Consider the following 57196-nt stretch of genomic DNA (forward strand, 5'->3'; position numbering starts at 1 on the left):
GCGGCATACGACGATCACGCTGCTAGCCCAGGCGGGCGTACCTCGCGACATCGTCGCGCTCATCGTCGGCCACGACGACCCCGCGTTCACCGAGCGTGTATACACGCACATCGACACCGAGACGGCGCGACAGGCCTCAGCTGCTCTCCAATCGGTCTTCATTCGAGGCTAGCGCCGCCCGGCTGTATGCCACGGAATGGCACCCAGTCCGGGCACAGGCAGTTGGATGGCGGTCAACCAGAATGACGACTCTCCGAGAGTCACCAGGTCGACCTGTATTCGCGCGCGCCACTCGGAGGAAATCGCTGGTCCCCATTGCTGGCTTGCCTCAGGCGCCCCGCTCTTGAGGTCATCTCCTCGCCAGACCTTTGCCCACCACCAGATCGCCTGTGGGCAACCGGAGATTGCGGTCCGGGTGACCGCCGCAATGATCGACTCTTGACTCGACGGCCACCGCTTCGACGAGGGGCCATGCGTCCACAGATCACACGCGAGCGGCACGACTGACGCTGGCGATAGCCCAGAACCTCCCCACGAGAACCCACGTCGACACCTCCGGACGCGGCGCAGAGAATCCAGGTCGGGACAGCAACGCTCAAGCCTGCAGTAACGACGAAGATCGCGAGGAACGTGAGGACACGTGTTTGCACCAGAGTTCGCCGCGAGAATGAAATCGAGCCGCCTGGCGGCACCAAGCGGGATGCGCGGCGCGAAGGCGGTCGTCCCCGGGGGACCCGCTCCGCCAACCGAAATGCTGGACAAGAATGTCGCTTACTCGGTCGGCTGCCCGATTTCTTTCCGCGGGCTGAGATCCCCGCGTTGCTGACAAGCGCTGACCCATTAGACCTCGCGGGATTCGAACGTGCAGCCTGCGGATAGTAGGAGCGCAACTACAGACGCGTCGCAGCGGCAATCCACGACTCCAGCAGTCAGCCGTCACCGTGAAGAACTGAGGTTAGGGAATTGCGCCATTTGGGACTCCCGCTTGGTTGAGCCGATCTCCGTACTTGTAGGCCATCCTCGGGCACTCGGGTTGCCAGTCTGTGATCCCGGGCGGGCTGCAAGCTGCCGCCTGGCGGAGGGCCCCGAGTGCCCAGTACATCGAGTCTGAGACTGACTCCGTGCGCTTCGCTGCGTCGGCACTGACGCCCGGAACCGCGGAAAGGGCGCTCTCACTTGAGACACGTGCTTCGGCAAGCGAGCCTCCAAAAGAGTCCGACGGATCAACGAAGGTTGGTTCGCAGGACAAGACTGACGCGTTCCAGGCAGACGCAGTTGTAACGTCGGACTGGTAGACAGCGTCGTCTGCAGGGGCACTCTTTGATTGCAGATCATAAGCGATTCGAGCGCGTTCGCCGAGCGCTACTACCAGGTTCTGGAGGTTCTGTTCACAGAAGCGTCTCGAGCTGGAGAACTCGGCTTCCAGTGAGTCGACGTGCGCGATCGCGCCAATGATGCAACCCGCGACAATGCCAGCAATGGAAGCGCCTGTGCCGAGCCTCACCCAGCCAACGTGCTCTTCGGTCATTCTGCGATCCGCGAGCTATCAGAACGCATTTGGGTCTTCCTTTGACTTCCAGTCTGCAAACGCTGAGACGGCCACGACCTTGTTGTCGGCATCAACCATTGCTAGTCCCACAATCGAGATGCTGCCATCCGGTCGAATCGGCACATAGACGACCAGGTCGCCCCGCTTTGTGTCCCAATTGACGTATTGAGCGCCAGGCGTGACGCTCTGGGGGGTCCAATGCGTGGCAAACGTCCAGGACCCGTCAAGGCGTTCAGCGAAGCTGTCGCGATTCGGAGGGAAAAGGGCGTAGGACTTTCCCGAGATGGTCGTCATAGAGGGCGGAGTGTCCGCCTGCCCCGACCATTCCGCAATGTTCGACTGATCCACGAGGAGTCGAAAATCGACTGTATTGATGGTGATCGTAGCGTTCGAGTTGTTGACGACCGCTGGTTTGAGCTTGATCTGAGCTTGCCCCCGCGGGCCCGAGCAGAGGCAATAGATCGGCACGGTTAGCCCTATTCCCGAGTCCATAGGTTCGCTCGAAGCGGATTCTGCGGGGGCGACTGGAGAGACTGGGGCTGGTGCCTGCTGCGAGGGTAGGAAGTCTGGAGCATAGATGTCGGGAGGAGAAGGCGACGCTCCCGCACATCCTCCAAGGACGAGAGTCGCCGATGCAATCAACACAGCGCCTCGGCGAAGCGCAAGCCTGCGTCCCACTCGGCGTTTCAAGTTGCCCCGTGTCATCCTCGTTCGACTCCTCCTATCGACTCGCTCGGCTCAGTTGGCGCCTTCTGGAATCGGATTGCCTGGCGAGCGTACTGGGTAGAGATGTGCAGTTGCTCGGTTCCAGGGTCGATATGGGCGCCCGGTCGGTTCCAGCCCATCAGGCGCTCGGTTCTCTGCGTCCGTCGCAGCGCGCGTCAGAACCGTCGTCCCTGTGCGCGAGTCCGAGACGACCGGTGGCTGCCACGAAGTTGACCATGACCAACAGAGGGACTGAACTCCGTCGATCCCTGGTTCATCTGAGTGGGTGGAGTCCACCCGCACCCGTCCCGGCTTCGTTCAGGGCCTCTCTTTGAAGTTCGCTCGCGGCCACGACGGTAGACCCCGCCCGCCGTGGCGCGCTGCGCGATGACGGAGGCTGTCGCGAGCAACCTCAGGGATTTCGACGAACGTCGGGGACGGCAGCTGTTGATGATCTCGGCCGAAGCTCTCTTTGGCGATCAGGTCGAGGATGTAGTGAGGTTGATGACCTCGCGGGAATGGTCGTCGGGGTCGTTGATCTGCGACACCCCACCGAGGTACTAGCCCGCCTCCTCCGGGCGGACCCCTTCCCGTCGGCACCTGCCGTCCTCAGAGCGCATCTTGAGCGCATAGTCATCTAGCGCTGGCAGGCTACTGCGGACGGTGTCACGGGACTCTCAACGGACGAGAAGGCTGCCAGATGGCTGCCACCTCGGCCGAGACCGGCTGGCCCTGGCCGAGGTGACAGGATCCTGACCAGCACAAACAAGGTGGGCCCCGTGGGGCTCGAACCCACAACCTACGGATTAAAAGTCCGCAGCTCTACCATTGAGCTAGAGGCCCGGGCGATGCGGGGCACATCGAGAGAACCCCAGGGGAACTCGGTGGCCCGCGACCGTCGGGCACCAGGGTACGCGGTGGGCCAGCGGCCGACGCGTTGCGGGCGCCTCGTCCCGCCCTCATCCCGCGAGCGAGTCGATCCCGACGCCCTCACGTCGCCGGGGCGCAACAGTCAAGACGCAGTCGACGACGGGTCGAGCTGGTTCTGCAACCCATGCAGCTCGGCAACCAGGCTCTGGACCCGGGCGTGCTCGGCCGCTATCGCGGCAGCCTCGGACTGAAGAGCGGCCTCCCGCTGGGGCAGGGCTGCGTCGTCCCGTGCCAGCAGCGCCGCGGCGCTTGCCAGGGTGACCTTGGCCGGGGCCATCGGAAGCTTGGTGCCGTCCCACCACACCCAGGAGAGCTCGAGCCGGGCTTGCTGGCTCGCGGGCATCGCGGCGACCTGGGCCACCTTGGCCTGGTAGGCCTTGCGGTAGTACTCGACGGAGGCGGCGTCGGCGTCGTACTGCGCCTGGCTCTGGGCGTGCGCGGTCTGGCGGGCGGCGAGGGCCTGCGATGCCGACTGGATGTCCGCTGCCATCTTGTCCAGCATCCCGTTCCAGCCCGTGTACACAGCGACGAGGGCGGCGCGGTCGGAGATGACGCGGGCGTACGCCGCCTCGAGCTGCGGGGCGAGTCCTCCGGTGCGCCAGACCTGGGTGCCGACGTACGCGAACATCTCCGTGGGGAGATGGTCCGGATGGTCGCCAACGGATCCGGTGATCTGCTCATGGATCGGGTCGGTGGCGGGGATGGCTGCGACCTCGGCGCTCAGCAGCGGCGTCAGCTCGGACTGCTGTGCGGCGGTCAGCTGCGCCCACGCGGCGTGCAGGGTCTCGTGGGCGGCGCTCGTCACGACCGACCCGTGCAGGCGCGGGTCGGCAGGCTCGTACAGGACGATCGAGTTCGACCCCTGCTCGAAGCAGCCCACGATGCTGCCCGCGGACAGGGCGTGCTGCGCCTGACCGTCACCGCACTGGCCGGCGAACGCGCTTGCCCCCAGGATCTTCGGGTTGGTGCCGTAGAACAGGGCCTTGCCTGCGGTGGACAGGTGGGCCTCGTCGGCGAGGGCGACGACGTCCGCGGACGGCGGTGCCACGACTGCGGCATGCGAGAAGCCGAGGTCCGACGCGAGCGCGGAGACGGTGCCCGGCGCGAGGCCAGGGGCCCCGACGTACAGCCAGGACGCGCCGGCGAGCACCACGACGGCGAGACCTACCAGGACCGGCTTCCGGCGTCGGCGGCGTCGAGATGGCAGGGTGCCGACCGCGGACTGCGGGGAGGGCGAGCGCCACGGGTCAGGCTCGACGGGGCGACCTGCGGCCTGGTCGACGACCCATTGCGGCACGCGCCCGGTCGGGGAACGCGGGAGGTCGTCGGGAGGCATGGGCACCTGGAACCCATCGGCACGTCGGCGCCGGTCATCAAGGCTTCCGGCGGCTGACGACGACGAACCGCTCGTCGAACGCGCCTGCGTCGCGACCTCAGGGCTCCGCCGTGGTCATGGCGCCTGGCGCCCACGGTCGTGGGCCGGACGACGCAAGACGAGGCGACGTCGCGACACAATCAGGTCGAGACGGACGTCGGGTGCAGCTCGGGGGAGCCATGCGGGTGACGAGAGCGATCGGCGCGACGGTGATGCTCGCCGCCGTGGTGACGGTCACGGCGTGTCGCCCTGTGCAGGGGGTCGCGTGCCCGGCCATCGGGTATGTCGCGAGTGTGGACGTGAGCCTGGCTGAGGCGTGGCCCGGGCGGGCGGACCTCCAGCTCGACGTCGCGTGCGTGACTCCGGCCGCCGGAGGTGCGTCGTGCGATCTGCAGGGTGAGTCCCGCGGCCCCACCTGGCACGGGATGTCGGGCAACCCGCCGGCGGCGGTGATCGCCACCGTCCGGCGAGGTGACGTGGTTCTCGACGCGCAGACGGTGGCGCTCAGCTCGCGGGTCACGGACTACCCCTACGGTCCCGAGTGCGGAGGCCCGGTCGAGGCGACGGCCACCGTGCCCGCTCCGTGAGTCCGCGGCGGAGTCACGTCGCGGCTGGCTCTGTCCCCACCGGCACGACGACGATCCGCCCGTGGACGTCGCACACCGCCGCGAGGGTGTTGTACACGGTGCCGAACTGCTGCAGGTTGCGGTGCACGAGGTCGACCCGCCGCTCGTTCTCGTCGGTGACCAGGCGGATCTCGTAGTCGAGCTCGACGAACCGTGGCGGGACGTCCTGGCGGCGGGCTCGGACGTCGACCTCCGCGCTCTGGTAGCGGAACCCCAGCAGGGCGCTCGAACGCTCGAGGTTCTTCATCATGCACGCGGCGAGGGCACCGGCCAGCAGCTCGGCGGGTCCCGGATCGCCCGAAGGTTCGTCCGCCGCCCAGCTGGCGTCGACCGGGATCACCTGGTCGGCCGCGGTGAGGGTGGCGTGGCCACCGGCCGACACCGCGCCGTGCACGTGATAGCTGGTCGGTGGCGTCGTCATGTGTGTGCTCCTCGCGTGCGGTGACTGCGGGGCATGAGGTGTGTGCGGAGCGTGAGGTGCCTGCGGGATCGGTCAGCCGCGTCGACGGACCGTGACGACTACTCGGCGGACTTCGTGGCCGTCGGGCGCGCGGGCGCCGCGCCGGGGAGGGCTGCGGCCAGGCGCTCGAGGGCGTCGGGGGCGAGGGCGTAGTCGATCCACCGGCCACGACGGCTGGTGGTGACGAGCCCGACGTCGCGCAGCACCTTCAGGTGGTAGCTGAGCAGGTTCGCCGCGATCGGGATGTGCTCCTGGAGGTTGCACACGCAGGAGTCGCTGTCCGCGAGCAACTGCAGCGCCGTCCAGCGGATCGGGTCGGCAACAGCGGTGAGCAAGGGCATCGCCGGCGCCGGATCGACCGGGCGTGCATCGCTCAGCACGACGGGGTTCTCGCGGGTCATCATCGCATCAGCCACTTTTGAAGTATAGGTCACGCGGACTCCGGCCTCCGGGGAGCGGTCGCGACGTTCGCCCGTCGCCCACCCTGAGCACCCCGCAGCGAGTGTTACAGTTCAAACGTGGCTGAAGCAATGAGATTTGAAATGACGAGATCCGGGAGTGCCCCCGCCGGGCTGCGGGCCCCGGGCGCTCCGACCGGAACCGGCTCTGGCGCGGCGGCGGGGGTGGCGCGGTGAGTGTGGCGGAGCGGGTGCGTGCCTCGACGCGGACCCCGACGCGTCGGTGGGTGGGCCTGGGTGCGGCTGCGGTGGTGTGGGCCGTGTTGTACGGGGTGAATCTGCCGTTCTGGGACTGGGTGGTCTATGACCGTCTGGGGTTGGACCCGGCCAGCCGGTTGGGGTCGGGTGTGCAGTTCTTCGTGTACGACTCGGTGAAGATCGTGTTGTTGCTGGTGGGGATCATCTTCGTGGTCACGGTGCTGCGGTCGTTCATGAGTGTGGAGCGCACGCGGGCGTTGTTGGGTGGGCGCCGTGAGGGTGTGGGCAACGTGATGGCCGCGGGGTTGGGGGTCATCACCCCGTTCTGTTCGTGCTCGGCGGTGCCGGCGTTCATCGGGTTCGTGGCTGCGGGGGTCCCGATCGGGGTGACGTTGAGCTTTCTGATCGCGAGCCCGTTGGTCAACGAGGTGGCGATCGCGTTGCTGTTCGGGATGTTCGGCATCGGTCCGACCGCGTTGTATGTGGGGGCGGGGTTGGTGATCGCGGTGGTGGCGGGGTTCACGTTGGGCCGCCTGCACGTGGAGAAGTGGGTGGAGCCGTTCGTGTTCGAGACCCGTCTGGGGGGCAAGGTCATCGACTCCACGTTCGGGTTGACGTGGGATGACCGGATCCAGATGGGCATCGAGGAGGTCGCGTCGATCCTGCGCAAGATCTGGCCCTACCTGCTGGTCGGGATCGCGTTGGGCGCCGGGATCCACGGGTGGGCACCGCAGGACTTCTTCACCCGGTTCGCCGGGGCCGGTAACCCGTTCGCGGTGCTGGTCGCGGTCCTGCTGGGCATCCCGTTGTACTCCAACGCCGCCGGGGTCATGCCACTGGTCCAGGCCCTGCACGACAAGGGCCTACCGATGGGCACCCTGTTGGCGTTCATGATGGCCGTGGTCGCCCTGAGCCTGCCCGAGATGATCCTGCTGCGCCGCGTCCTCAAACCCCAGCTCATCGCCACCTTCATCGGGGTGACCGCCGCCGGCATCATCGCCGTCGGCTACCTCTTCAACGCCGTCATCCCCCTGTGACACCCGCGCCCTGTGAGGGCGCCACGTGGCCGGCACACCGCCGTCCCGATCCGCAGAAGAACCGAAAGAAGAAGCACGATGGCAACACCTGAGCACGTCGACGTCCTGATCATCGGTGGAGGTCCGGGTGGCACCCCGGCGGCCATGGCGCTGGCTAGCGCCGGCACACGGGTGCTGCTGGTCGAGGCCGGCAGCGGACTCGGCGGCACGTGTCTGTTCGAGGGCTGCATCCCCTCGAAGATCTTCCGTGAGACCGCCGCCCGACGGCACGAGGTCCTCCGAGCCGGAGAGTTCGGCCTGCGGACGGGCGCCGCGGGACTGCCCGACGTCGACTGGGCCGCGGTCCAGACCCGTCGACACCGGATCCTCGCCGGGAGAGCGCAGGGCGCCCTGGCCCGCACCGGGACGATGCCCTCGCTCGAGGTCGTCTTCGGACGTGCCCGCCTCACCAGTGCCCGCACCGCCACGATCGACACCCCGGACCTGCAGCGCACCGTGACGTTCGACCGGGCGATCCTCGCCACCGGTTCGGTGCCGGTCAGCCTGCCGATCCCGGGCGCCGACCTTCCCGGCGTCCTCGACTCCACGCAGCTCATCGAGATCGACGCCGTCCCACGCTCGATGGTGCTGATCGGCGCCGGACCCATCGGCGTCGAGATGGCGCAGATCTTCGCGATGCTCGGGACGCGCGTGACCCTCGTCGAGGTCGCGGACCGGATCCTCGGCCCGGTCGACGCGGTTCTCGCCGAACGGCTCAAGAACCGCCTGATCGCGGACGGCATCACGGTGCACACCGGTGCGACGGTGGCCTCGATCGCCGGCGAGAAGGGGCAGCTCCTGACGAGCATCGCCGTCGACGGCGCAGACCTGACCCTCGGGTCCGAGGTGGTCGCCGTCGTCGCCGGACGGCACCCGAACGTCGCAGGACTCGGCCTGGAGACCACGCAGATCCGCAGCGACCGCACCGGGGTCGTCGTCGACGCGACCCTGCAGACCGACGAGCCCGGCATCTACGCCACCGGCGACCTCGTCGGGAACCCGATGTTCGCCCACTGGGCCACCGCCCAGGCCCTGGCGGTCGCCCGCCACCTGCTCGGTGCGCCGGTCGAGTTCCCGCGGCCCGAGCACAACAGCGCGGTGATCTTCTCCTCCCCCGAGATCGGCATGGTGGGACTCACCGAGGAGGCCGCCCGTGCGAACGGGCTGGACGTCGGCGTCGCCGAGTACGACTACCGGGCCGACGCCCGCGCGCAGATCAGCGGCGACACCGACGGCTTGCTGCGCATCGTCTACTACCGCGGCACCCACCGGATCGTCGGCATGCACGCGCTCGTCGAGGGCGCCGCCGACCTGATGGGCGAGGCCGCACTCGCCGTCAGGCGCGGCCTGACCACCGAGGACCTGGCCACCACCATCCACCCGCACCCGACCCTGACCGAGGCCGTCGGGCTCGCGGCGCAATCCGTTCGCAACTGAATGTCGCTCGTCACCACGACCCGCACTTACCTCGACGACCGCTCGTGTCGATAACCACTGTGCCGGGATCACCCGGCGGTGGTGTCGGAGGTGGCGTCGGACGATGGACGAACGCGAACAGGCCGGACCGGCCGATCTCCCCCGTGATGTCGCGGCGCGCGGCAGCTCGGCCGCCGCAGCGCGCGCGTCGTCGCACCCGAACGGGGCGCAGACGAGCGTCGGCGTCCCGTCGCCTCGCCACGCCCAGGACGGCGGGACGGGCGAGACCTCAGGACCCGGTGAGAAGCCCACCCGTGCCGGGGCGTTCGAACGGCTGATCGGCCTGGTGATCTTCGGGCTCGCGGCCATCGCCAGCGCGCTCCTGCTGGCTGCGGCGAGCACGGTCGGCCCGCGGGTCGAGCACACCCCCAACGAAGGTGTCTTCCTCGGCGTCTGGCGGGTCCTGTACGCAACCGAAGCCCCCACGGCACGCGTCGCCCTCTCGGCCGTGGCCCTGGCGGCACTGCTCGCCGTCGGCGTCGCGCTGGTCGAGCTCCGGATCACCAACCGCTCCCGCCGCTCCGTCGACGCCGGCGCCGACCCGTTGGCGCCCAAGCTCGTCATGGCGAGGACCGCCGGTGTCTTCGCCGGCCCGGTGACCGTCACGATCCTCATCCCCGCGCACAACGAGGAGGCGTCGCTCGCCCAGACCGTCGAGTCCCTCGTCGGCCAGACCCACCCGCCCGACCGCATCATCGTGGTCGCCGACAACTGCACCGACTCGACCGTCGACGTCGCGCGCCGCGTCGGCGTCGAGGTCGTCGAGTCGGTGGACAACACGCACAAGAAGGCCGGCGCCCTCAACCAGGTCCTGCGCCGCCTGCTCCCCACCCTGGGCGACAACGACGCCGTGATGATCGTCGACGCCGACACCCGGCTCGACGACGGGTTCCTCGAGGCTGCCGTCGGGCGGTTCACCGCCGACCGCGCCCTGATGGCCATCGGCGGCCTGTTCTACGGCGAGGACGGCGCCGGGGTGCTCGGCCAGTTCCAGCGCAACGAGTACAGCCGGTACAGCCGCGACATCAGGCGCCGACGCGGTCGGGTGTTCGTGCTGACCGGAACCGCATCGATGTTCCGGCCGGCAGCGCTCCGAGCCGTCGCGGAGAGCCGCGGCACGACGATCCCCGGGATACCCGGCGACGTGTACGACACGGCCGCCCTGACCGAGGACAACGAGCTCACGATCGCCCTGAAGTCCCTCGGCGCCCTGATGATCTCGCCGAGCCAGTGCAGCGTCGTCACCGAGGTCATGCCCACCTGGCGGGCCCTGTGGAACCAGCGGCTCCGGTGGCAGCGCGGCGCCCTGGAGAACCTCGGCGCCTACGGGCTGCGGCCCAAGACGTTCCGCTACTGGGCCCAGCAGCTCGGCATCGGCTACGGGGTGATCGCCCTCGGCGGGTACATCGCCCTCATCCTCCTCACGGTCCTGGCCGTCGACTCCTGGGTGTGGTTCCCGTTCTGGATGGGCCTCGGGGTCGTGTTCGCGATCGAGCGGGTCGTCACCGTCTGGGCCGGCGGGTGGCGGGCGCGTCTGCTCGCCGTCCTGCTGCTCCCCGAGCTCGTCTTCGCGACGTTCCTCGACGTCGTCTACCTGAAGGGTGTCGTGGACATCTTCTTCGGCAGGCGGGCCGGGTGGACGCACGTCGCGCGTCCTCCGGTGGCGCAGGCGAGCGACGACGACGTTGCGGCGGTGAACCACCGATGACGGCCATGACCGCTCTCCTGCCCGGTGCCTTCCTGCCCAGCGCTCTCCTACCGACGGGGTTGCTGCTCCCGGAGTCGACGCTGCACACCGACGCCTTCAAGGTGCTGGCGACCTTCGTCGCGCTCAACACCCTCATGTACGTGACGCTCGCCGTGCTCAAGGTGCTCCCCAAGGGCTACTCGTTCACCTGGTTCTCGGGCCGCAACCGCCGCGCGCAGAACCGGAGCATCTACCCCGAGCCGCCGAGCTCCGAGCGCTGACGGCGGGGGTACGACCGTTCTCGCCGCCCGTCTGCGCCAGCGTCCGCACACCGACGGATGACCGCCGGGCCGGACAACCGCCGGGCCGGATGACGGCGTGAACGCACGGCGGCGTGAGCGCACGACGGCATGAGCGCACGACGGCGTGAGCGCACGACGGCATGACCGCATGACCGCGTGACTGCAAGGACCGGCATCGTCGCGACACAGACCGATCGAGGCGAAGACCAGGACCAGCAGTCGGGGGAGCCATGAGGGTGACGCGTGGGGCGGACGCGGTGGCGGAACCCGTCGTCGCACGCACCGACGACGCCGAGGAGCAGGACGCCGCCGCGCTCGCGCGTGACTTCCGCCGCGCCGCGATCCTGCTCCGCCTCGACGCGCGCCGCACCCCCGCCCCTCGGCGCTGAGCCCATGAGCCAGGAGCCCAGCGCGCGCGGCCAGGACGGGCGACGTTCCCGGCGTGCCGCACTCATGCGCGCCCGCTACGCCGGTGGTCGACCCAACGACGAGGCCAAGGCGATCCACCGCCGGTACGCCGCCGGCCCGCTGCCCCGACTGGTGCCGATCGCGGCGGTGCTCGACGTGCCGGGCCGGGTCAGCGGCGCGACGATCCACGTGCCGCTCGTGATCGTTCCCTACCGGGTCCACTGGTACCTGGTGTCGATGCTCGGCGCGCAGGCGAACTGGGTCCGCAACGTCGAGGCCGCCGACGGGGACGCCGTGCTCCTGCACGGTCGGCGACGCCCCGTGCACCTCGTCGAGGTCCCCGTGCCGCGGCGGGCCCCGATCATCCGCCGCTACCTGCTGGTGGCCTGGGGTGCACGCCCGCACATGTCCGTCACCTGGCGCACCCCGTTGCGGGACGTCGCCGCCGTCGCGGCCGACTACCCCGTGTTCCGGGTGGACCGCCGTCGTGGTCCGGCGTGGGGATAGCCGGTTACCGCCCGTCGGGCACGTTCTCCGTGACCGCGTCGTAGCCGATCGCGGCAGGCGCGTCGGTCGGCGCGTAGATCACGCGGATCACCCCGGTCGGGAACACCTCCGACGCGGTGAGCGTGAGGTGGTACGGCGTGTCCCCGTCGTCGAACAGCCGACGGCCCTTGCGTGCGGCGACGGGGTGCACCAGCAGGCGGAGCTCGTCGACGAGCCCGGCGGCGAGCAGCTGCTGGACCACGGAGATCGACCCGGGGACGAGGATCCCGGTGACCCCGTCGTCGGCCTTGAGCGCAGTGACGGCCTCGACGAGGTCGCCGGCGGCCAGCTCGCAGTTGCGCCACGAGAACTCGAGCGGCTGACGTGAGACGACGACCTTGCGCAGGTCCCCGATCTGCCGGGCGAACGCCGCGTCCTCACCGCCGGCCGTCTCACGGTCCGGCCATGCACCGGCGAAGCTGTCGTACGTCACGCGGCCGAGGAGCAGCACGTCGGCGGTGTCGTAGTCCTCGCCGACGGCGCGGCCCATGTTCTCGTCGAAGTACGGGAAGTGCCAGTCGGGGTCGATCTCGACCACACCGTCGGCCGAGATGAACAAGGTGGAGACGAGTCGGGCCATCGTGGTGATCCCTTTCGGTCGGGTGGTGCCGAGTGCCGTCCGGCGGCGGTTCGGGTGCAGGGTCAGACGCGGGTGCGTGCAGGTCAGCCCATCATGGCTCCGCTCGGCCGACGAGCGACGCCGACCCTCCCCGCGAGGTCCGGATCAGCCCCTGGTCGTCGCCTCGCGAGGCAGCCAGACGGGCTCCAGGCACCAGGGGGACGCCACCCATGCCGTGGCGGCACTCAGTGCTCCGGCGACGAGCACCGCCATGACCTCCCGCGGCCCCGCGCTGAGCTGCCACGCGAGCAGGAGAGCGGCCGCCACCGGCAGGGGCACGAGCACGAGCCTCGTCGCCGTGCGCCCAAGGACGGGCCGCGCCTTGTGCACCAGGTGGAGTGCGACGGCGTTGAGGACCTGCGCGGCGACACCTGCGACGATCCCGACCATCGCGCCGATCCAGAACGTGTCCATCGCGTCGACGGGATCCGTCGTGACCACGACGAGACCGCCGATGGCCGCACCCGCCGCCACGCCGACCAGCAGCAGGCGACCCAGCGTCACGAGGCTCGGGTCGTCGTGGCCGACGCGCACCGTCTCTGTGTCCGCCTCGTCCATCCCGTCCATGAGCCCATCGTGGCGGTGCGGGTTCGTGTGGGCCAGCCGCTCGCGACGCCTGCGCTCACGAGCGTGCCGTCCAGGCGAGCACCGCGTCGCGCAGCTCGTCGCGCGTCAGTGCGCTGTCGAGGCGCAGCACCGGACAGGTCAGCGTCGCCAACCAACGTTCATGCGCGACGCGGCTGCGACCGTCGAAGGTCGGATCGTCGTATCCCCGTGCCCACGCGAGGAACTTCTCCCGAGATCGCTCATCGGACTGGCCGTGCTCGTGTCGCCTCTGCTCGCGGGCCTCGAGGCGTCGCATCCGCTCGACCGGGTCCAGGGTCAGGAAGACCACCGCGTCACACCGCGCGAGGACCTCGTCGCCCCAGCTGTGCATCGAGCCGGACAGCACCCAGCCCGCACGGGGGAGGAACACCTGTTCCATCAGCGCGATCCGGTCGGGCACCGGTCGCTTGCGCTGGTACGGCGGATCGGTCGGCAGCCAGTAGTAGTCGTCGGCGTCGGCGTGCGGGACAGCCCACGCGTCGGCCACGGCGCGCGCGAGCGTCGTGGTCCCCGACCCGCTCGCCCCGACCACATGAAGCCTCGACCACCGCATCCGCACATTCTGCCCGGCCGTCCGTCCACCCCTGCGCCCTTGGCCCCTTGGCCCCTTGGTCCCTTGGCCCGCGAGATCGTGAGTCGCCGCCGAGCTCGTGAGTCCAGACGTGCGATCTCGCACCGGACTCACGATCTCGACGTGCGTGCGTGCGCGCGGTTCGTGCGTGCGTGCGCGCGGGTCGGGCGGGGTGGCGGGGCGCGGGTTACCGGGGGCGACGAGTGACGGCGTCGGCGAAGCGGGGGTGGACGCGGGTGAGTCCGTACTCGCCGTCGGGCGAGAGTCGGATCCCGAACCAGTTGACCCACTCGTTCACGAGCAGACCGACGCCGCCGACGATCGCGACGCCGGCGAGCACCAGCACCGTCGAGGCCGCAGCACTGGTTCCCGCTGCGACGGCCGCGCACGCCAGCCCGGTGAGCGCCGCTGCGCGCCCGGCGCTCCGGAACGTGCGGAACCGGCGCCACGCGTCAGCAGTCAGCGGCACCTCGAGCTCGTAGCGCCGCGAGGCCCCGGTGCGTGCCAGGAGCCACGGCAGGAACCCGAAGAGCACCGTCGGGGCGACCCAGGACGGTGCGGCGCGTCCGGCGACCCGCACCGTCTCCGATGCCGGCAGCCCGCTCTTGGCGCACACGGCTGGCAAGTCCCTGGGGCCCCCGCCCAGCCACACCGTCGCCATCGAACCAGCCTAGTCAGGCGCCCGCGAGATCGTGAGTCGCCGTCGAGGTCGTGAGTCCGGACGTGCGATCTCGCGCCGGAGTCACGATCTCGGCGCGGGGGGTGGGGTGCGCGGTTACGCTGACGGGAGGTGCTGGGCCCGATGACGTGTCCCCGACGCTGGTGGGTGCGTCGTCGTCGCGACCGGCATGGCGGCACAGGAGAAGAGGCGGTCGATGATGTCGGCGCACGAGGTCCCGCAGCCCAGCCCGTCACGCATGGTCTCGCCGGCCGGGCACCCGCTCGTGGTGGGGATCGTTCCCGGTCAGCCGGAGCTCGTCGCCCTCACGGCCGCGTCCTGGGCGCGCGCGGTGGGTGCGTCGGACCTCTACTTCGGCTACGCCGATGTCGCACGGTTCGTCGTGGACGAGTTCCCCGACGGCACCGTGCGGCACTCGCCGGTCGACCCCGACGGCATGGACGACACCTGGCGCGAGCGGCAGGAGGAGATCGAGCGGTTCCTCGCGCGGGTCCTCGCGGACTCCGGCATGCGGTGGCAGTTCCGGTACCTGGCCGGTCGACCGGACCGGGCGCTGACGCACCTGGCGCGGGCGGTCGAGGCGTCGGCGATCGTCGTCGGCACGGGTGCGCCGGGCCACGGCGCCCGGATGCGCGAGTTCTTCGAGGGCTCGATCGCGGTGCACCTGATGCACCACCAGCACCGGCCCGTGCTGGTGGTCCCGCTGGAGGTCGTGGACTGGAAGGCGACCGCCTGGCGCCCGTGAGGTACCGGGCGTCCGAGGCGTCCCCTGCGGGGAGTCGCCCCACGTGGGAGCATGGGAACGACGAGGTGGATGATCACCGCTCGGTACCCCCGGGGTATTCTGGTCCGCGACTCGCGCAACGGTGCGTGGGGCGACCGCGAGCGCACGATGCCGCCGCGGCAGGACGAGGAGGTGCGCCCATGGCACGGGTCGTCATTCTTGGTGCAGGTGTGGCGGGGCATACCGCGGCCCTTCACCTGCGTCGGTGGTTGGGGCGTGAGCACGAGGTCGTCGTCGTGTCACCGAACTCCAAGTGGAACTGGATCCCGTCGAACATCTGGGTCGGCGTCGGTCGGATGACCCGCGACCAGGTGACGTTCCCGCTGGCGCCGGTGTACCGCCGCAAGGGCATCGAGTTCCACCAGGCCCTCGCCACGACCCTGTTCCCCGAGGGCACCGCCGAGGACCCGACCCCCGCGGTCGAGATCCGGTCCACCGCGCCCGAGAGCGCGGGCGAGACCACCCGGCTCACCTACGACTACCTGGTCAACGCGACCGGCCCCCGGCTGAACTTCGCCGCGACGCCCGGCCTCGGCCCCGACGGCAACTCGCTGTCGGTCTGCACCGACTCGCACGCCGAGCACACCGCGGGCGAGCTCAAGGCCGTCATCGAGAAGTTGCGCGCGGGCCAGCCGCAGCGGCTCGTCATCGGCACCGGTCACGGCACGTGCACGTGCGAAGGCGCGGCGTTCGAGTACACCTTCAACGTCGAGCACGAGCTGCGTGCGGCCGGCGTGCGCGACAAGGCCGAGGTGGTCTACCTCAGCAACGAGTACGAGCTCGGCGACTTCGGGGTCGGTGGGCTGACCTTCACCGAGCGCGGGTTCACCACCTCGAGCCGGACCTGGACCGAGTCGCTGTTCCGGGAGCGCGACGTCAAGGCGATCGTCCGCGCCCACGTGCAGAAGGTCGAGCCGGGCGTCATCCACTACGAGCAGCTCGACGGCTCCGAGCACGAGCTGCCGTTCGACTTCGCGATGCTGCTGCCGCCGTTCCGGGGCGCCGACCTGACGGCCTACGACCGCGACGGCAACGACATCACGAGCACGATGTTCGCCCCGAACGGGTTCCTCAAGGTCGACGCGGACTACACCGCACGGCCGTACGAGGAGTGGAGCGCGAAGGACTGGCCGAGCACGTACGAGTCGGCCGTGTACCCGAACATCTTCGCGCCCGGCATCGCCTTCGCCCCGCCGCACGGGATCTCCGTGCCGCGGAAGAGCCCGAACGGCACCGTGATCGCACCGGCACCGCCGCGCACCGGGATGCCCGCCGGCATCACCGCCCGCGCCGTCGCCACCACGATCCGCGACCGGATCACCAAGGGACAGCAGGCGCCCGCCCACCACGCGTCGATGGCGCACATGGGTGCGGCCTGCGTCGCGTCGGCCGGTACCGGGTTCACGCAGGGCACTGCCGCGGCGATGACCATGTACCCCGTCGTGCCCGACCGGGAGGCGTTCCCCGCCACGGGCCGCGACCCCCGTGGCACGTCCGGCGAGATCGGTCTGGCCGGCCACTGGATCAAGGCGATCCTGCACTACCTGTTCATCTACAAGGCCAAGGCGCGTCCGCTCTGGTTCCTCATCCCCGAATGACCGCGCAGCCCGAGAGGAAGGACCAGCCGATGGACAGCACCGCCGAGTCGATTGCCGCCGCACCCCTGCCGACCAACCGCACGCTGCGGATGCGTCGCAACGTGCCGTTCCAGCTCCTGCGGTTCGCCGCGATCAACCTGCGGATGGCCGGGGTGATCTTCCGCGGTCACAAGTGACCGACGCCTGCAGGTGCACCTGGGCGTGACGGCCCGGGTGGTCGCGGTGCGCGCGGTTCGACGTGACCGCTCAGGCGCGCGCGTGACGAGGCTGCGCGCGAGACCGGGCTCAGTCGGGCGTGACCTCGGTGACCTGACCGTCCTCGACGTGCCAGCGCCGGGTGAGGCGCACGGTGTCGAGCATCCGGCGGTCGTGGGTGACGAGCAGGACCGTGCCGTCGAACGACTCGAGCGCCTGCTCGAGCTGCTCGATCGCGGGCAGGTCGAGGTGGTTGGTCGGCTCGTCGAGCACGAGCAGGTTGACGCCGCGCGCCTGCAGCAGCGCGAGCGCGGCGCGCGTCCGTTCGCCGGGCGAGAGGGATGCGGCGGGCCGGCTGATGTGGTGGCCGCCGAGCCCGAACTTGGCGAGCAGCGTGCGGACGTCGGCGGTGGTCCAGTCGGGGACCTCGTGGGAGAACGCGGTGACCAGGGGTGCGTCGCCCTCGAAGGCCGCCCTGGCCTGGTCGACCTCGCCGACGAGCACGCCCGCGCCCTGGTCGACGCGACCCTCGGACGGTGCCAGGCGGCCGAGCAGGAGCGCGAGGAGCGTCGTCTTGCCGGCGCCGTTCGGGCCGGTGATCGCGACCCGGTCGCGCCAGTCGAGCTGCAGGTCGACCGGGCCGAGGGCGAAGTCGCCGCGCCGGACGCTCGCGTGCCGGGCGGCGCTCACGACGGTGCCGGACCGCGCCGCGCTCGCGATCGTCATCTGCAGCTGCCACTCCTTGCGGGGCTCGGTCACGACGTCGAGGCGGCTGATCATCCGCTCGGTCTGACGGGCCTTCGCGGCCTGCTTCTCGGAGGCCTCGGACCGGAACTTCCGGCCGATCTTGTCGTTGTCGGGCGCCTTGCGGCGTGCGTTCTTGACCCCCTTGGCCATCCACGCGCGCTGCGTGCGCGCCCGCGCCTGCAGGGCGTCCCGGCGTGAGGCGTAGTCCTCGTACGCCTCGCGTGCTTGGCGGCGCGCGGCGGACCGCTCGTCGAGGTAGGCGTCGTACGAGCCGCCGTACACCGCGACCCGCTGGAGGCTGCGGTCGATCTCCACGACCGACGTCACGGTGCGGCTGAGGAACTCGCGGTCGTGGCTGACGACGACCACCGGTGCCGTCGAGCGGTGCACGAAGTCCTCGAGCAGGGCCAGCCCCTCGAGGTCGAGGTCGTTCGTCGGCTCGTCCAGGAGGTACAGGTCGTAGCGCGACAGCAGCAGCGCGGCGAGCCCTGCGCGGGCGGCCTGTCCGCCGGACAGCGCCGTCATCGGCAGCTCGGGGTCGACGGCGAGCCCGAGGTCGGCGAGGACCGTGCCCATCCGGGCGTCGAGGTCGGCGCCACCAAGCGCCATCCAGCGCTCGAGGGCCTCGGAGAACTCCTCGTCCGACCCGGCCTCGCCGGTGGCCATGCGCTCGGCCGCGGTGTCCATCGCGACCTGCGCCGGGCCGACCCCGGTGCGGCGTTCCAGGTGCGCGCGCACCGACTCGTCCGCGCGGCGTTCGACCTCCTGCGCGAGGAAGCCGAGCGTCGCGTGCGGCGGTGACACGGCGACGCTGCCGGCGTCGGGCGAACGATGACCGGCGAGGATGCGCAGCAGCGTCGACTTGCCGGCGCCGTTCGGTCCGACCAGGCCGACGACGTCACCGGGGGCCACGACGAGGTCCACTCCCGTGAACAGCTCGCGGTCGCCGAAACCGGCGCCGACGCCCTTCGCCTGCACGGTTGCGCTCATGGTGCTCATTGTCCCGGGTCGGGGACCCGGGTCGGGACCGTGCTCGGCTCCTGCCCGGCGCCTGCGTGGCGATCGCCAGGCGTGGGCCGGGTGAAGCGCCGGGTGAGCGCCGGGCGAGAGTCCAGATGTGGGCCGGGCTCGTACTCAGCCGACGAGGTTGAGGACTCCGGCGAGCAGTGCGCTGCAGGCCAGGCCGGCGACCGTCCACGCGAGCATGCTGCCGGCGACGTAGCCGACGACCTTCAGGCGCATGCCGGGCTCCCAGGTGGGGGCGGGCGCGTAGCGGATCTGGTGGAGGACGTGCTGCACGCGCTCGACGAGGTCGTGGGTCGAGGCGGGTGCGATCGTGACGGAACTCATGGCGGAACGCTCCCCTTGTGGGCGAGGGTGACTGGATAGAACCGGGGTTGCCGGTGCTTTCCACTATGACGCCCCCACGGCTGCCCGTGGTGGGCATATGGACCTAGGTCCCGACGGGTTCGACCCCGGCGAACCGGGCCGAACCGTGCGGGTGCCCGTCGGTCGTGCGACCGACGTCGGCGCCGCGGATCGCATCTCCGGGTGCGGCGCCGACGCGGTCGTTCACCAGGTCGAGTCGCCGCGGATCACCACGTCGCTACCGCCGTCGACGAAGACGACCTGGCCGCACAGGTGGGTGTTCTCCTCACCGCCGAGCCAGGCCATCAGCCGGGCGACGACGATCGGCTCGGCGATGCCGTTGAGCGGCATCGGCACCATCTGGAGGAGCGCCGTGCGAGCCTCCTCGGTCGCGATCATGCCGGCGGTCATCGGGGTCGCGATGATGCCGGGTGCGACCGCGTTGAGGGGGATCGACGCACCGGCCCAGTCGGGGGTCGCGGCGGTGCGCCGGACCCACTGGGCGAACGCCTTCTTGGTCGAGCCGTAGATGAGCGCCCCGGTGGTCTCCGGCTCCCGCGCGAGGATCTCTGCGCGCGCGAGCGCGGCGGCCTCGTCACGTGCGGTCATCGCGGCGACGAGCTCGTCGTCGACCGGCATGAGGCTGGCCATCGAGGCGACCCCGACCGCACGCGGCGCCGTCGAGGAGAGCAGCAGGGGTCGCAGGCCCTCGAGCGTCGCGACCATCCCGAAGAAGTTCACCGCGACGGTGGCCGGGATCGGCGCGGCCAGCCCGGCGATCGCGTAGACCGCGTCGATCGAGCCACCCGAGGCGGTCCGGACCGCCTCGACGAGGCTCGTCCTGCCGTCGGCCGTCGTGAGGTCGACCACGACGTCCGCGTCATGGATGTCGACCCCGATCACCCGCTCGCCGCGGGACTCGAGCAGCTCCTTGACCGACTTCCCGATGCCTGAGGCGGAACCGGTGACGACCGATGTGCGTGCCATGTCGACCTCCTTGTTGACGGACACCCTGGGGGGTATCGCCATCGTCCTGCGGGACCGGTGGGCCGGCAACCGCACGGCGGACGCGTCGGCCGAGGTCAGCAGGCCGAGGTCAGCCCACCAGGCCAGCCCGCCGAGGTCAGCCCGCCGTGGCCAGGACGGCGATCATCCAGAACCCGTAGCCGAGCGTCAGCACGCCGAGCGCCGTGACCCCGATGCCCACCCGGCGCCGGCCGACGTCACCGAGCCCCAGGTCCAGCAGGATCGACCGGACACCGAGCATCGCGTGCCAGGTGACGGCGACCAGGAACAACGACTCGATCACGACCATGACCGGGTTGCCGAGGTACGCCAGCACCTGCGCGTAGTCCCGCAGCCCACCCGGCGCCTCGACGACGAAGTGCTGAGCGACCAGGTGGACGACGACCAGGACCAGCAGGGCGCCGCCGGTGATCACCTGCAGGAGCCAGCCCCATGCGCCGCCGGTCGGTCGGCCGGGTCGATCCGTCCGCGCCGGCCGCTCGGGAACGGCGCCGCCCGTGTCGCCCATGTCGTACCCGCCGTGTCGTGCCGGCCCGCTGCCCACGTTCACGCTCACCGCTCAGCCCTCCGTCAGCAAGGCCACGGCCGCCGCCGCGAGCACCAGGACGCTCACGACCGCGACCCACACCAGCAGGACCTTCTGCCGCCGGACGGCGATGCCTGTCCCCACGAGGCCCACCCGGACACCGTTCGCGGCGTGCCAGACCACGGCGAGGAACAGCACGAGGTCGATGGCGATGAACGGGCGCGCGCCGGCGATCGACAGGAACGTGTCCCAGGACGACGACCCGCGCACGAGCAGCGAGAGCACCATGAGGTGCAGGTACAGGTAGCCGACCAGGATCAACGCCGACACCCGGTTGGCGACGAACGCCCAGCTCCCGGTCCCGCTGCCGGGCCGGATCCACCAGCCGCGCAGCCCGCGGCGCCCATCGCGTCTCATCGTGCCGCCGTCCGTCCTGCGCGGTCACCGCGTCGTGCCGCGCCGTCGTCGTGCCCGCGGCGCGTCAGGCGTTGCCGGGTGAGCGCGCCGCGCAGGTTCATGATCCCGGCCGCGGGGTCGGCATCGGTCGGGCAGACCTGGCTGCAGGCGAAGCTGAGGTGGCAGCGCCAGCAGCCCTGGTGGTCGTCGACCCAGTCGAGCACCGGCCGGGGGTCCGTGCCGCGTGGCTCGGCGACCGCCCGCCACGCGGCGCCCAGCACCGCGGGGCCGAGGTAGTCCGGGTCGGTGGCGGTGATCGGGCAGGCCGACACGCACAGTCCGCACTCGACGCAGTCCTCGAGCCGGACGGGGGTCGGCAGGTCGGGTGCGGCGTCGCGGCTCGCGCGGATCAACGGGCGCCCGGTCTTCTCGAGCCGGTCGTAGAGCTCGGTCATGTCGACCACGAGGTCGCTCACCACTGCGGCGTTCGCGATCGGCTCGATCGTGACGACCCCGTCCGGGAGGTCCTCGAGCCGGGTCACGCAGCCGAGCACCGCCGCGCCGTTCACGCGGACCCCGCACGTGCCGCACGAGGAGTGGCTGCACGAGTGGCGGACCGTCAACGTCGGGTCGGTGTGCCAGCGGACCGCCCGCAACGCGTCGAGCACCGTCGTGGCCGGCTCGACCGGGACGAGGTAGTCCGTCACGACCGGTTCCGTCCAGCCCGTCTTCCACCGGGACACGCGCAGGTCGCGCGTCGGCAGGCCGGGGACGTCCGGCGTCGTCGAGGCGGCGGACGCGACGGCGTCCGCGGTGGTGGAGCCGGTGGCGTGCGCGGCCGCGCGCGATGCCGACCGGTGCGGCCGGCGGGCGATCGTCGGTGCGTGCTCGGGGACCTCGTGCGCGGTGTAGTACGCGGTGTGCGGGAGCAACGGGACGTCGCGGGTGCGGCACGGCTCGTCGACGCCGAGCGTGCGGCAGGCCACGTCGACGGTCGCCTCGGCCATCGCCCGCAGCGTGGTGGCCTTCCCGCCGGAGATCGTGATGAAGCCCCGGACACCGTCGCGCTCGGCGTGGTCGAAGCACTTGAACGTGCGTGAGAGCTCGCGGCCGGTCTGGCTGCCGCCGTCGCCGATCAGGGGTCGCACCGCCGACCAGGCCGCACGCATCTCCGCACCGGCGACGGCGGGGACGAGCCGGGCGCCCTGCTCGAACATCGTGCGGATGTGGTCCTCCGGCAGGTGCAGCTCGTCCGGGTCGTCGACGACCCACGAGCTCGTCCCGATCACGCACAGCCCCCGCTGGGGCAGCACGATGTCGCCGTCGCCGGACGGGTGCAGCCGGTTGACCACCATGTCGCACCAGCGTCCGCGCACCGCGACGAGGACACCGGGGGAGCAGCGGATGGGCACCTCGACGCCCGCCATGTCGGCGATGCGCTGCGCCCACGGACCCGAGGCGTTGATCACGAGGTCGGCCGCGATCTCGGACTCCTCGCCCGTCACGTAGTCGCGGATCGCTACGGCGGTGATGGCGTCCGCCTCGCGTCGCAGGCCGACGACCTCCGTGAAGGTGCGGATGACCGCGCCGTTGTGCTGGGCCGTCGCGAAGAACCGCAGCGGGAGCCGCATCGCGTCCATCGTGCCGTCCGGCACCTGGACCGCCGCCCTGACGTCCGGGGTCAGGCCGGGCTCGCGTCGCAGCGCCTCGTCCGCGGTGAGGACGGTCGCCGGGATGTCGCACGCCTCGCAGCCCTCGACGAACCGAGGCAGGTAGTCCATGTCCTCGTCCGTGATGGCGACGAACAGTCCGTCGTTCTCCTCGAACGATCCGGGGGCGATCCGGCGCAGGATCCGGTTCTCGGTGATGCACTCGACGGCGGACTCCTTGTCGCCCACCGCGTAGCGCCCGCCGCTGTGCAGCAGGCCGTGGTGGCGGCCGGTGGTGCCGGAGGTGATCTCGCCGCGCTCGAGGACCGTGACGCGTAGGCCCCGCAGTGCGAGGTCGTGGGCGACCGCACCTCCGGTGCCACCACCCCCGATGACGACGACGTGTGGCAGGTCGGAGCGAACGACCTCTGGCACGGTCCCCACCTCCTCGATGAGGTGCGCAGTTCGATCCAGGCTATTCCCGGTCATACGTGCCGCGACTGGGCCCATCGTCCCTGGTGAGAGGGCGGAGATTCACTCATGGGAGGTCTCGGGTGGCCCAGGTCACAGTTTGGATAACGCTATCGACAACGATTGACACGCCCCCGCAGGGCCTGGAAGAGTCCAGAACGTCCCGAGTCGACGACGACGAGGAGCTCGATCATGAACAGCACGGCACCACCCCCGGACGGGGCTCTCGGCACTGGCGCGGCGCGGCCCCACGCACGCGGCTCCAGGTCGGGCGCTGCGGCCCGGAGACGGTGACGTCGCGACCCAGGACACAGACCGGCGCGCGGGTGTCAGCAGCGATCGTCGGTCCCGCCTCGCACGGGGCGAACTCCGTATTTTCTGCTGCTCAACGAAGAGGACAGATCTCATGAAGCTGAGGAAGACCCTGGCGGTATCGGCCGCCCTGGTGATGGGTGCTGCAGGGCTCACTGCCTGCAGCAGCGGTAGCAGCGGCGGCGGCAGCACGGGTAGCAGCGGCGGCACCGTGAACATGACCTTCTGGCACAACGCCACGACCGGAGACGGCAAGGCGTTCTGGGAGAAGACGGTCGCGGACTTCGAGAAGGCCAACCCGAACGTCAAGATCACCATCCAGGCCATCCAGAACGAAGACCTCGACGGCAAGCTGCAGACCGCGATGAACTCCGGGTCTGCACCGGACATCTTCATGCAGCGCGGGGGCGGCAAGATGGCCGCCATGGTCGACGCCGGCCAGGTGATGGACATCACCAGCGCGATCTCCGACGCGACCAAGAAGGTCATCTCCGCCGGCTCGTTCAAGGCCGAGGAGCTCAACGGCAAGACCTACGCCATGCCCGTCGCCACGCTCCCGGGCGGCATCTTCTACAGCAAGGACCTCTTCGCCCAGGCGGGGATCACCGAGCTCCCGAAGACGATCGACGAGCTCAACGCGGTTGTGGCCAAGCTCAAGGCAGCCGGCATCGACCCGATCGCCCTCGGCGCGAAGGACGCCTGGCCCGCAGCGCACTGGTACTACTGGTTCGCTCTGCGCGAGTGCAGCCAGGAGGCGCTGAACACCGCGGCGAAGGACAAGACGTTCACCGACTCGTGCTGGCTGAAGGCCGGCCAGGACCTCAAGACGTTCGCCGCCACCGACCCGTTCAACAACGGCTTCCTCACCACGTCGGCGCAGCAGGGCGCCGGTAGCTCCGCCGGTCTGGTCGCGAACCACAAGGCAGCCATGGAGCTCATGGGCGCCTGGGACCCGGGAGTCATCGGGTCCCTCACCCCCGACCAGAAGCCGCTCCCTGACCTCGGGTGGTTCCCGTTCCCGACCGTCTCCGGCGGCCAGGGCAACGGCGCCGCGATCATGGGTGGCGTCGACGGCTACTCGTGCTCGGCGAACGCCCCGAAGCCGGCCTGCACCGACTTCCTGAACTACATCGCCACGACTCCGGTCCAGGAGGCGTACTACAAGGCCTTCAACGCCCCGCCGGTGAACACCGAGGCGCAGGCTGTCGTGACCGAGTCGTACCTCAAGGAGATCCTGGCCGCGTACAACGCTGCTCCGTACGTGTCGCAGTGGCTGGACACGCTCTACGGCCAGAACGTCGGCAACGCCCTCAACACCGGTGTGGTCGACATGCTCGCGGGCAAGGGTTCGCCTGAGGGCATCATCCAGGCGGCCAACGACGCCGCCAAGAAGGCATAGAGCGCGACGCACATGTCTGATTCCACTCGCGAGAGCTCATCACTGCCGGAGGGCTCGCCTGTGAATCTCATGGCGGACGGGGGCAGCACAGTCGCTGTGCTGCCCCCGTCCGGCGCCGGACGACGCCGACGGGGCATCGGCTGGCCGGCACGTCTTGAGATCGCGGCACTCACCGGCCCGGCCATCATCATCTTCCTGACCTTCGTGATCTTCCCGGTCATCATGGCCGCGTACTACGGGTTCTTCAGCTGGAAGGGGTACGGCCGGCCGACCGACTTCATCGGCCTGCGGAACTACGTCGTCATCTTCCAGGACGGGCTGTTCATCGACGCCCTGAAGCACAACGCGGTGATCGTCGTCCTGTCCCTGGTCATGCAGGGACCGATCGCGATCGGTCTCGCGCTCCTGCTGAACAAGAAGATGCGTGGGAAGTCCGTCATCCGCGTCCTGATCTTCGTCCCGTACGTGATCTCCGAGGTGATCGTCGGCACCAGCTGGAGCCTCATGCTCCAGACCAGCGGCGCCGTGAACGACATGCTCAAGGCCATCGGGCTCGGCGGGTTCGCGCACGACTGGTTGTCGGACCCGAAGATCGCGATCTGGTCACTGATGGTGATCATCTCCTGGAAGTACATCGGGTTCGCGGTGCTCCTCTTCCTCGCCGGCCTCCAGGGCATCCCGATCGAGCTGCACGAGGCCGCCTCCATCGACGGGGCGTCGTACTGGCAGATCCAGCGTCGGATCACGCTGCCGCTGCTGGGGCCGACGGTCCGCATCTGGGCGTTCCTGTCGATCATCGGCTCGCTGCAGCTCTTCGACCTCGTCTACATCATCTGGGGCCAGTACATCGCGTCGACGGCAGGCACCTCGACGATGGCGACCTACATGGTCGGGAACGGCCGCAACTCGGGCAACTACGGCTATGGGAACGCCGTGGCCGTCGTGCTGTTCGTGATCTCGCTCGTCATCGCGCTCGTCTACCAGCGCTTCGTCCTGCGCCGCGACACCGAGGGCGCACTCACGGAGGGCAAGAAGTGATGTCTGCTACCACGCTCGACACGTCGACCCAGGGGTCCCGCGTCCACAAGGACCCGGAGAAGCGCGACTGGGGCAGCCCGACGATCTACTTCATCGCCCTGCTGCTCGTCGCCACGATGCTCGCGCCCGTCCTGTACATCATCCTCGGCGGGTTCCGGACGAACTCCCAGATCACGAACAACCCGGCGGGGTTCCCGGCACCGTGGGTGATCGGCAACTACCTCGACGTCCTGAAGGGTGGGATCTTCTGGCAGGAGGTGGTCAACTCCACGATCACCGCTGTCGCCACCACGATCGGGGTCGTGGTCCTCGGCCTCATGGCCAGCTACGTCCTCGCCCGCTACCGCTTCCGCGGGCGCGGTGCGATGTACACGCTGTTCGCCGCCGGCCTCATGTTCCCGATGACCGTCGCGATCACCCCGCTGTACCTCATGATCAAGAGCCTCGGCCTGATCAACACGTTGCCGGGGCTCATCCTCCCGCAGATCGCGTTCGCCCTTCCGGTCACGATCATCATCCTCGTGCCGTTCCTGCGGGCGATCCCGGACGAGATCGAGGAAGCCGCCGCGATCGACGGGTGCAGCCGCCTGGGGTTCTTCTTCCGCATGGTCGTCCCGTTGTCGATCCCTGGCGTCGTCACGGTAGGGATCCTCGCGTTCATCGGCAGCTGGAACAGCTACCTGCTCCCGTTGTTCGTCCTGAACAACGAGGCGAGCTACACCCTGCCGCTCGGCGTGCAGGCGTTCGCCTCGCAGTACTCGGTCGACACCGCCAAGGTCCTGGCGTTCACGTCGCTGTCGATGATCCCTGCACTGGTCTTCTTCAGCCTCTTCGAGCGCCGGATCGTCGGCGGCCTGACCGGAGCGGTCAAGGGCTGAGTGCCACACCGTGACCGACGGTGCGCCTCACCGGCGCACCGTCGGTGGCGGGAGTGCGCTCCGCCTCCCGCAGCCCCACCACGTCATCCCAGCGTCACGTCCGAAGGAGACAGGTCTCGTGACCGTCGTTCCTGCAGTGCCCGAGGTGTCCGCGCGGGTGCATGCCCTGCATGCGCGCATGACGCTCGAGGAGAAGCTTGCCCAGCTCGTCGGCTTCTGGGTCGACCAGGGTGGTGAGGTCGTCGCTCCCATGCAGGGCGAGATGGCGTCGTCCGGCCGGCTCGACGAGGCCACCGCGCACGGGATCGGGCATCTCACCCGCGTGTACGGCACCCGGCCGGTCGACCCCGTCGAGCGCGCGGCGTGGCTGTGGCGCGAGCAGCGTCGCCTCGTCACCGAGACCCGCCTCGGCATCCCGGCCCTCGTGCACGAGGAGTGCCTGACCGGCCTCGCGGCCTGGAAGGCCGCCACGTACCCGACCCCGCTGGCCTGGGGTGGCACCTTCGACCCCGACCTCGTGGCCGAGATGGGCGCGCTCATCGGCACCTCGATGCGCGAGCTCGGCATCCACCAGGGGCTGGCCCCGGTCCTCGACGTGATCCGCGACCCACGCTGGGGGAGGGTCGACGAGTGCATCGGCGAGGATCCGTACCTGGTCGGGACGGTCGGCACGGCCTACGTGCGAGGACTGCAGTCCGCCGGGGTGCACGCCACGCTCAAGCACTTCGTCGGGTACTCGGCCTCCCGTGCCGGGCGCAACCACGGCCCGGTCAGCGCCGGACCGCGCGAGCTCGCCGACGTGCTGCTGCCACCGTTCGAGATGGCGGTGTTGGACGGCGGGGCGCGCTCGGTCATGAACTCCTACGCGGAGGTCGACGGCGTCCCGATGGCATCGGACCCGACGTACCTCACCACGCTGCTGCGTGAGACGTGGGGCTTCGACGGCGTCGTCGTCGCCGACTACTTCTCGGTGGCGTTCCTGCACGTGATGCACGCCGTCGCGGCCGATCTCGGGGAGGCCGCCGCGCTCGCGCTGGCGGCCGGCATCGACGTCGAGCTGCCGACGGGCGACGCCTACCTGCAGCCGCTCGCCGAGCGGGTGCGGGCGGGACTCGTCGACGAGGCCCTCGTGGACCGTGCCGTGCTCCGCGCGCTCGCGCAGAAGGAGGAGCTCGGCCTGCTCGACGCGACGTTCGAGGACGAGCCGCCGACGGCGATCGACCTCGACTCACCGGAGCACCGCGACGTCGCGCGCCGGGTGGCCGAGGAGTCCGTGGTGCTGCTCACGAACGACGGCGTCCTGCCGCTCGGCGGCACGGACCGTCCGGCCCCGCGGCGGGTGGCCGTGCTCGGACCGAACGCCGCCCGCGCCGAGGCCCTGATGGGCTGCTACTCGTTCGTCAACCACGTGCTCGTGCACCACCCCGAGGTGCCGATGGGGTTCGCGATCCCGTCGGTGCTCGAGGGGCTCCGGGCGGAGCTCCCCGGCACCGAGGTGCGGTACGCCGAGGGCTGCTCCGTCGAGGGCGACGACACGTCCGGCTTCGCCGAGGCGATCGCGCTCGCGAGCGACGCGGACGTCGCGGTGGTCGTCGTGGGTGACCAGGCCGGACTGTTCGGCCGCGGGACCGTCGGAGAGGGGAACGACACCGAGACCCTCGACCTCCCCGGGGTGCAGCGTCAGCTCGTCGAGGCCGTGATCGCCACCGGGACGCCGGTCGTGATGGTCATGCTGACCGGGCGACCGTACGCGGTGGGGTGGGCGGTCGACGGGGCATCCGCGCCGTCGGCGGTGCTCCAGGCGTTCTTCCCCGGGGAAGAGGGCGGCACGGCGCTCGCCGGCATCCTGTCAGGGCGGGTCAACCCGTCCGGCCGGCTGCCGGTGACCCTGCCACGATCGGCCGGCGCCCAGCCGTACTCCTACCTGCACCCGATCCTCGGCGGCCCCTCGGAGGTCACCAGCACGGACAGCACACCGGTGCTGCCGTTCGGGCACGGGCTGTCCTACACCTCGTTCACGCGCACCGACGTGCTCGCGGACCACGAGGTCGCAGCGGGCGACACGTTCACGGTGCAGGTCCAGGTCCGCAACACCGGTGAGCGGGCCGGCGTCGACGTGGTCCAGCTGTACGCGCGCGACGTGAACGCGACCGTGACCCGCCCGGTCGCGCAGCTGCTCGGATACCGGCGGGTTGCGCTGGCAGTCGGGGAGTCGGCACTGGTCCGGTTCCGGGTGCCCACCACCCGGCTGGCGTTCTCCGACCGCACGATGGTGCGCATCGTCGAGCCCGGGGCGGTCGAGCTGTGGGTCGGCCCGTCGTGCGCGGAGAAGGAGACCACGACCGAGATCACGGTGACCGGTCCGGTGCACCGTGTGACGACCGCCGACCCGAGACTCGTCGTGAGCGAGGTCGTGCCGGCGACGGTCGAGGTCGCCGACGAGGTCGGGCTGGGCGTGCAGCGGCCGATCGAAGAGGCCCCGGTGTCCTGACCGCACGCTGGCCACCCTGCACGCCGTCCATCCAGCGCCGTCCACACACCTGCGCAGTCGACACACCTGCGCAGTCCACACCCGCACCGAAAGGCCGACCCGCCGTGCCAGACGCCACTCGTGCCACCGTCATCGTCAACGTCGACATCCCCGGGCCGGTCATCAGCCGCCATCTCTACGGGCACTTCGCGGAGCACCTCGGCCGGTGCATCTACGGCGGGTTCTGGGTGGGTGAGGACTCGCCGATCCCGAACGAGGGCGGCATCCGGCTGGACGTCGTCGAGGCGCTGCGCGAGCTGGAGATCCCGAACCTCCGGTGGCCCGGGGGCTGCTTCGCGGACGAGTACCACTGGCGCGACGGGATCGGCCCGCGCGAGGACCGCCCCCGCATGGTCAACACGCACTGGGGTGACGTCGAGGAGAACAACCACTTCGGCAGCCACGAGTTCATGGCGCTGTGCGAGCTGCTCGGCACGGCGCCGTACGTCTCGGGGAACGTCGGCTCCGGGACCGTCCGGGAGATGAGCGAGTGGGTCGAGTACCTCACCAGGCCGGGGACCTCGCCGATGGCCGACCTGAGGCGTGCGAACGGTCGCGACGAGCCGTGGCGGGTGCCGTTCTGGGGGATCGGGAACGAGCCCTGGGGCTGTGGCGGGCGGATGCGTGCGGAGGCCTACGCCGACCTCGCCCGGCAGTACGCGACGTTCTGCCGCAACCACGGGGACAACACGCTCACCCGCATCGCGGCGGGTGCCGCGGACGACGACTACGCCTGGACCGAAGCGCTCATGCGTGCGGTCGACGCCCCGGGACCGTCCAACGCCCTGCCCTTCGAGGCGATCTCGGTCCACTACTACACGTTCGGCGGCACCTGGGAGGCCAAGGGGAGCGCGACGCAGTTCGGCGACGACGAGTACTGGCGGACGGTCGTCGCCGCCCAGGCCATCGAGCCGATCCTGCGGCGGCACGTCGCGGTCATGGACCGCTACGACCCGGAACGGAAGGTCGGGCTCGTCCTCGACGAGTGGGGAACCTGGTGGGACGTCGAGCCCGGCACCAACCCCGGGTTCCTGTACCAGCAGAACACGATGCGGGACGCGATCGTCGCCTCGCTGCACTTCGACACGTTCCACCGGCTCGCCGACCGCCTCACGATGGCCAACATCGCCCAGACGGTCAACGTCCTGCAGGCCATGGTGCTCACCGACGAGGAGACCGGCGCCCTCGTCCGGACGCCGACCTTCCACGTGTTCGAGATGAACAAGGTCCACCACGACGCCACGTCCGTGCCGGTGCACGTCCGCGCACCGCAGGCGCAGCACGACGTGGCCGGGACGTCCGTCCCGACGCTCTCGGCCACGGCGAGCGTCACCGAGGGCCGGTGCCACGTGTCGTTGACGAACGCCGACCTCGAGCACCCCGTCGAGGTGGACCTCGACCTGCGGGGGGTCAGCCCGCAGGACGTGAGCGCCCGGGTGCTCGCGCCGTCGTCCGTCCGCTCGTTCAACAGTGCGGCGGACCCCGACCAGGTCAGCCCCCGGCCGCTCGAGGTGGTCGAGACGTCCACCGGGGTGCGCTTCACCCTCCCGGCGCACTCCTTCGCGGTCGTCGAGATCCGCTGATGCCCGAGCCCGTGATCGTCCCCGGCGCGCCCGTCGGCCCGCTGTCCCCCGCCTGGCGCGCGTGCGTCGGGACGGGCCGGATCAACCTGGCGCTGCGTGCCGACCACCTCGAGTCCTTGGCCCGGGTGCAGCGCGAGATCGGGTTCTCGTACCTCCGGGGGCACGGGCTGCTGTCCGACGACATGGGCGTGCACCGCACCGCGGCGGTCGACGGCCGCACGCACACCCGGTACTCGTTCACGTACGTGGACCAGGTGCACGACCGTCTGCTCGCGCTCGGCATCCGGCCGTTCCTCGAGCTGGGCTTCATGCCGTCCCTCCTCGCCTCCGGCCCGGAGACGGTGTTCTGGTGGAAGGGCAACATCACCCCGCCTGCGGACCTGCAGGCGTGGGTCGACCTGGTCCAGGCGCTGCTGCGTCACCTGATCGACCGGTACGGCCTCGACGAGGTGCGGCGCTGGCCGATCGAGGTGTGGAACGAGCCCAACCTCGACATCTTCTGGAAGGACGCAGACCAGGAGGCCTACTTCCGGCTGTACGAGGCCACCGCGCGGGCCGTCAAGGAGGTCGACGCGTCGCTGCAGGTCGGCGGGCCGGCGATCTCCCCCGGGTCCGACGAGTGGTGGGCACCGTTCGCCGAGTTCGTGACCAGCCACGACGTCCCGATCGACTTCGTCAGTCGGCACGCGTACACGTCGCGACCGGAGCAGGCGATCCCGTTCGGCACGTACCAGGAGCTCATGCCGCCGCAGGACCTGCTCGACCAGTTCGGCGCGCCGCGGACCCACCTCGGGGGCACGCCGCTGGCCGGGCTGCCGGTGCACATCACCGAGTTCAACACCTCGTACCGGCCGGACAACCCGATCCACGACACCGCGTACAACGCCGCGTACCTCGCGCCCGTGCTCGCCGGCGGCGGCGACCTGGTCGACTCGTTCTCGTACTGGACGTTCTGCGACGTGTTCGAGGAGCTCGACGTCCCGACCTCGTTCTTCCACGGCGGGTTCGGGCTGCTCACGCACCGGCAGATCGCGAAGCCCACGTTCCACCTCTACGCCTTCATGGCCCGGATGGGTGCACAGGTGCTCGCACGCGGCGACGACCACCTCGTCTGCCAGGACTCCTCCGGGCGGATCACCGTCCTGGCCTGGCAGCCCGTGGGCGGGACCGACGCCCCGCCCGCCCCGGACCGGCACGACGTCGTGCTGTCCGTGCCGGTGGTGGCCGGCGGGGACCCGGTCCCGGACGACACCGGGGTCTTCGTCCTGCGCGAGCGCGTCAACGAGGTCGACGGCAACGCGTTCACCGCATGGCGCGAGCTGGGGCGGCCGATGTCGCCCGACGCGCGCGAGCTCGAGATCCTGCGCCGGTGCGAGCGGCCGGCCGTCGAGCACCACCGGTTGACGACCGTCGACGGACGGGTCGAGCTGCGGCTCGCGCTCTCGCGCCACGAGGTGACGTTCGTCGAGCTCACCGCGGTCCACGACACGCACCACGAGGGGCTCGACGACCGCCGTCTGCTGGGGCTCGACGACGACCGGCTCGTCGCCGAGCACGAGCGGTAGCGGGGGCCGAGAGCACGCGGATCGGGGCCGGTGGTGCGTCGGCCGGTGGTGCCTCAGGCCGCCAGCGGCGTCCGGCCGGTCGTGCGCGGTCAGCTTGTCGCACGCGTGCGGCCCGTCGCGGCCGCTGGTCACCTCACCTCACCTCACCGCACCGCGGCGCGTCACGTCACCGCGGCAGCGGCGAGCCTGCTGAGCTGCTCGACGAGCGCGATGCCGCTCTCCTCGGTGGCGCCGTGGCGGGTCAGGACGGCGATCAGGACGCGCTGGCTTCCGACGGTGACGATCCCGATCGAGTTCACCTCCCACGCGTAGCCGTCGCCGCTGTACGGGAGCCAGCCGTTCTTGACGGGCGCGTCGTCGTCACCGGCGGCGGTGACGCCCCAGTCCTGGTCGTCGCAGACCTCGGACATGAGCCCGAGCAGGTAGGCGCGGGACGACGCGGTCAGCGGGCTGTTGTCGCTGGTGAGGGCGGTCAGCAGGCGGACCTGGTCGGCCGCCGAGGTCGTCGTGAGACCCCAGGACGACCGGGGGGTGGTCTCGACGAGCCCCAGTCGGGCGTTCGCGCTCGCGAGGCCGCCTGCCCCGCCGATGGCCTGGAAGATGCTGGTCGCGGCGTCGTTGCTGCTGGCGGTGATCGCTGCCGTGGCGAGCGACCGTTCGGTCGCCGTCAGCTCGCGTGCGGCGTCCTGGGCCCGGAGCAGCAGGGCCGCGACGAGGTCCACCTTGACGATGCTGGCGGTGACGAAAGCGGTCGCCGGGTTGTACGAGGCCGCCAGACCGGTGTCGAGGTTGAGCGCGTACACGCTGGCCGTGCCGGTGGTCGCGGCGTCCAGCGCGGCGACCTGGGCCTGGAACCCGTCGAGCGCGGCCTCGGCGCGCCAACCCCCTCGGCCGACCGCGGGGCCGTCGGACTCATCCCGACCGGGTCGCCGACGGCCGCAGCGCCGGTGGAGTCGGTGGGGTCGGTCGTCGACGCCGTCACGGCGTCATCTGCTGCGGCAGCGGTCGGCGTGGTCGGGCTCGCCGCATCGACGTCGCCCGCGTCCTCGGTGCCGACGGGGCCGTCGGTGACGGGGACCTCGGCGAGCACGGCCTCGACGGATGCGCGCGGTGTCGAGAGGGCGCGGGTGCCCGAGGTCGCGCCACCGACGACCCCGGCTGCCAGGAGGACGACGGCGATGCCGCGGACGTACCGCCGCCGACCGCGACGCGCGGGGTGGGTTCCGGAGGTGGCTTCAGCCGGCTCGTGCCACGGGTGGTCCGAGCTCGTCTCCGCCATGACTCTGGCGTAGTCGGCGGGTCTTTGACCTGGTCAGGAGCGTGCTGTGCTGGTGCTGTCAGGTGGGCGGGGCGATCGGTCAGGGCGTTGCGGCAGGCTGCGGCATGTTGTCGTAGACCTCGAGCTGGGCAAGGCCGACGTTCCGTGTCGTCGCGCTCACCGAGGTCACGGTCAGCCGGAGGCTCGTGACGACCCGGGACGGGAAGCGCACGGTCATCGCGGAGCCGTTGTCCGCGAGGGCACCGGTCGGCACGGTGCTGCCGTCCGAGAAGCGCAGGGTGGCGCCGGTGATCTGGTCGTGGTCGTTCGGTCGGTCGTAGAGCACGACGCCGTTGACGGCCGTCGGCGTGGGGAAGTCGAGCTGGATCCAGCTGCCGGCCCGGCCGCCGTCGGTCGCCCACACCTGCTCGAACGAGCCCGCGCCGTCGTGCGCGAAGCCGTCGATCGCGCGCGCCGCGGTCTGCCCGGTCCAGGGGGTCTGCGAGGACGCCGTGACGCGCACGCCCGGGTCCCTGGCCACGTTCCCGACCGACTCGCTCGCGGTGATGTACTGGCGGGCGAGCCGGAGCGAGGACACCAGGTCGCCCGCACACCACGGTTTCAGGCACATGATCGAGTCGTCGACGGCGTATGCGCGGAATGCGCGCGACTTCGCGGTGAGGTCCGCGCCGTCGACGTCCGGCGGGCGGGTCCAGGCGGGGTACCCCTCGTACGCGATCACGCTGTGCGCGGCGTCGTACTCCCGGTGCGCCTGCTGCACGAACAGCGCCGTGGCGGTGTGGTCCGCGTTGTCACCGGTCCCGAACGCGATGGTCCAGTCCTGGGTGCGGATCGTCGTCGGCTGGTAGGTGCTCATCAGCGTCGTGAGGGTCTGGCGCAGGGACACGGCCGTGTAGCTCGCGCTGCCGTCGACCGCGTGGATCGTCGCGATGTCACCGCGCCAGAGCCGCATGAGGCTCTCGTGGTGGTGGTCCATCATCCCGCTCCCGGTCCGGTTCCCGTCGGGGAGCCGCATGAACACGACGGAGACGTGCGGGGCCTCGACCAGGGTGTGCAGGCGGATCGGGGTCCCCGGGACGCCGGCGTCGGCCGTGGTCCACCGGTCCGCCACACCGGCCATCCGCGCGTAGGCCGCCATGCTGCCGCGCTCGCGGCCCGTCCAGTAGGCGCGGTCCCGGGCGGCGTCACCGGCGGTGACGAACACCGAGCGGACGTGGCGTCCGGCCACGATGTCGTGCAGCACGTCGGGGTTCTGGAACAGCAGGTCGTCGTCCTCGTGCGCGACGATCTGCATCGAGCCTCCCGCCGTGGGGCCGGCGACGACAGGTCGGGACGCGGGCGTCGCCGTCGCCGCGGGAGACGTCGGGGTGGCGATCGCGGCCAGCACGCTGCGGTGCGTCGCGACCGGGTGGGACGACGGCTCGGTCGCGAAGATCACGAACGGGACCACGCCGAGCGCCGCCAGGAGCTCGCGTCGCGACACATGCGCCTCGAGCGCCGCGCGGACAAGGCGATCCATGGTGGGTCACGCTGGCACACGATCCTGGGAGAACGATGGATGAATCCCGCACGTCGAAGGTGCTCAGAAGGTGAGCACCGCGGCCCCGTTGACGCGGTCCGCCCGGAGGTCGGCGAGGGCCCGGTCGGCGTCGGTGAACGCGTAGGGCTGCGTCGAGACGCGCAGACCGATCCGTGCCGCGGTGGCCAGGAGCTCACGGCCGTCCTCACGCGTGTTCGCCTCGACAGAGCGCAGCTGCTTCTCGTGGAACAGGTGTCGCTGGTAGTCGAGCGGCGGCACGTCGCTCAGGTGGATGCCGGCGATCGCCAGGGTCCCGCCGGGGCGCAGGGCCTCGAGCGCGACCGGGACCAGCTCGCCCACGGGGGCGAACAGGATCGCGGCGTCGAGCGGCTCCGGCGGTCGGTCGGCCGCACCCTGGGCCGAGGCGCACCCGAGCTCGATCGCGAGCGAACGGGCCGCGGCCGCGCGGGTCATGACGTGGACCGTCGCGCCCGCGGCGAGGGCGACCTGCGCGGTGAGGTGCGCGGACCCGCCGAAGCCGTAGATGCCGAGCCGGCCGCCGGGTGGGACCTCGGCACGCCGCAGCGCGCGGAACCCGATGATCCCGGCGCACAGCAGGGGCGCGTTCGCGGCGGGGTCGAGGTCCTCCGGCCACGGGTACGCGTAGGCGGCCGGCACGGTCACCAGCTCGGCGTAGCCGCCGTCGGCGTCCCACCCGGTGTACTCGGACCGGGTGCAGAGGTTCTCGTGGCCCGACGTGCAGTGGTCGCACCGTCCGCAGGTGCGCCGGAGCCACGGGATGCCGACGCGACTCCCGAGCCGGGGGTCCATGACCTCGGGCCCTGCGCCGACGACGACGCCGACCGCCTCGTGACCGGGCGTGACGTCGGGGCGGTGCACCGGCAGGTCGCCGTCCAGGACGTGCAGGTCGGTGCGGCAGACCCCGCACGCGAGGACGCGGACGAGCAGCTCGTCGGCCGCGGGCTCCGGGTCCGGTCGTTCCACCAGCTCGAGCCGCCCCTCGTGCACCTGCCACGCGCGCATCTCACCACCCCGACCCCCATTGTGCTCCGGGGAGGTCGTGCCCGCGGTGCGGGGCTGCGACGCCGCACCACCGGCGGCGGTCGCGACGGCCTCGCGGGCCTGGGCTCAGCCGGCTGCGGCCAGGACGGCCAGGCGTCCGCGCAGCCGCGGGAGGACGCCGCTCCAGGCGACGGCGGCGATCGCGACCGTGATCCCGGCGATGGCCACCCCGGCGACGATGTCCTGGACGTGGTGCACGTGGGCGAGCACGCGCGCGGCGCCGCCGAGGACACCGGCGAGCAGCAGCACGAGCCCGACGCGCCGGCGGTGGAGCAGGACGAGCAGGCCGACGGTCGAGGCGAGGGCCGTGTGGTCGGAGGGGAACCCGTTGTCGGCCGGGTGGGGGAACAGCGGCACCACGGACGGGTCGACGACGAACGGACGAGGGTCGGTGTGCAGGGCTGCGGCGAGCTGGATCAGCCCGGCGACGACGACGAGCGCGACGACCGCCTGGAACGCGAGCGCGACCTTCGCCCCCGTCGGCAGTGTGAACCACACGACGGCGGCGGCAACAGGGACCAGCAGGGGGAGGTACTGCGCGAGGGCGACGACGAGGGCATCCATGGGCGCCGACGGTGCCACGCCCGCCTGGGTGAACGGTGGGTGAATCGTGGGAGCGGTGTGGGTGCGCCGTCAGTGCTGCTCGGCCTGACGGGCCCGGTAGGCCGCGACCGCGTTCCGGTTGCCGCAGGTCGTGCTGCAGAACCGGCGCGACCGGTTGCGGGACAGGTCGAGCACGATGCCGTCGCACGTGTCGTCCGCGCACACCCCGAGCCGGGACATCTCGTCCGCGCGGATCACGTCGACCATCGCCATGGCGGTCTCCACGATCATCCGGACGGCGAGGGGTTCGGTGCCGGACACCGCGTGCACGTGCCAGTCGTGGCGGCCGTGCCGGGAGAGCTGGGGCACCGCGTGAGCCCCGGCGAGCATCGTGTTGACCAGGGTCACCGCGTGGTCCCGGTCCGCGGTGAGCAGCTCGCGCAGCCGGGGGCGCAGGTCCTGGACCTCCTCGAGCTCGCGCATCGTGCCGTCGTGCCGGCCGGTGTACTCCCAGCGTTCGAGGAACTCCGTGAGCTGGTCGGGCGTGCTCAGGGTGGCCGGGTCGGACGCGCTGTTGACGAGCTCGACCGCTGCCTGGAGCGACGCCTCCGTGTCATGGGTGAACGTCATGTTGACACGTTACCCTTGCGACTCTACTGTCATGAGCCATGACGTCGGTCACTCATGACGGGCATGTCGCCTCGGCGCCCGTCCTCGGCGGGCGCCTGACGTCCGGCCTGCTCCTCGCGGTCGTCTCCGCCGTCTCGTTCGGCGCATCGGGAGGGCTGGCCCGTGGCCTGCTCGACACCGGGTGGACGCCGGGGGCGGTCACCCTCTCCCGAATCACTGTCGCCGCCCTCGCCGTGCTGCCGTTCGGGCTCCCCGCGCTGCGCGGACGGTGGTGGCTGCTGCGCCGCAACGCCGGCCTGATCCTGCTCTACGGGGTCCTCGCAGTGGCCGGTGCGCAGTTCTGCTACTTCTCGGCCGTCGAGGCCATGCAGGTCGCACCCGCGCTGCTGATCGAGTACACGGCGCCGGCGGCCGTCGTCGTCTGGCTCTGGCTGCGGCACGGGCAGCGCCCCGGCCCGGTCACCCTGATCGGCGCCGGGCTCGCCGCGCTCGGTCTGGTGCTCGTGCTCGACGTGCTCGGCGGCATGGGCCTGAGCGTCGTCGGCGTGCTCTGGGCGTTGGCCGCGATGGTCGGGGCGGCCACGTACTTCGTGGTGTCCGCGGACGACTCGACCGGCCTGCCGCCGCTGACCCTCGCCGCGGGCGGGCTCGTGGTCGGGGGCGTGGTCCTCGGCCTCCTCGGGGTGGTGGGTGCGCTGCCGATGCGTGCCGCGACCGCGACCGTCAGCTACGCGGGGCACGCGGTGGCGTGGTGGCCGCCGGTGGTCGCGCTCGGGCTGGTGACCGCGGCGCTCGCGTATGGCACCGGGATCGCCGCCACCCGTCGGCTCGGCTCGCGGCTCGCCTCGTTCGTCGCTCTGCTCGAGGTGGTGGCCGGGGTCGGGTTCGCCTGGCTGCTGCTCGGTGAGCTGCCCCGGTCGGTCCAGCTCGTCGGCGGGGCCCTGGTCCTCGGCGGCGTCGTGGTGGTCAAGCTCGGGGAGCGTGCCGCCGTCCCGCCTGTCCCCGCTCTTGCTGCCCCCGTCGAACAGGGACTTTTGGCCTAGAACTCGCCGATCTGAAGGCGCCTAATGGGTTGTCGTTTCAACCTCAGGAGCCCGTCCGACCATGTCGAACCACCAGCGCGTCGTCATCGTCGGCGGCGGAGTCAGCGGACTCGCCACGGCCTACCTCCTGGCCCGTGACGGCGGTCCGGACGTCGAGGTCGTGCTCGTCGAGGCCGCGGACCGGCTCGGCGGCAAGATCCTCACGCAGGACGTCGCCGGCCACCCCGTCGACATGGGCCCCGACGCGCTGTTGGTTCGGTTGCCGGCGATGCGTTCGCTGCTCGAGGACCTCGGCCTGACCGCGGCGATCGTCGCCCCCGGGGCGAGCGGCGCCTTCATCTGGTCGCGCGCCCGCCTGCGGCCGCTGCCGCCGAGCACGCTGTTCGGCATCCCGCAGAAGCTGCTCCCGCTGCTCCGGTCCGGGCTGCTGTCCCCGCTCGGCGTCCTGCGTGCCGCCCTCGACCTCGTGCTGCCGCGCACCCGCACCGGCGACGACCCGTCCGTGGGCGAGCTCGTGCGTCCGCGCTTCGGCGCGGAGGTGTTCGAGCGCCTCGTCGACCCGATGCTCGGCGGCGTGCACGCCGGCCGGGCCGACGAGCTCAGCGCGCAGAGCTCGGTCCCGGAGATCGCGGCGCTCGCCCGCCGGAGCCGCAGCATCTACCTCGGATCGCGCTCGATGCGGCGCGGGTCGACCTCGTCGGGCCCGGCCCTGGTCACCCTCGACGGCGGTCTGACCCGGCTCGTGGACACGTTGGTGAGCCAGCTCGACAGGTGCGACGTACGGCTCGGCGCCCGGGTCACCGGACTGCGCCGGGCGGATGGCGGGCGCGACACCGCGGCCTCGGACGGCCACGGCTACGTGGTCACGCTCGCGGGAGGTGAGGAGCTCGCCGCCGACGCCGTCGTGCTCGCGACCCCGGCGTTCGTGACCGCGGACCTGCTCGCCCGGGTCGCCCCGGACGCGTCGGTGGCAGCCCGGGAGGTGCCCTACGCCGACGTCGCGAGCCTCACGCTCGTCTACCCCCGCAGCGCCGTGACGCACCCGCTGGACGGGACCGGGTTCCTCGTCCCGCCCGAGGAGGGGCTCCTGCTCGTCGGCTGCAGCTGGCTGCCGGCCAAGTGGCCGAACCTCGCCGACCCGTCGCACGTGCTGATCCGTGCGATGGTCGGCCGTCACGGCGACGACCGCTTCGCCACGATGGACGACGACGCCCTCGTCGCCCAGGTGCACCGCGAGCTCGCGCTGACCATGGGGATGAGCGCACCGCCGGCCTCCGCGAGCGTGCAGCGCTGGCCGCGCGCGATGCCCCAGTACACGGTCGGTCACCGGCGTCGGCTGGAGCGGATCGACCACGCGCTGACCGACGCCCCCGGGATCCACGTCACCGGTGCCGCGTTCGGGGGCGTCGGGATCGCCTCGTGCGTGGCACGCGCACAGCGCACCGCCGCGACGCTGGCCGCGGAGAGCCGATACAGCACTGACAGCACTGACGGCACTGCCAGCACGAGCCGCACGCACACCACGGACACCACCGGCACCGTCGACGCCGCCGCCGTCGCACCTTCGAGAGGACGCGCATGACCGAGCAGACGCTGACCGAGACGATCGCCGAGCGCAGCGCGACTGCGACCCACCCCGGCGGGCACCCGACCGCCACGACCCACCCCGGCGAGCACCCAGCCGTCCCCGTCTCGCGGGTCGACTACAACCAGCGCCCGATGCTCGTCTTCTGGGAGACGACCCGGGCCTGCCAGGTCGCCTGCCGGCACTGCCGCGCGTCCGCGATGACCCACGCCCTGCCCGGCGAGCTCGACGTCGCCGAGGGGCGCGATCTCGTCGACCAGGTCGCCGGGTTCGGGCGTCCGTTCCCGATCCTCGTGCTCACCGGCGGCGACTGCCTGCTGCGCGCGGACCTCTTCGAGCTCGTCGAGTACGCCTCCGGCCTGGGGATCCCGGTGGCACTCTCACCGTCCGTCACCCCGGCGCTCACCCCCGAGATGATCGCGCGGATCGCGACCAGCGGCGTCAAGGCCGTCTCGATCAGCCTCGACGGCGCGACACCGAAGACCCACGAGGGGGTGCGCGCGGTCGACCACCACTTCAAGGACACCGTCGCCGCGATCACGGCCCTCGTCGCGGCCGGCCTGACGGTCCAGGTCAACACGACGGTCATGAGCGAGAACCTCCACGAGCTCGCCGAGATCGCCGGGATCGTGCGCGACGCCGGCGCCCAGATCTGGGAGGTCTTCTTCCTCGTGCACGTCGGGCGCGGCGTCGTCTCCGGGGCGATCTCCGCCGAGGAGCACGAGGACGTCTGCCACTTCCTGTACGACGCGTCGCACTACGGCTTCATCGTCCGCACGGTCGAGGCGCCGTTCTTCCGCCGTGTGGTCACCGAGCGCCGTGCCGGGCTCCCCGTGCCGCAGACCGCCGTGTACGCGGCGCTCAAGAGCCGCCTGACCGAGCTGCTGGGCGAGCCCACCCGACGCCCGAGCGCGCACACCGCGGCCACGCGCGACGGCAAGGGCATCCTGTTCGTCGCGCACGACGGCGAGGTGTACCCGGCCGGGTTCCTGCCGATCGGCCTCGGCAACCTGCGCGAGCGCCCGCTCAGCGAGATCTACCGCGACGACCCGTTGCTGCGGCAGATCCGCGCCGCCGAGTTCTCGGGGCGGTGCGGGGACTGCGCCTACGCCGACCTGTGCGGCGGCTCGAGGGCCCGCGCGTTCGCCGCGACCGGAGACGCCCTCGGCGAGGACCCGGCGTGCATGTACCAGCCCGTCGAGGGCTCGCGCCCGTCCTGAGCACCGGATCCGCCGGAGCGTCGTGCATGCTGTTCCGGTGCTCGACGACTTCGACCAGGTGCTCGCGCGAGCCCGCACCGGCTCAGCCGAGGCCTTCGCAACCCTCTACGAGGACCTGGTGCGGCCCGTCGCGGCGTACCTGCGCGCCCGCGGCGTCCGCGACGTCGAGGACCTCACGAGCGAGGTGTTCCTCGCCGTGTTCACCGGCCTCGGACGGTTCGCCGGAGGTCAGGAGCAGTTCCGGTCCTGGGTGTTCACGATCGCGCACAGGCGCGTCGTGGACCACTGGCGCAGCGGGTCGCGCACGGTCCCGCAGGCGCCGTACGAGCCGGACGAGGACGACAGGACGGTCGAGAGCGCCGAGAACCAGGCCCTCCGCGCCCTCGGTGAGGAGCAGGCGCTCGCACTGCTCGCGCTGCTCACCGACGACCAGCGTGAGGTCCTGGTGCTCAGGATCGTCGCGGACCTGACGGTCGAGCAGGTCGGCGAGGTCGTGGGCAAGCGCCCAGGAGCGGTCAAGGCGCTGCAGCACCGGGGGCTCGCGACCCTGCGACGGATCCTCGAGTCGGAGGCCGTGACCCTGTGAGCACTTTCGACGATAACCAGGACATGAGGGCACAAAACGACGAGCTCCTGCTCACCGGGCGGGCCGTCCCGGGCGAGCCGGAGCTGGTCGACCTGGTCGCGGCGCTGCGCCGGACCGCCGACGCGCCCGCACCCGGCCCGACGCCCGCGCTGAGCCAGCTGCTCCGCGAGGGGCTCCCGACCCAGGCGGCTGTGTCGACGAGCGCCGTGTCGACGAGCGTCGGGTCGGCCGGAACCGCGTCGACGCGGGCGCGGCGCCGCCTGCGCACCCTCTGGCGCTACGTCGCCGGGCTCGGTCTCGCCGGGAAGATCGCCCTCGGCGCCGGAGTCGCGTTCGCCGGCGTCACCGGGGCCGCCACGATCGGCGCCGTGCCGGACGTCATCCAGGCCCCGGCGCGCGCTGTCGTCGAGAGGGTCGCGCACCTGTTCGAGCAGGGGACGAACGCCCCGGTCGCGCCGGTGCCCACGTCGAGCCCGACCAGGGCCTCGGGCCGTGAGGCACCACGGGTGACACCCGGCGGTGCGCCGTCGGTGCACGGTCCGGCGACCCGTCCGACGCACCCGACGCCTGTGCCGCCGGCAGGCGTCGAGGGGCGTTCGCCGGAGGAGGTGCGGCCGACCAGCGAGGCGTCGATGCCGCCGGCCTCGGACCGGAGGGCAGAGCCGGACGTGCCCGAGGTCGCGGGGACACCGGCTGCACCCGGTGCGGTCGCCCCGACCTTGCCGCCGACCGCGCGGGCCGACGTGACCTCGGCGCACCCGTGGGAGTCCGACGCCGAGCACGCGAACGCTCACGACTGAGCGCGCAGGCTGAGCTCGCGCGCCTGGTCGCGCAGGCCTGGTCGTGCGGGCCTGGACCCTGACATCTGGACCCGCCGGTCTGAGCTGCCCGTCCGAACCCGTCGGTCCGAACCCGTACCCCTGGCGGCGGGACGAGCGATTGCCGGGGTGAGAGCGGCTCCCGAGTCGCACACCACTGGAGAGTCGCGCCGACGAGCGCGACCCGTTCACCGGAGGACGAAACATGAGCACCTCAGCATTCGCCGCCATCGTGGCGAAGTTCGCCGGGCTGGACCTCGCCGGCAAGGCGATCGTCGGCACCGTCGTCGCAGCCGGCGCCGTCGGGGCTGCGGCCGGGGTCCCGGCGATCGCCAGCGACCTCACCTCGCCGCCGTCGTCCGAGCAGAGCTCGACGGTGGCGCCGACGGCCGGCGCGACCGCGACGCCCACGGCCGGCCCGACAGCAGCGCCGAGGACGGAGTCGACGGAGCAGGCCGACCCGACTGCGGACCCGACCGAGCCGACGGCGGAGCCGACCGAACCCGAGGGCATGCGCCCGACGGACCTGCCGACCGAGGCCTCGTTCGGGCAGCGCGTGTCCGAGGACGCCCGTGACGGCGGCGTCGACGGTCGGACGATCTCGACCGAGGCGCACGTGCGGAACGAGCTGCGCCACGGCGTGGACGGCGAGCGGTCGGGCGACAAGCACGGAACGCCGGAGTCGGACGAGCCCACCGTGGCACCGACGGTTGCGCCGACGAGCGCTCCGACGGTCGCGCCGACCATCGCTCCGACCGTCGCCCCCACGAGCACGCCGACCACGCTCAACTGAGACCGCTCGGCCTCCGGGTCGTGTGACCGTCGCCCGACAGCGTCCCCCGGCTGTCGGGCGGCGAGGTCGTTCTTGGCGGGCGCGGGTCGCGCTACCTCCCGATGCCCCAGTTCTCGATCACGTAGTCCATGTCCTTGTCGCCGCGACCGCTCAGGTTGACGAGGATCGTGCCCGTCTCCATCTCGCGCGCCTTGACGAGCGCATGGGCGACGGCGTGCGCGCTCTCGAGCGCCGGGATGATGCCTTCCTTGCGGCTGAGCAGGAAGAACGCGTCCCGGCACTCGTCGTCGGTCGCAGTCACGTACTCGACGCGTCCGGCGTCCTTGAGGTAGCTGTGCTCGGGGCCGACGCCCGGGTAGTCCAGCCCGCTCGCGCACGAGTACACCGGTGAGGGCTGCCCCTCCTCGTCCTGGAGCAGGTAGCAGCGGAACCCGTGGATGATGCCCTCGCGCCCGTAGGTCATGGTCGCGGCGTGCTCGCCGGTCGCGGTGCCGCGGCCGAGCGGCTCGACGCCGATCAGCTCGACCGGGTCGTCGAGGAAGGCCGAGAAGATGCCGATCGCGTTCGAGCCGCCACCGACGCACGCCTCGACGACGTCGGGCAGGTTGCCGGTCATCTCCTGGAACTGCTCGCGTGCCTCGATGCCGACGACGCGCTGGAAGTCGCGGACCATGAGCGGGAACGGGTGCGGGCCGACGACGGACCCGATGCAGTAGATCGAGTTCTCGTAGTCGGCGAGGTAGGCCTCGAAGGCCGAGTCGACGGCCTCCTTGAGGGTGCGCAGCCCGTGCGTGACCGGGACCACCGTCGCACCGAGCAGCTCCATGCGGCTGACGTTCGGCGCCTGCTTCTCGATGTCGACCTGGCCCATGTGGATCTCGCACTCGAGACCGAAGTGCGCCGCCGCCGTGGCGAGCGCGACGCCGTGCTGACCGGCGCCGGTCTCGGCGATGAGCTTCTTCTTGCCCATGTACCGGGCCAGCAGGCCCTCGCCCATGCAGTGGTTGAGCTTGTGCGCGCCGGTGTGGTTGAGGTCCTCGCGCTTGAGGTAGATCTGCGCGCCGCCATTCAGCAGCGACAACGTGCGTGCGTGGTAGACGGGCGTCGGGCGGCCCTGGAAGTGCGTGCGGATGTACCTCAGCTCGGCGATGAACGCCGCATCGTTCTCGATCTCGTGGTAGGCCTTCGTGATCTCGGCGAAGGGCCCCTCGAGCTGGGGCGGGAGGAACTGCCCACCGTAGGCCCCGAAGAACCCGCTCGCATCGGGGACGGTCTGTCGTGCGGAGATCTGCCACGTGCCGGTCTGCTCAGCCATGAGTCACCCTCGTGAGACGTGTGCGGCGGTGCGCCGATGCCGAGTCTAGGGAGCGTGTGCCGGTGGCGTCCGGGTCTTGGGGGAGGCGGTTCGCGTGGTCCGACGGACCTACCGGCCCGGTGCCGGGCCGGTGGTGCCACGGACGGCGAGCGAGACGCCCAGGAGCGTGGCCGGTGCAGATCAGGCAGCCGGGTGGAACCCGGTCAGCGAGCGGCCGAGCCAGGTGAACGCCGTCGGCATCGCCGCGACCCAGACGGTCATCCGATGACCGGCACCCGGCAGGACGTCGGCCGTCACACGCAGCGGTGGGGTCGCCGCCGCGATCAGCCGTGCGTTACCGGGGTAGGACAGCGTGTCGGCCTTCGAGGTCTCGACCCAGAGCTGGACGTCGGGAGGGTCCGCGGCCGCGCGCTTCACGAGGTCGTACCGGTCCCACGCGGCGCTGCCGCGCGCGAACGGTTGGTAGGCCGGGTCGAACACGGGCGCGAGGTACCCGCCGAGCTCGATCGCCGCCCCGTAGGTGTCCGGGTGCAGGAAGGTCGCCATGGTCGCGCAGAAGCCGCCGGTGCTGAGCCCCATGGTGGCCCAGGACTGCGCGTCCGCCGCGACGCGGAGGTGCCCGCGTACCCAGTCCGGGACGTCCCGCGTCAGCCAGTCCTCCATCTGCGGCCCCTTGGCGCCTCCGTTGACGCACTCGGTGTCGAGGTGGTGGGGCGTCGAGTCGGGCATCACGAGGATCGGCTCCGCCAGGCGCCGATCCCTGGCGAGGCCGGCCACCATGCGCCCGAGGCCGATGTCGTGCGCGTACTCGAACGGGCCGCCCGGCACGCCGTGGAACGCCTCGACGACCGGGTAGCGGTGGTGCGCGAAGGCCGGGTCGGTGTACGAGCGCGGGACCCAGAGGTCGACCGACCCGGTCACCCCGCTCGTCGGACCGGGCACCGTGACCGTGAGGTACTGCCCGTCGGGTCCGGGGTCGGCGGTGAGCCCGGCGATCGTCGGTTCGGTGGTGGCCGACGGGTCGGCGCCGGGGTCGGTGGTGGCCGACGCGCCGGTGGTCGGCGTCGACGGGCCGACGGACGGCGCGCCGGCTCCCGGACCGCCGGCGACGATCGACGTGCCACCGGCCGGCGCCCCGTCCGAGACGAGGGACGAGGCGAGGTCGCTCCAGCTCGAGTACCAGGCGTACTGGGCGTTGAGCGTGCCGGACACGGCCGCGAGCGCCGTGACGACGACCGCGAGCTGCATCCCGGCCCGGCGCAGGTGGGCGAGAAGTGCGCTGCGGCGTCGAGTCGTCGGCCGGGTCCTGGGCCACAGGATGCTCGAGACGAAGGTGGCCGTCGCGACGAGCCAGAGCACCCAGGTGGTGCCCGCTCCGGTGAGTGACATGCGACCGTCCTGTGCCGAAGAGGAGTGAGGTGAGCAGGTCGTCCGATCCGCACGCCGTCGCGATCATGGCACGGCCGACCGGCGATTCCGGCACCATCCTGTGAGCGCGTCGTGAACGATGCCGGAAGATTCTGCTGGTTGCGTTGTTGCCTCTGACCAGCAGGTCTGTCCCGCCCACAGGCAGGTGGCGCATCATGCGGGGCGTGCTGCGTCCGCTCACTCTCGCGACGTTCCTGACCTCGTGGGTGCTCGACCCGCTGGGTGCCGGGCTCGCCGTCGCGCTCACCGCCGGGTACGTGGTCCTCGTGCGCCGGGTGCGCCGGCACGGTGGCCGCTGGAGCCGGTGGCGGGGTGCGGCGTTCCTCGGCCTCGGGGTGGGGTCGCTCGTGCTCACGACGTGCGGGGGGTTCGCCGCCTACCGGTCGGTGCTGTTCTCGATGGGTGCGGTGCAGGCGGCGGTGCTGTCCGCCGTGACGCCCGTGGGGATCGCGCTCGGTGCACCGGTGACGCTCGCCGAGCGTGCGCTCGGTCCCGCGGCGGTCGCACGCCTGAACCGTGCACTTCGCGGACCGCTGGCGCGCGTCCTGATGTTCCCCCTGGTCAGCTCGGTGCTGGCGGTCGGGTCGCTCATCGCGGTCTTCTACTCGGGCCTGTTCACGTCGTCGATGACGAGCGTTCCGGTACGCGACGGGGTGTACGCGCTGCTCCTGGCCACCGGGCTGCTCGTCGTCCTCCCGCTGCTCGGTGAGGAGCTGCTGCCGCGGTGGTGCACGGCGCCGGTGCGTGCGCTGTTCGCCTTCGCCGACGGTCTGCTCGACGCGATCCCGGGCATCCTCGTGATGACGGCGAGCACTCCCCTCGCGGCCGGCGTGCTGGGCTTCACCTCCCGGACGTGGGGGCCGACGCCGGCCTGGGACCAGAAGGTCGGCGGCGGGACGATGCTGGCCGTCGCCGAGGTCGTCGGGCTGCCGGTGCTGGGAGCGATCATCGCCGCCTGGGTGCGCACCGACGAGGCGGACGCGCGTGCCGTCGACGCGGTGCTCGACGCCCGTGCCGCGGAGTCGAGCACGCCGGAGCTGATGGCTCCGTGGTGGGAGTCGGACCCACGCTTCGCCGAGCGCGAGCGGTAGGCGCGCTCAGCTCTGCTGGAGGGTCTGCACGAGGTACTCGAGCTGCTCGGCGGTGAACGTGCCGGTGTGGCGGACGAGGAGCTTCCCGTCCGGTCCGATGATCGCGGTGAACGGCAGGCCGGGGATCCGGTAGGCGCCGGCGGCGGTGCCGTTCGCGTCGGCCAGCAACGGGTACGTCACCCCGCGCGACCGGGCGAACGCGGACGCGGCACCGGTCGGGTCGGAGACGTCGACCCCCAGGAACGTGACCGAGCTGCCGAGCACCTGGTGGGCGTTCTCCATGGCCGGCATCTCCTGGACGCAGGCGCTGCAGGTGGAGGACCAGAAGTTCACGACCGTGTACGAGCCGTGGGTCCCGGCGATCGACCTCGACCTCGACGCGTTCCCGAGCTCGGGGAGCGTGAGGTCCGGTGCGGACGCGCCGAGCACCGCGTCGCCGGTCGTGCTGCTCTGCGTCGGGCCTGCCACGTGCGTGCGCGCGCCCGACGGCAGCAGGTCGACGGCCATCTGCGCCATCGCGTGCCCGTAGAGCGCGGTGCTGGCCGACCCGGTCCCGAACTGCCCGAAGCCGACCTCGCGGCCCGTCGGGTCGATGAAGAACACCTCGACGCCGTGGGTCACGTTCTGGGTCGTAGGGTCGGCGGTCACCGAGACGTGGTAGCTGTCGGCGACCTGCGCGATCTGCGTCGTCGAGCCCGTGACGAACTCCCAGTTCGGGGTGCCGTGCAGGCCGTGCGCGTCGGACCAGGTGGCGACGTCGCTGACGGCGGTGTGGAACGGGTTGACGTTCACGCCCAGGAACACGACGTCCCTGGCGGCAGCGCCGAGGTCCTGGTCGGCGACGACGGTGTCCTGGGCGAGCAGCGTGCACACGTCCTCGCACTGGTCGTCGTTGAACGACAGCACCACGGACCTGCCCTTGTACTGCGAGAGACTCACCTGGTGACCGTGCTGGTCGGTCAGGGTGAAGTCCGGGGCCATCAGGACGGGCGGCGGGAGCACGTCGAGCTGCAGGAGGTCGGCGGCGGCGGCGTTGATCCCGGGCTCGACCTCCGTGCCGGAGGCCGACGCGTGCGGGAGCCCGATCGCCACGATCACGGCGATCGCCGCCGCCACGACGAGACCGCCACCGGCCCAGGCGAAGGTCATGGCGCGGCCGCGCGGACGTGCCTCAGGCTGCGGGGTCTCGGTCATGGTCGGCGGTGCCTTTCCGGGGTGCGGTGCGTGGTGTCGGGACGGGGGAGGCGAGCGAGCGCCGGACGACGACGACGAACGCCGCGAGGACGATCGCGCCGAGCACGACGGCCGAGCGGACGGGGTCGGTGCCGACGGCCGTGGTGAGTCCGGTCTGGACGTGGCCGACCGCTGCCGTGACCGGGGAGCTCCCGGTGGGGTCGCGCAGGTCGGTGAGCCAGTAGTAGAGGAGGTACGCGCCCGAGAGCGTGAGGACGAGCCCGGAGACGACCGGGAGCGCGCGCGAGGCGGCCCGCACGCGGCGCAGCGCCGTCGCGCCGGCGGTCGTCGTGACGACCGCGGCGGCGGTGACGAACAGTCCCATCCCGAGGGCGTAGGCGAGGTACGTCGAGAGTCCCGCCCATGCGCCGCGGCGGGTGAACGAGCTGCCGACGGCGGCCAGGAACAGCGGGAGGGAGCAGCTGAGCGACCCGATCGCGTACGCCGCGCCGTAGCCGAGCATGGCGAGCGCCGAGCGACCGGGCCTGACCCGCGGCGCCGGGAGGTGCAGGCTCGGCGCGCGACCGGCGAGCGTGAGGACCCCCGCGACGGTCATGCTCAGGCCGACGACGATCATCACCCACGGGAGCCACCCGGCGACGAGCTGGACCCCGCTCTCGACCATCAGCCCGAGGGCACCGAAGACCGCGACGAAGCCCCCGCTCACCCCGGCACCGGCCAGCAGGCTCCGGGCGATCCGTGCTCCGTCGCTGCCGGTCGGTCGACCGGTGAACAGGGCGAGGTACGCGGGCAGCATCGGCAGCCCGCACGGGTTCACCGCGGCGACGAGCCCGAGCGAGAAGGCGTACAGGACCAGGCCCGTGCCGGACGAGGGCGGGGTCACGCCGGCGTGGTCCGGTCGGTCGGGCCGGGGTTGGATGCGCGGCTGGGCGTGCGACTCACCGCGCTGCCCCGTCGGCACGGGCGAGAGCCTGCAGGTAGGCGTTGTAGTCGGTGAGCTCGGTGTCGTCACCGCGGGCCTGGCGGCGGTCCGCCGCCCGGGTGCTGCGTTCCTCGGAGCGTTGCCACGCGACCACGAGGGCGCCGAGCACCAGGAGGGTCGGGATCTCGGTGAACCCCCACGCGATGCCGCCGCCGGTCGCCTGGTCGGCGAGCGGCACGACGTGCCAGCCGGGCATGGGCATCGCGTAGAAGTGGACGAGCAGAGCCGTCGACATCATGACCGCGATGCCGAAGAACGCGTGGAACGGTGCCGTCGCGGCAATCTCGAGGACGGAGACGACGGGGCCCGGCATCGCGTGCGGGCCGCGGCGGGAGGTGCGCGGGTTGGGGTCGACGCCGAGGACCCCCCAGAAGTAGAGGAACCCGACGATGAGGAAGTGCACGAGCATCAGGTTGTGACCCCACCAGGTGCTCATCAGCTCGTCGAAGACCGGCGTGTAGTACAGGCCGTACAGGCTCATGATGAACAGCACGAACGTGACCGCGGGGTGCGTCAGAGCCGTGAGCACGCGCGAGTGGAGCAGCCGCAGGAAGCCGCGCCGGACCCTTCCGCGCCGGCCGGCGCCGGTGGGCAGTGCGCGCAGCAGCAGCGTCACGGGTGCGCCGAGCACGAGGAAGACGGGCGTGAGCATGTTGAGCACCATGTGCTGCACCATGTGGACGCTGAACAGCTCCATCCCGTAGCCGTCGATGCCGGTGGCGGTGACGAGGACGACGGAGGCCACCCCGACCAGCCACCAGACCGTGTGGTGAAGGGGCCAGCGGATGCCGCGGCGGCGCAGCGCGACGACGCCCCACACGTAGAGGACCAGAATGACAAGGGCGATCACCGGCAGGATCGGGATCGGCTGAGGGTGCCATGCCACGAGTCGCGCCAGCGTCGGGGGTTGTCTGGGCATCCACATCGGACCGCTCATGGACATCGGTCCGCCGGAGGTCGGTGACGGCATCGCCATCTGCCAGGGCACGGGTCAGACCCCCGGGACGACGAGCTGGTCGGCGAGGGGCTCTCCTGCCGCGTGGGCGAACAGCTCGAAGCCGGCCCGGACGACGTCCTGCTCGTCGGGGGTGAGCCGGCCGAGCACCGCCGCGATCTCGCGCCGTCGGGCGTCGGTGACGTCGGCCACCACGCGGACCCCGTGCTCGGTCGCCGAGATGATCACCTCGCGACGGTCGACGGTGCCGGTCGACCGGGTGACGAGGTTGCCGGCGACCATCCGGTCGGCGAGGCGGGTGAAGCTCGACTGGTTGGCGCCGAGGTGCTCGGCGAGGTCGCCTGCCCGCATCGGGCCGTGGTTCGACAGCACGACGAGGACGCGCAGCTGGGGCGTCGTGACGGCATCGCCCAGGGTGGCGAGCGATCGGGCGATGAGCCCGACCAGTGCCCGCGACGCCGTGAGGGTGGCGTCCACGACGTCGGGTGGTGCGGGGGAGGCGGCCACGTCAGCCGGGCGCGCAGGGCCGGTGTGCGGGTCGGCCTGCAGGAGGGGGCGGGACATGGTTGCCACGCTACATATGTTGCCTGGCAGCAACCTCCGAAGAACCTGGACGCCGATACCCCCGCGGGTATTTCCTCGTCGCGCTGGAGTCAAGAACCTTGGGTGTGAGATAGGTCACACGAACTGGACAACCGTTCACTACCCCGAGGGCCGGTCGATAGGGCACATGACATCGACCACATCCCCCCTGGAGTCCCCATGTCGAGCGCCGTCCTGCCTTCCGCGTCCCGTCGCGGCCCCTCAGCCTTCGTGAAGGACCGGTCGGTGAGCACCAAGATCCTCTCGGTGATCGGCCTGCTCGTCCTGGTCGTGATCGGGTCCGGGACGCTGGCGATCACCTCGCTCCGAGCGGTGGCGCATGACAGCGCCATGCTCGCCGACGTCCAGGCGAACGTCGTGGTCCCGCTCAGCGGTCTCCACGAGGCACAGCTCAAGGCCCGCATGCTCGCGGCCCAGGTCGCCGCGGCGGAGGGAGCCGACGCGAAGAAGAAGTGGCTGGCCGACCAGGTGACCAACGACGGAGAGATCGACGGGGAGATCGCGGCGTTCGAGAAGGCCGCGCCGTCGGTGTTCCCGGGGTGGAAGGACTTCGTCACCGGCTGGGCAGCCTGGAAGCAGGCGCGCGACACCAAGCTGATCCCGCCGGCGCTCGCCAACGACCGGACGGGCTATGAGGACGCGCTCCTCAACGTGACCGAGCCGCTGAAGGACGCCTACCTCAACAACCTCGAGCTCGTGCAGGGCGCCGTGACCACGTACAGCACCGGGGTCGCCGCCGACGCGGCGGCCGGCTCGAGCTCCGCCATCCGGACGCTGGTGATCTCTCTCACGGTCGCGCTCGCGGCCGCGATCGCCCTTGCCGTGGTGGTCGCCCGCGGGATCGTCCGCTCGGTGGTGTCGGTGAAGCGGTCGGTGGAGGGGTTGGCGCGGGGTGATCTGACGGTGCGTCCGGCGGTGTTCTCCGGTGATGAGCTGGGGCAGATGGCTCAGGCGTTGGTGGTGGCGCAGGATGCGTTGCGGGGTGTGGTGTCGGGGGTGGTGGAGACGGCGGGGACGGTGGCGTCGGCGGCGGAGGAGTTGTCGGCGAGTTCGTCTCAGGTGTCGGCGGGGTCGGTGGAGACGAGTGTGCAGGCGGGGGTGGTGGCGGCTGCGGCGGAGCAGGTGAGTCGCAATGTGCAGGCGGTGGCGGCGGGGGCGGAGCAGATGGGGGCCTCGATCCGGGAGATTGCGCAGAATGCGAATGAGGCGGCGCGGGTGGCGGGTCAGGCCACGGGGGTGGCGGCTGCGACCAATGAGACGGTGGTGAAGTTGGGGGTGAGTTCGCAGGAGATCGGGAACGTGGTGAAGGTGATCACGAGCATTGCGGAGCAGACGAATCTGTTGGCGCTGAATGCGACGATCGAGGCGGCTGGGACTGCCCCGGGTCTGGTTGACACCTGATCTGTGAGGATCTGGTCCTCGCTGGAAGGATGTCCCCGTGGCAAAGCCCTATCCTCAGGAGTTCCGCAACGACGTCGTGGCCGTGGCCCGCAAGGGCCAGGCACCGCTGTCTCAGATCGCGAAGGACTTCGGCGTCTCCGAAGGCTCGCTGGCGAACTGGATGAAGCAGGCCGATGTCGAGGACGGCAAGCGTCCCGGTCTGAGCGAAGACGAGCGCAAGCAGTTGCGTGAGGCGAACAAGAGGATCCGCCTGCTCGAGCAGGAGAACGAGGTCCTACGGCGCGCTGCTGCCTACCTGTCGCAGGCCAACTTGCCGGGAAAATAGTCTTCCCTCTCGTCCGTGAGATGGCCGCGGCCGGCGCCCGCATCAGGGTGCCGGTCGCGGTGGCGTGCAGGGTCCTGGGTCTGACGACGCAGGGGTACTACAAGTGGCTCAAGAACCCCGTGTCCCAACGGGACTGGGACGACGCCCACCTCATCGACGTCCTTTACGAGATCCATCAGGACGATGCGACGCTGGGCTACAGGTTCCTCACCGACGAGCTGGCCGACGAGCACGGCATCGTCGTGGGCGAGAACCGCGTGCACCGGCTGTGTGGCATCGCCGGCATCTACGCCTCTCATGCGAAGAAGAAGACCAGCAAGCCAGGTGCCACCGGCCCCGCTCCGCATGACGACCTCCTCGCGGTGGTTGACGAGCACGGCGTGGTCCGTCACGAGTTCGTCGCCGAGGCTCCCAACAAGGTCTGGTTGTGGGATATCTCCGAGCACCCCACGCGCGAGGGCAAGCTCTACATCTGCGCGATCAAGGACCTGTACTCCAACAAGATCGTGGGCTACTCCATCGACTCGCGGATGAAGGCGTCGCTGGCGGTCTCAGCGATGCGGAACGCGATCGCCCTGCGCTCACCGGTGAGAACGATCTGTCACTCGGACAGGGGCGGTCAATTTCGCGCCAAGAAGACCCAGCGCCTGCTCGCGAACAACGGCCTGGTCGGTTCGATGGGCCGCTCATACGGAGCCGGCGACAACGCCAGCATGGAGAGCTTCTTCTCCCTGCTCCAGAAGAACGTCCTGGACACCCGCCGCTGGGACACCCGCCAGGAGCTCCGGCTGGCGATGGTGACCTGGATCGAGACCAAGTACAACCGTCGCCGCCGACAGCGCGCCCTGGGCAAGCTCACCCCCGTCGAGTTTGAGATGATCTACGCAGCCGCAGACGCGGCCTGAGAACCATCAACCCCGAGTGTCAACCAGACCGGGGGCAGTCCCGCTCGTGCGGGTGAGGCGGGTAAGGGGTTCGCGGTGGTGGCTGGTGAGGTCAAGGAGTTGGCGCAGGAGACGGCGCGGGCTACGGAGGACATTGCGCGTCGGGTGGCGGCGATCCAGTCCGATACGGCCGGTGCGGTGCGGGCGATCGGGGAGATCAGTTCGATCATCGCGAGCATCAATGACTTCCAGCTGACGATCGCCAGTGCGGTGGAGGAGCAGACGGCCACGACGAACGAGATGAGTCGTGGGGTGGCGGAGGCGGCGGCGGGGTCGGGGGAGATCGCGGTGAACATCACCGGGGTCGCCTCGGCTGCCGATTCCAGTGCGCAGGTGCTGGGGCAGATGGGTGACGCGGTGACCGAGCTGGCCCGGTTGTCCACCGACCTACGCACCCGCATGGCCACCTTCACCTACTGACCCCCACCCCACCGACCCCCACCCCCACCCCCCACCCCCCACCCCCCACCCCCCGCACCCCCCACCCCCGACCCCGAGCCGCACCACCCGACCCACACCCCGACCTGCACCACGCGTCGCGGGTCGCGTCACGCGAAGGTTCCCCCCGCCGGGGGCTTACCTTTGGCCCCGCGCACGCCGATGAAATCTGCGATGCGTGCTGCCCGATCGCCGCACGGCACCCCGGAGGAGGTCGACATGGCTCAGCGCCGTCTCTCGACCGCGCCTCGCTGGTCCGCGAGTGCAGATCCGGGTGGGGAGCGTGCCGCGCTCCGGGCGACCGTCGCGCGCACCGCGCGGCAGAGTCGTCGGCGCAGCAGCCTCATGCGCCTGATCGGGCTGGTCGACGGCATGCCGGGACCCGGGTTCGTGTGCGACGACCAGGGACGGTTCTTGCACGTCAACGACGCGTTCGAGGTGATGACCGGAACCGTCCGGAACGACGTGATCGGGCGTTCGGCCCTCGACGTCATGCCGCCGGACGTCGCGCACGTGTTCGCCGCAGCGGGGGCGAACGCCACCTCGGGCGGCACCCACACGGCGCATCTCGTCATGACGACACCGGCGGGTCCCCACCGGATGATGCGGGTGTCGTGGGTGCCGGCCTCGTTCGGGAGCTGCACCGGCACCGTCGGCTTCGCGATCGACGTCACCGGGCTCGAGTCGGCGGGTGCGGACTCCGCGTGGCTCTCGGCGCTCGTCACGTCGACCGCCGATGCGGTCGTGAGCATTCGCGACGGAGTCGTCGTGACCTGGAACCCGGCTGCCGAGACGGTCCTCGGCTACTCGGCGAGCGAGATGGTAGGCGCGCGCGCACCCCGCTTCGCCCGGTCGCTCGCCGCCGACCGTACGCGCTGGCTCGCGCTGATCCGTCGGGTCGAGGAGGGTCACGCCGTGCGGGCGGAGACGTTGCCGTGGCTCCGCCCGGACGGCACGGTCCGGATGGTGGCGGTCACCGGGACCCCGGTCCCGCCGGACGTCCGCGGACGTCGGGGGACGTCGTGGATCGCGCGGGACGCCGACGACGTCGCCAGCTACACCCGCGAGCTCGAGCGGATCGCTCGCACCGACGAGCACACCGGGCTCGCCAACCGCCGGGCGTTCGACGCCGCGATGGCGGCGGCCGAGGCGTCGAGGGAACCCGGCATGGCGCTCGTCGTCGACGTCGACGACTTCTCGGGAGTCAACAACACGCTCGGTCACCGCGGCGGGGACGGCGTGCTGCTCCTCCTCGCGTCACGGCTGCGCGCCGTGTGCGGGGACACGCTGGTGGCCAGGATCGGCGGGGACGAGTTCGCCGTCTACTGCCGCGGGGGTGACGAGGAGGACGCCCGGTCGCTCGCCGGGCGCATCCGCGACAGCGTCACGGAATGGATCGGGGCCGAGTCCGTCGCGGAGGTCGACGGGTCCGCGCCGCTGCGGATCACCGCGAGCATCGGCATGGCCTCCACGCTGACGGGCCCCGGTCACACCGTGCTCGGCGACGCGGACATCGCACTCTGGGAGGCCAAGCGTCGTGGCCCCGGCGAGATCGTGAGCTTCACGCCCGAGCTCTACGCGGTCGTGCACCGCCGCCGACGGCTCACGGCCGACCTCCTCGTCGCGGCCGAGCGCGACCAGCTCCGGGTCGTCTACCAGCCGGTCGTCGACATGCGCGACGGCGACCTGACCGGGACCGAGGCGCTCCTGCGGTGGGAGCACCCGGAGCTGGGAGCGATCTCGCCGGTGGAGTTCATCCCGCTGGCCGAGTCCACGCGCGCGATCCACGTGATCGGTGAGTGGGTGCTGCGGACCGCCCTCGCCGACGCCGCCGACTGGCAGCGCACGCCAGGTCTCGAGGGGGTCGGCGTCGCCGTCAACGTCTCGGTGCGGCAGCTCACCGATGCGGCCTTCCCGGAGCTCGTGGACGCCGTCGTGCGCGAGGTGGGGCTCCCGGTCGGGCTCCTCACCCTCGAGGTCACCGAGACGGCACTCGCCGAGAACCTCGACGAGCTGGTGCCGGGCCTCGCGCGACTGCGTGCGCAGGGGGTCGGGCTCGCGATCGACGACTTCGGCACCGGATACTCGTCGCTGTCGTACCTGCACCGGATCCCGGCGACGGGCATCAAGATCGACCGGTCGATCACCGCCGACCTGACCACCGACATCTCCGCAGTTGCGATCGTCGAGAGCCTCACCCAGCTCGCCGGCACGCTGGGGCTCGACGTGATCGCCGAGGGCATCGAGGAAGAGACGGAACGAGGCGTCCTCACTGGTCTCGGCGTCGGCCACGGGCAGGGCTGGCTCTTCTCGAAGGCGATCGAACGGTTCGAGCTCGCGGAGGTCGCCGTCCGTGCGTGGAAGCCACGACCGAGCCTCTCCGCACCGACCGACGCCCTCCCTGGCCCATCGCGCGACGGCTCGCTGACGGCGACGTACACCATGGACCGCGAGCGTCGGGTCGTGACGTGGGACGACGGCGCGGAAGTGCTCACGGGCTACCCGTCCACGCGAGCGGTCGGGCAGCCGTGCCACCACGCCCTCCTCATGCACACCGACGAGGACGGCCGCCTCCTGTGCGGCGAACGCTGCCCGATGCTCGCGGTGATGGCGGACGGCCGGCCGCGGGACGCGCGGGTGTACTTCCAGCACGCCGACGGGCACCGGGTGCCCTCGCTGGTGCACGGCGAGGCGATCCGTGACGAGTCGGGTGCGATCGTCGGCTCGATCGAGACGTTCACCGACGACTCCCCGCACCGGGTGAGCGTCGCGCACGCAGAGGCGGCACTGGCTGCTGCCCGCACCGACGCGGTGACGGGCCTGCCGAACCGGCGGCGCGCGCTCGTCGCCCTGGCGGACTGGCTCGTGAGCCCCGGGGGGCCGGCTGCGGCGGTGATCCGCATCGACCTGATCCCCACCCGCGCCGGTGCCCAGGCCGACGACCCGGAGACCGCGGACACGGTCGTCGCGACGGTCGCGCGCACGTTGTCCGGGGCCGCCCGCCCGGCGGACTACCTCGCCCGCACCGGTCCCGCGCAGTTCCTCGTGCTCGCCTCCGCCGAGACCGTCGCCGAGCTCGACCGCC

General features: G+C 71.3%; 52 protein-coding genes, 1 tRNA gene and 1 pseudogene (2 of these 54 only partly in view). 28 read left to right on the forward strand and 26 right to left on the reverse strand.

Translation table 11 applies throughout. From position 1 onward, the window contains the following. Positions 1–172, forward strand: the 3' end of a protein-coding gene (locus tag LJB74_RS12020) for a site-specific integrase (RefSeq protein ID WP_259308753.1). The gene continues 1061 nt to the left of window position 1, outside the view; only the last 172 of its 1233 coding nucleotides appear in the window; its start codon lies beyond the left edge, outside the window; its stop codon occupies positions 170–172. 1374 nt (positions 173–1546) lie between these two features. Here LJB74_RS12020 and LJB74_RS12025 read toward each other — a convergent pair. From LJB74_RS12025 to LJB74_RS12035, 3 genes are all read right to left on the reverse strand, one after another. Continuing rightward, entirely contained in the window at positions 1547–2017 is a 471-nt protein-coding gene (locus tag LJB74_RS12025; RefSeq protein ID WP_259308754.1) for a hypothetical protein, read from the reverse strand. A gap of 1008 nt (positions 2018–3025) precedes the next feature. After that, positions 3026–3097, reverse strand: a tRNA-Lys gene (locus LJB74_RS12030). Between the two features lie 169 nt (positions 3098–3266). Continuing rightward, positions 3267–4520, reverse strand: coding sequence for a hypothetical protein (locus tag LJB74_RS12035; RefSeq protein ID WP_259308755.1), 1254 nt, complete (start codon positions 4518–4520; stop codon positions 3267–3269). 224 nt (positions 4521–4744) lie between these two features. Between LJB74_RS12035 and LJB74_RS12040 the strand changes: the two genes are divergently transcribed. Next, the gene (locus tag LJB74_RS12040; protein WP_259308756.1) at positions 4745–5146 is read left to right on the forward strand and encodes a hypothetical protein; all 402 of its coding nucleotides are present in this window, start codon (positions 4745–4747) and stop codon (positions 5144–5146) included. Between the two features lie 13 nt (positions 5147–5159). On the opposite strand, the gene LJB74_RS12045 is transcribed toward LJB74_RS12040, so the two are convergent. After that, entirely contained in the window at positions 5160–5606 is a 447-nt protein-coding gene (locus tag LJB74_RS12045) for an OsmC family protein (protein WP_259308757.1), read from the reverse strand. Positions 5607–5704: 98 nt separating this feature from the next. Beyond that, a complete protein-coding gene (locus LJB74_RS12050) occupies positions 5705–6061 on the reverse strand; it encodes a helix-turn-helix transcriptional regulator (protein ID WP_259308758.1) in 357 nt (118 codons plus the stop codon). Between the two features lie 215 nt (positions 6062–6276). On the opposite strand from LJB74_RS12050, the gene LJB74_RS12055 reads away from it, so the two are divergent. From LJB74_RS12055 to LJB74_RS12080, 6 genes are all read left to right on the forward strand, one after another. Beyond that, on the forward strand, positions 6277–7338 hold the full coding sequence (locus LJB74_RS12055) for a permease (RefSeq protein ID WP_259308759.1): 1062 nt from the start codon (positions 6277–6279) through the stop codon (positions 7336–7338). A 78-nt stretch (positions 7339–7416) separates the two neighbouring features. Then, a complete protein-coding gene (locus LJB74_RS12060; RefSeq protein WP_259308760.1) occupies positions 7417–8814 on the forward strand; it encodes an NAD(P)/FAD-dependent oxidoreductase in 1398 nt (465 codons plus the stop codon). A 103-nt stretch (positions 8815–8917) separates the two neighbouring features. Beyond that, a complete protein-coding gene (locus LJB74_RS12065) occupies positions 8918–10561 on the forward strand; it encodes a glycosyltransferase family 2 protein (RefSeq protein WP_259308761.1) in 1644 nt (547 codons plus the stop codon). Continuing rightward, positions 10558–10821, forward strand: a complete 264-nt coding sequence (locus tag LJB74_RS12070; protein WP_259308762.1) for a hypothetical protein — start codon at positions 10558–10560, stop codon at positions 10819–10821. The genes LJB74_RS12065 and LJB74_RS12070 overlap by 4 nt, the downstream gene beginning before the upstream one ends. A 251-nt stretch (positions 10822–11072) precedes the next feature. Beyond that, entirely contained in the window at positions 11073–11231 is a 159-nt protein-coding gene (locus LJB74_RS12075) for a hypothetical protein (RefSeq protein ID WP_259308763.1), read from the forward strand. Between the two features lie 4 nt (positions 11232–11235). After that, complete coding sequence (locus tag LJB74_RS12080) at positions 11236–11757, forward strand: nitroreductase family deazaflavin-dependent oxidoreductase (RefSeq protein WP_259308764.1); 522 nt, start codon at positions 11236–11238, stop codon at positions 11755–11757. Positions 11758–11761: 4 nt separating this feature from the next. Here LJB74_RS12080 and LJB74_RS12085 read toward each other — a convergent pair whose 3' ends face one another. The 4 genes from LJB74_RS12085 to LJB74_RS12100 form a co-directional block, all read right to left on the reverse strand. After that, positions 11762–12376 carry a dihydrofolate reductase family protein gene (locus tag LJB74_RS12085; protein ID WP_259308765.1) on the reverse strand — a complete coding sequence of 205 codons (615 nt, stop codon included), beginning with the start codon at positions 12374–12376 and terminating at the stop codon, positions 11762–11764. Between the two features lie 144 nt (positions 12377–12520). After that, positions 12521–12982, reverse strand: a complete 462-nt coding sequence (locus tag LJB74_RS12090) for a hypothetical protein (RefSeq protein ID WP_259308766.1) — start codon at positions 12980–12982, stop codon at positions 12521–12523. A 55-nt stretch (positions 12983–13037) separates the two neighbouring features. After that, entirely contained in the window at positions 13038–13574 is a 537-nt protein-coding gene (locus tag LJB74_RS12095) for an AAA family ATPase (protein WP_259308767.1), read from the reverse strand. A 205-nt stretch (positions 13575–13779) separates the two neighbouring features. Then, positions 13780–14208 (reverse strand): hypothetical protein, encoded by a 429-nt coding sequence (locus LJB74_RS12100; protein ID WP_259308768.1) that lies wholly within the window; start codon positions 14206–14208, stop codon positions 13780–13782. A gap of 262 nt (positions 14209–14470) precedes the next feature. On the opposite strand from LJB74_RS12100, the gene LJB74_RS12105 reads away from it, so the two are divergent. The 3 genes from LJB74_RS12105 to LJB74_RS12115 all read left to right on the forward strand — a co-directional run bounded on the left by LJB74_RS12105 (position 14471) and on the right by LJB74_RS12115 (position 16829). Then, positions 14471–15016, forward strand: a complete 546-nt coding sequence (locus tag LJB74_RS12105; RefSeq protein WP_259308769.1) for a universal stress protein — start codon at positions 14471–14473, stop codon at positions 15014–15016. Between the two features lie 179 nt (positions 15017–15195). Continuing rightward, positions 15196–16653 carry an NAD(P)/FAD-dependent oxidoreductase gene (locus tag LJB74_RS12110; protein WP_259308770.1) on the forward strand — a complete coding sequence of 486 codons (1458 nt, stop codon included), beginning with the start codon at positions 15196–15198 and terminating at the stop codon, positions 16651–16653. 29 nt (positions 16654–16682) lie between these two features. Beyond that, a complete protein-coding gene (locus tag LJB74_RS12115; RefSeq protein WP_259308771.1) occupies positions 16683–16829 on the forward strand; it encodes a hypothetical protein in 147 nt (48 codons plus the stop codon). A 109-nt stretch (positions 16830–16938) separates the two neighbouring features. On the opposite strand, the gene LJB74_RS12120 is transcribed toward LJB74_RS12115, so the two are convergent. The 6 genes from LJB74_RS12120 to LJB74_RS12145 all read right to left on the reverse strand — a co-directional run bounded on the left by LJB74_RS12120 (position 16939) and on the right by LJB74_RS12145 (position 22995). Then, complete coding sequence (locus LJB74_RS12120; protein ID WP_259308772.1) at positions 16939–18585, reverse strand: ABC-F family ATP-binding cassette domain-containing protein; 1647 nt, start codon at positions 18583–18585, stop codon at positions 16939–16941. 144 nt (positions 18586–18729) lie between these two features. Next, entirely contained in the window at positions 18730–18945 is a 216-nt protein-coding gene (locus tag LJB74_RS12125; protein ID WP_259308773.1) for a chemotaxis protein CheW, read from the reverse strand. A gap of 222 nt (positions 18946–19167) precedes the next feature. Beyond that, the gene (locus LJB74_RS12130; RefSeq protein WP_259308774.1) at positions 19168–19950 is read right to left on the reverse strand and encodes an SDR family oxidoreductase; all 783 of its coding nucleotides are present in this window, start codon (positions 19948–19950) and stop codon (positions 19168–19170) included. Between the two features lie 136 nt (positions 19951–20086). After that, positions 20087–20545, reverse strand: a complete 459-nt coding sequence (locus tag LJB74_RS12135) for a hypothetical protein (RefSeq protein ID WP_259308775.1) — start codon at positions 20543–20545, stop codon at positions 20087–20089. A gap of 3 nt (positions 20546–20548) precedes the next feature. Further along, positions 20549–20932, reverse strand: coding sequence for a hypothetical protein (locus LJB74_RS12140; protein ID WP_259308776.1), 384 nt, complete (start codon positions 20930–20932; stop codon positions 20549–20551). Further along, positions 20929–22995, reverse strand: a complete 2067-nt coding sequence (locus tag LJB74_RS12145) for an FAD-dependent oxidoreductase (RefSeq protein WP_259308777.1) — start codon at positions 22993–22995, stop codon at positions 20929–20931. The genes LJB74_RS12140 and LJB74_RS12145 overlap by 4 nt, the downstream gene beginning before the upstream one ends. Positions 22996–23437: 442 nt before the next feature. Between LJB74_RS12145 and LJB74_RS12150 the strand changes: the two genes are divergently transcribed. The 6 genes from LJB74_RS12150 (at position 23438) to LJB74_RS12175 (ending at position 32336) form a co-directional block, all read left to right on the forward strand. Then, positions 23438–24742 carry an extracellular solute-binding protein gene (locus LJB74_RS12150; protein ID WP_259308778.1) on the forward strand — a complete coding sequence of 435 codons (1305 nt, stop codon included), beginning with the start codon at positions 23438–23440 and terminating at the stop codon, positions 24740–24742. Positions 24743–24811: 69 nt separating this feature from the next. Next, positions 24812–25780 (forward strand): carbohydrate ABC transporter permease, encoded by a 969-nt coding sequence (locus LJB74_RS12155; RefSeq protein WP_259308779.1) that lies wholly within the window; start codon positions 24812–24814, stop codon positions 25778–25780. Next, positions 25780–26658 (forward strand): carbohydrate ABC transporter permease, encoded by an 879-nt coding sequence (locus tag LJB74_RS12160; RefSeq protein ID WP_259308780.1) that lies wholly within the window; start codon positions 25780–25782, stop codon positions 26656–26658. Before LJB74_RS12155 ends, LJB74_RS12160 begins: the two co-directional genes overlap by 1 nt. A gap of 178 nt (positions 26659–26836) precedes the next feature. After that, positions 26837–29149 (forward strand): glycoside hydrolase family 3 N-terminal domain-containing protein, encoded by a 2313-nt coding sequence (locus tag LJB74_RS12165; RefSeq protein WP_259310352.1) that lies wholly within the window; start codon positions 26837–26839, stop codon positions 29147–29149. A 104-nt stretch (positions 29150–29253) separates the two neighbouring features. Next, complete coding sequence (locus tag LJB74_RS12170) at positions 29254–30771, forward strand: alpha-N-arabinofuranosidase (RefSeq protein WP_259308781.1); 1518 nt, start codon at positions 29254–29256, stop codon at positions 30769–30771. After that, the gene (locus tag LJB74_RS12175; protein WP_259308782.1) at positions 30771–32336 is read left to right on the forward strand and encodes a GH39 family glycosyl hydrolase; all 1566 of its coding nucleotides are present in this window, start codon (positions 30771–30773) and stop codon (positions 32334–32336) included. Before LJB74_RS12170 ends, LJB74_RS12175 begins: the two co-directional genes overlap by 1 nt. Positions 32337–32497: 161 nt before the next feature. Here LJB74_RS12175 and LJB74_RS12180 read toward each other — a convergent pair whose 3' ends face one another. From LJB74_RS12180 to LJB74_RS12200, 5 genes are all read right to left on the reverse strand, one after another. Then, positions 32498–33139, reverse strand: coding sequence for a class A beta-lactamase-related serine hydrolase (locus LJB74_RS12180; protein ID WP_259308783.1), 642 nt, complete (start codon positions 33137–33139; stop codon positions 32498–32500). Positions 33140–33694: 555 nt separating this feature from the next. Beyond that, on the reverse strand, positions 33695–35134 hold the full coding sequence (locus LJB74_RS12185) for a PIG-L family deacetylase (RefSeq protein WP_259308784.1): 1440 nt from the start codon (positions 35132–35134) through the stop codon (positions 33695–33697). A gap of 63 nt (positions 35135–35197) precedes the next feature. Continuing rightward, a complete protein-coding gene (locus LJB74_RS12190; RefSeq protein ID WP_259308785.1) occupies positions 35198–36178 on the reverse strand; it encodes a zinc-dependent alcohol dehydrogenase family protein in 981 nt (326 codons plus the stop codon). A 105-nt stretch (positions 36179–36283) separates the two neighbouring features. Beyond that, positions 36284–36781, reverse strand: coding sequence for a phosphatase PAP2 family protein (locus LJB74_RS12195; protein WP_259308786.1), 498 nt, complete (start codon positions 36779–36781; stop codon positions 36284–36286). A gap of 69 nt (positions 36782–36850) precedes the next feature. Continuing rightward, entirely contained in the window at positions 36851–37390 is a 540-nt protein-coding gene (locus LJB74_RS12200; RefSeq protein ID WP_259308787.1) for a CGNR zinc finger domain-containing protein, read from the reverse strand. Positions 37391–37428: 38 nt separating this feature from the next. On the opposite strand from LJB74_RS12200, the gene LJB74_RS12205 reads away from it, so the two are divergent. From LJB74_RS12205 to LJB74_RS12230, 6 genes are all read left to right on the forward strand, one after another. Next, positions 37429–38433, forward strand: a complete 1005-nt coding sequence (locus LJB74_RS12205; RefSeq protein ID WP_259308788.1) for an EamA family transporter — start codon at positions 37429–37431, stop codon at positions 38431–38433. A gap of 61 nt (positions 38434–38494) precedes the next feature. Next, positions 38495–40015, forward strand: coding sequence for a protoporphyrinogen oxidase (hemG, locus tag LJB74_RS12210; protein ID WP_259308789.1), 1521 nt, complete (start codon positions 38495–38497; stop codon positions 40013–40015). Further along, a complete protein-coding gene (locus LJB74_RS12215) occupies positions 40012–41238 on the forward strand; it encodes a TIGR04053 family radical SAM/SPASM domain-containing protein (RefSeq protein ID WP_259308790.1) in 1227 nt (408 codons plus the stop codon). Before hemG ends, LJB74_RS12215 begins: the two co-directional genes overlap by 4 nt. 37 nt (positions 41239–41275) lie before the next feature. Next, positions 41276–41824: an RNA polymerase sigma factor gene (locus LJB74_RS12220; RefSeq protein ID WP_259308791.1), complete on the forward strand. Its 549-nt coding sequence runs from the start codon at positions 41276–41278 to the stop codon at positions 41822–41824. Positions 41825–41847: 23 nt separating this feature from the next. Then, positions 41848–42624, forward strand: a complete 777-nt coding sequence (locus LJB74_RS12225; RefSeq protein ID WP_259308792.1) for a hypothetical protein — start codon at positions 41848–41850, stop codon at positions 42622–42624. A gap of 223 nt (positions 42625–42847) precedes the next feature. Continuing rightward, the gene (locus LJB74_RS12230; protein ID WP_259308793.1) at positions 42848–43435 is read left to right on the forward strand and encodes a hypothetical protein; all 588 of its coding nucleotides are present in this window, start codon (positions 42848–42850) and stop codon (positions 43433–43435) included. Between the two features lie 91 nt (positions 43436–43526). Here LJB74_RS12230 and trpB read toward each other — a convergent pair whose 3' ends face one another. Continuing rightward, entirely contained in the window at positions 43527–44750 is a 1224-nt protein-coding gene (trpB, locus tag LJB74_RS12235) for a tryptophan synthase subunit beta (protein ID WP_259308794.1), read from the reverse strand. 180 nt (positions 44751–44930) lie between these two features. Beyond that, entirely contained in the window at positions 44931–46139 is a 1209-nt protein-coding gene (locus LJB74_RS12240) for an esterase family protein (protein WP_259308795.1), read from the reverse strand. 203 nt (positions 46140–46342) lie between these two features. Between LJB74_RS12240 and LJB74_RS12245 the strand changes: the two genes are divergently transcribed. Beyond that, the gene (locus LJB74_RS12245; protein WP_259308796.1) at positions 46343–47269 is read left to right on the forward strand and encodes a cytochrome c oxidase assembly protein; all 927 of its coding nucleotides are present in this window, start codon (positions 46343–46345) and stop codon (positions 47267–47269) included. A gap of 6 nt (positions 47270–47275) precedes the next feature. Here the strand turns inward: LJB74_RS12245 and LJB74_RS12250 are convergent, their stop codons facing one another. Genes LJB74_RS12250 through LJB74_RS12265 form a run of 4 tightly spaced genes read right to left on the reverse strand, consistent with a single transcriptional unit; the run spans position 47276 to position 50964 of the window. Continuing rightward, positions 47276–48463 carry a redoxin domain-containing protein gene (locus LJB74_RS12250; protein ID WP_259308797.1) on the reverse strand — a complete coding sequence of 396 codons (1188 nt, stop codon included), beginning with the start codon at positions 48461–48463 and terminating at the stop codon, positions 47276–47278. Further along, positions 48441–49346 carry a cytochrome c biogenesis CcdA family protein gene (locus tag LJB74_RS12255; protein ID WP_259308798.1) on the reverse strand — a complete coding sequence of 302 codons (906 nt, stop codon included), beginning with the start codon at positions 49344–49346 and terminating at the stop codon, positions 48441–48443. The genes LJB74_RS12250 and LJB74_RS12255 overlap by 23 nt, the downstream gene beginning before the upstream one ends. A gap of 55 nt (positions 49347–49401) precedes the next feature. Further along, positions 49402–50382 carry a cytochrome c oxidase assembly protein gene (locus LJB74_RS12260; protein ID WP_259308799.1) on the reverse strand — a complete coding sequence of 327 codons (981 nt, stop codon included), beginning with the start codon at positions 50380–50382 and terminating at the stop codon, positions 49402–49404. Positions 50383–50436: 54 nt separating this feature from the next. Continuing rightward, a complete protein-coding gene (locus LJB74_RS12265) occupies positions 50437–50964 on the reverse strand; it encodes a MarR family winged helix-turn-helix transcriptional regulator (RefSeq protein ID WP_259308800.1) in 528 nt (175 codons plus the stop codon). Between the two features lie 264 nt (positions 50965–51228). Here LJB74_RS12265 and LJB74_RS12270 point away from each other — a divergent pair, with 264 nt between their 5' ends. The 4 genes and pseudogenes from LJB74_RS12270 to LJB74_RS12285 form a co-directional block, all read left to right on the forward strand. Next, positions 51229–52404 carry a methyl-accepting chemotaxis protein gene (locus LJB74_RS12270; RefSeq protein ID WP_259308801.1) on the forward strand — a complete coding sequence of 392 codons (1176 nt, stop codon included), beginning with the start codon at positions 51229–51231 and terminating at the stop codon, positions 52402–52404. A 37-nt stretch (positions 52405–52441) separates the two neighbouring features. Then, a protein-coding gene (locus LJB74_RS12275) for an IS3 family transposase (protein WP_259306689.1) occupies positions 52442–53634 on the forward strand; the annotation gives its coding sequence in 2 pieces (ribosomal slippage) (positions 52442–52720 and positions 52723–53634; 1191 coding nt in all). 42 nt (positions 53635–53676) lie between these two features. Further along, positions 53677–54093 (forward strand): annotated as a pseudogene (locus LJB74_RS12280) (methyl-accepting chemotaxis protein); the annotation flags it as partial. A 237-nt stretch (positions 54094–54330) separates the two neighbouring features. Continuing rightward, a protein-coding gene (locus LJB74_RS12285) for an EAL domain-containing protein (protein WP_259308802.1) crosses the window boundary here: on the forward strand, positions 54331–57196 show its 5' portion. It continues 176 nt past the right edge of the window; only the first 2866 of its 3042 coding nucleotides appear in the window; the start codon lies at positions 54331–54333; the stop codon falls past the right edge of the window.

It is taken from the genome of Cellulomonas sp. P24, from assembly GCF_024704385.1.
Taxonomy (GTDB): domain Bacteria; phylum Actinomycetota; class Actinomycetes; order Actinomycetales; family Cellulomonadaceae; genus JAJDFX01.

Bases quoted from the DNA above. Each gene is read 5' to 3' on its own strand.
- LJB74_RS12095 (WP_259308767.1), bottom strand. From the start codon at position 13,574: ATGCGGTGGTCGAGGCTTCATGTGGTCGGGGCGAGCGGGTCGGGGACC.
- LJB74_RS12240 (WP_259308795.1), bottom strand. From the start codon at position 46,139: ATGTCACTCACCGGAGCGGGCACCACCTGGGTGCTCTGGCTCGTCGCG.
- LJB74_RS12165 (WP_259310352.1), top strand. From the start codon at position 26,837: ATGACGCTCGAGGAGAAGCTTGCCCAGCTCGTCGGCTTCTGGGTCGAC.
- LJB74_RS12205 (WP_259308788.1), top strand. From the start codon at position 37,429: ATGACGTCGGTCACTCATGACGGGCATGTCGCCTCGGCGCCCGTCCTC.
- LJB74_RS12120 (WP_259308772.1), bottom strand. From the start codon at position 18,585: ATGAGCGCAACCGTGCAGGCGAAGGGCGTCGGCGCCGGTTTCGGCGAC.
- trpB (WP_259308794.1), bottom strand. From the start codon at position 44,750: ATGGCTGAGCAGACCGGCACGTGGCAGATCTCCGCACGACAGACCGTC.
- LJB74_RS12140 (WP_259308776.1), bottom strand. From the start codon at position 20,932: ATGAGACGCGATGGGCGCCGCGGGCTGCGCGGCTGGTGGATCCGGCCC.
- LJB74_RS12035 (WP_259308755.1), bottom strand. From the start codon at position 4,520: ATGCCTCCCGACGACCTCCCGCGTTCCCCGACCGGGCGCGTGCCGCAA.
- LJB74_RS12215 (WP_259308790.1), top strand. From the start codon at position 40,012: ATGACCGAGCAGACGCTGACCGAGACGATCGCCGAGCGCAGCGCGACT.
- LJB74_RS12250 (WP_259308797.1), bottom strand. From the start codon at position 48,463: ATGACCGAGACCCCGCAGCCTGAGGCACGTCCGCGCGGCCGCGCCATG.
- LJB74_RS12260 (WP_259308799.1), bottom strand. From the start codon at position 50,382: ATGAGCGGTCCGATGTGGATGCCCAGACAACCCCCGACGCTGGCGCGA.
- LJB74_RS12085 (WP_259308765.1), bottom strand. From the start codon at position 12,376: ATGGCCCGACTCGTCTCCACCTTGTTCATCTCGGCCGACGGTGTGGTC.
- LJB74_RS12190 (WP_259308785.1), bottom strand. From the start codon at position 36,178: ATGCGCGCGTGGCAGGTGCACGAGGGGCGGCTCGAGCTGGTGGAACGA.
- hemG (WP_259308789.1), top strand. From the start codon at position 38,495: ATGTCGAACCACCAGCGCGTCGTCATCGTCGGCGGCGGAGTCAGCGGA.
- LJB74_RS12160 (WP_259308780.1), top strand. From the start codon at position 25,780: ATGTCTGCTACCACGCTCGACACGTCGACCCAGGGGTCCCGCGTCCAC.
- LJB74_RS12065 (WP_259308761.1), top strand. From the start codon at position 8,918: ATGGACGAACGCGAACAGGCCGGACCGGCCGATCTCCCCCGTGATGTC.
- LJB74_RS12090 (WP_259308766.1), bottom strand. From the start codon at position 12,982: ATGGACGGGATGGACGAGGCGGACACAGAGACGGTGCGCGTCGGCCAC.
- LJB74_RS12200 (WP_259308787.1), bottom strand. From the start codon at position 37,390: ATGACGTTCACCCATGACACGGAGGCGTCGCTCCAGGCAGCGGTCGAG.
- LJB74_RS12045 (WP_259308757.1), bottom strand. From the start codon at position 5,606: ATGACGACGCCACCGACCAGCTATCACGTGCACGGCGCGGTGTCGGCC.
- LJB74_RS12195 (WP_259308786.1), bottom strand. From the start codon at position 36,781: ATGGATGCCCTCGTCGTCGCCCTCGCGCAGTACCTCCCCCTGCTGGTC.
- LJB74_RS12105 (WP_259308769.1), top strand. From the start codon at position 14,471: ATGTCGGCGCACGAGGTCCCGCAGCCCAGCCCGTCACGCATGGTCTCG.
- LJB74_RS12185 (WP_259308784.1), bottom strand. From the start codon at position 35,134: ATGGATCGCCTTGTCCGCGCGGCGCTCGAGGCGCATGTGTCGCGACGC.
- LJB74_RS12265 (WP_259308800.1), bottom strand. From the start codon at position 50,964: ATGTCCCGCCCCCTCCTGCAGGCCGACCCGCACACCGGCCCTGCGCGC.
- LJB74_RS12080 (WP_259308764.1), top strand. From the start codon at position 11,236: ATGAGCCAGGAGCCCAGCGCGCGCGGCCAGGACGGGCGACGTTCCCGG.
- LJB74_RS12075 (WP_259308763.1), top strand. From the start codon at position 11,073: ATGAGGGTGACGCGTGGGGCGGACGCGGTGGCGGAACCCGTCGTCGCA.
- LJB74_RS12130 (WP_259308774.1), bottom strand. From the start codon at position 19,950: ATGGCACGCACATCGGTCGTCACCGGTTCCGCCTCAGGCATCGGGAAG.
- LJB74_RS12150 (WP_259308778.1), top strand. From the start codon at position 23,438: ATGAAGCTGAGGAAGACCCTGGCGGTATCGGCCGCCCTGGTGATGGGT.
- LJB74_RS12110 (WP_259308770.1), top strand. From the start codon at position 15,196: ATGGCACGGGTCGTCATTCTTGGTGCAGGTGTGGCGGGGCATACCGCG.
- LJB74_RS12060 (WP_259308760.1), top strand. From the start codon at position 7,417: ATGGCAACACCTGAGCACGTCGACGTCCTGATCATCGGTGGAGGTCCG.
- LJB74_RS12070 (WP_259308762.1), top strand. From the start codon at position 10,558: ATGACGGCCATGACCGCTCTCCTGCCCGGTGCCTTCCTGCCCAGCGCT.
- LJB74_RS12125 (WP_259308773.1), bottom strand. From the start codon at position 18,945: ATGAGTTCCGTCACGATCGCACCCGCCTCGACCCACGACCTCGTCGAG.
- LJB74_RS12230 (WP_259308793.1), top strand. From the start codon at position 42,848: ATGAGCACCTCAGCATTCGCCGCCATCGTGGCGAAGTTCGCCGGGCTG.
- LJB74_RS12115 (WP_259308771.1), top strand. From the start codon at position 16,683: ATGGACAGCACCGCCGAGTCGATTGCCGCCGCACCCCTGCCGACCAAC.
- LJB74_RS12155 (WP_259308779.1), top strand. From the start codon at position 24,812: ATGGCGGACGGGGGCAGCACAGTCGCTGTGCTGCCCCCGTCCGGCGCC.
- LJB74_RS12225 (WP_259308792.1), top strand. From the start codon at position 41,848: ATGAGGGCACAAAACGACGAGCTCCTGCTCACCGGGCGGGCCGTCCCG.
- LJB74_RS12175 (WP_259308782.1), top strand. From the start codon at position 30,771: ATGCCCGAGCCCGTGATCGTCCCCGGCGCGCCCGTCGGCCCGCTGTCC.